General features: G+C 73.2%; 47 protein-coding genes, 1 tRNA gene and 1 other RNA gene (1 of these 49 cut by a window edge). 31 read left to right on the plus strand and 18 right to left on the minus strand.

Annotated features, from left to right (window positions below):
• Positions 1-39: 39 nt before the first annotated feature.
• Positions 40-1,863 carry a glutamine--fructose-6-phosphate transaminase (isomerizing) gene (gene glmS, locus Q7A36_RS22950; protein WP_305106089.1) on the minus strand — a complete coding sequence of 608 codons (1,824 nt, stop codon included), beginning with the start codon at positions 1,861-1,863 and terminating at the stop codon, positions 40-42.
• A complete protein-coding gene (glmU, locus tag Q7A36_RS22955; protein ID WP_305106090.1) occupies positions 1,863-3,215 on the minus strand; it encodes a bifunctional UDP-N-acetylglucosamine diphosphorylase/glucosamine-1-phosphate N-acetyltransferase GlmU in 1,353 nt (450 codons plus the stop codon). The genes glmS and glmU overlap by 1 nt, the downstream gene beginning before the upstream one ends.
• Before the next feature lie 149 nt (positions 3,216-3,364).
• Between glmU and gph the strand changes: the two genes are divergently transcribed.
• Positions 3,365-4,015, plus strand: a complete 651-nt coding sequence (gene gph / locus Q7A36_RS22960; protein WP_305106091.1) for a phosphoglycolate phosphatase — start codon at positions 3,365-3,367, stop codon at positions 4,013-4,015.
• Here gph and Q7A36_RS22965 read toward each other — a convergent pair.
• A complete protein-coding gene (locus Q7A36_RS22965; RefSeq protein ID WP_305106092.1) occupies positions 3,983-4,801 on the minus strand; it encodes a DUF3108 domain-containing protein in 819 nt (272 codons plus the stop codon). The genes gph and Q7A36_RS22965 overlap by 33 nt on opposite strands.
• A gap of 143 nt (positions 4,802-4,944) precedes the next feature.
• Here Q7A36_RS22965 and Q7A36_RS22970 point away from each other — a divergent pair.
• Positions 4,945-5,019 (plus strand) — tRNA-Val (locus Q7A36_RS22970).
• Between the two features lie 128 nt (positions 5,020-5,147).
• Here the strand turns inward: Q7A36_RS22970 and Q7A36_RS22975 are convergent.
• The 6 genes from Q7A36_RS22975 to Q7A36_RS23000 form a co-directional block, all read right to left on the minus strand.
• Positions 5,148-6,392 (minus strand): ABC transporter substrate-binding protein, encoded by a 1,245-nt coding sequence (locus tag Q7A36_RS22975; protein ID WP_305106093.1) that lies wholly within the window; start codon positions 6,390-6,392, stop codon positions 5,148-5,150.
• A gap of 103 nt (positions 6,393-6,495) precedes the next feature.
• On the minus strand, positions 6,496-7,008 hold the full coding sequence (locus tag Q7A36_RS22980; protein ID WP_305106094.1) for an EF-hand domain-containing protein: 513 nt from the start codon (positions 7,006-7,008) through the stop codon (positions 6,496-6,498).
• Positions 7,009-7,123: 115 nt separating this feature from the next.
• Positions 7,124-7,702, minus strand: a complete 579-nt coding sequence (locus tag Q7A36_RS22985) for a histidine phosphatase family protein (protein WP_305106095.1) — start codon at positions 7,700-7,702, stop codon at positions 7,124-7,126.
• Entirely contained in the window at positions 7,702-9,099 is a 1,398-nt protein-coding gene (locus Q7A36_RS22990; RefSeq protein ID WP_305106096.1) for a M20/M25/M40 family metallo-hydrolase, read from the minus strand. Before Q7A36_RS22990 ends, Q7A36_RS22985 begins: the two co-directional genes overlap by 1 nt.
• A gap of 100 nt (positions 9,100-9,199) precedes the next feature.
• Positions 9,200-12,301, minus strand: a complete 3,102-nt coding sequence (locus Q7A36_RS22995; RefSeq protein ID WP_305106097.1) for an AsmA family protein — start codon at positions 12,299-12,301, stop codon at positions 9,200-9,202.
• Positions 12,298-15,936, minus strand: coding sequence for a hydantoinase B/oxoprolinase family protein (locus Q7A36_RS23000; RefSeq protein WP_305106098.1), 3,639 nt, complete (start codon positions 15,934-15,936; stop codon positions 12,298-12,300). The genes Q7A36_RS22995 and Q7A36_RS23000 overlap by 4 nt, the downstream gene beginning before the upstream one ends.
• A gap of 124 nt (positions 15,937-16,060) precedes the next feature.
• Between Q7A36_RS23000 and Q7A36_RS23005 the strand changes: the two genes are divergently transcribed.
• Positions 16,061-16,597, plus strand: a complete 537-nt coding sequence (locus tag Q7A36_RS23005) for a winged helix DNA-binding protein (RefSeq protein WP_305106099.1) — start codon at positions 16,061-16,063, stop codon at positions 16,595-16,597.
• 64 nt (positions 16,598-16,661) lie between these two features.
• On the opposite strand, the gene Q7A36_RS23010 is transcribed toward Q7A36_RS23005, so the two are convergent.
• Entirely contained in the window at positions 16,662-17,543 is an 882-nt protein-coding gene (locus Q7A36_RS23010) for a TauD/TfdA dioxygenase family protein (protein WP_305106100.1), read from the minus strand.
• A gap of 282 nt (positions 17,544-17,825) precedes the next feature.
• On the opposite strand from Q7A36_RS23010, the gene Q7A36_RS23015 reads away from it, so the two are divergent.
• The 24 genes from Q7A36_RS23015 to ligA all read left to right on the plus strand — a co-directional run bounded on the left by Q7A36_RS23015 (position 17,826) and on the right by ligA (position 46,700).
• On the plus strand, positions 17,826-18,629 hold the full coding sequence (locus Q7A36_RS23015) for a TerB family tellurite resistance protein (protein ID WP_305106101.1): 804 nt from the start codon (positions 17,826-17,828) through the stop codon (positions 18,627-18,629).
• A gap of 106 nt (positions 18,630-18,735) precedes the next feature.
• Positions 18,736-19,422 carry an N-acetylmuramoyl-L-alanine amidase gene (locus Q7A36_RS23020; protein WP_370655697.1) on the plus strand — a complete coding sequence of 229 codons (687 nt, stop codon included), beginning with the start codon at positions 18,736-18,738 and terminating at the stop codon, positions 19,420-19,422.
• 66 nt (positions 19,423-19,488) lie between these two features.
• Positions 19,489-19,919, plus strand: an RNA gene (gene rnpB / locus Q7A36_RS23025) — RNase P RNA component class A.
• 361 nt (positions 19,920-20,280) lie between these two features.
• Positions 20,281-20,718 (plus strand): division/cell wall cluster transcriptional repressor MraZ, encoded by a 438-nt coding sequence (locus tag Q7A36_RS23030; RefSeq protein ID WP_305106102.1) that lies wholly within the window; start codon positions 20,281-20,283, stop codon positions 20,716-20,718.
• Complete coding sequence (gene rsmH / locus Q7A36_RS23035) at positions 20,715-21,683, plus strand: 16S rRNA (cytosine(1402)-N(4))-methyltransferase RsmH (protein WP_305106103.1); 969 nt, start codon at positions 20,715-20,717, stop codon at positions 21,681-21,683. The genes Q7A36_RS23030 and rsmH overlap by 4 nt, the downstream gene beginning before the upstream one ends.
• Positions 21,680-22,723, plus strand: a complete 1,044-nt coding sequence (gene ftsL / locus Q7A36_RS23040) for a cell division protein FtsL (protein ID WP_305106104.1) — start codon at positions 21,680-21,682, stop codon at positions 22,721-22,723. Before rsmH ends, ftsL begins: the two co-directional genes overlap by 4 nt.
• Positions 22,720-24,852 (plus strand): peptidoglycan D,D-transpeptidase FtsI family protein, encoded by a 2,133-nt coding sequence (locus tag Q7A36_RS23045; RefSeq protein WP_305106105.1) that lies wholly within the window; start codon positions 22,720-22,722, stop codon positions 24,850-24,852. Before ftsL ends, Q7A36_RS23045 begins: the two co-directional genes overlap by 4 nt.
• Positions 24,839-26,302 (plus strand): UDP-N-acetylmuramoyl-L-alanyl-D-glutamate--2,6-diaminopimelate ligase, encoded by a 1,464-nt coding sequence (locus Q7A36_RS23050; RefSeq protein ID WP_370655698.1) that lies wholly within the window; start codon positions 24,839-24,841, stop codon positions 26,300-26,302. The genes Q7A36_RS23045 and Q7A36_RS23050 overlap by 14 nt, the downstream gene beginning before the upstream one ends.
• Positions 26,299-27,687 (plus strand): UDP-N-acetylmuramoyl-tripeptide--D-alanyl-D-alanine ligase, encoded by a 1,389-nt coding sequence (locus Q7A36_RS23055; RefSeq protein WP_305106106.1) that lies wholly within the window; start codon positions 26,299-26,301, stop codon positions 27,685-27,687. Before Q7A36_RS23050 ends, Q7A36_RS23055 begins: the two co-directional genes overlap by 4 nt.
• On the plus strand, positions 27,684-28,772 hold the full coding sequence (gene mraY, locus Q7A36_RS23060; RefSeq protein WP_305106107.1) for a phospho-N-acetylmuramoyl-pentapeptide-transferase: 1,089 nt from the start codon (positions 27,684-27,686) through the stop codon (positions 28,770-28,772). The genes Q7A36_RS23055 and mraY overlap by 4 nt, the downstream gene beginning before the upstream one ends.
• On the plus strand, positions 28,769-30,151 hold the full coding sequence (gene murD, locus Q7A36_RS23065) for a UDP-N-acetylmuramoyl-L-alanine--D-glutamate ligase (protein ID WP_305106108.1): 1,383 nt from the start codon (positions 28,769-28,771) through the stop codon (positions 30,149-30,151). Before mraY ends, murD begins: the two co-directional genes overlap by 4 nt.
• A complete protein-coding gene (locus Q7A36_RS23070; protein ID WP_370655700.1) occupies positions 30,148-31,335 on the plus strand; it encodes an FtsW/RodA/SpoVE family cell cycle protein in 1,188 nt (395 codons plus the stop codon). The genes murD and Q7A36_RS23070 overlap by 4 nt, the downstream gene beginning before the upstream one ends.
• Positions 31,332-32,459: an undecaprenyldiphospho-muramoylpentapeptide beta-N-acetylglucosaminyltransferase gene (gene murG, locus Q7A36_RS23075; RefSeq protein ID WP_305106110.1), complete on the plus strand. Its 1,128-nt coding sequence runs from the start codon at positions 31,332-31,334 to the stop codon at positions 32,457-32,459. The genes Q7A36_RS23070 and murG overlap by 4 nt, the downstream gene beginning before the upstream one ends.
• Positions 32,459-33,895: a UDP-N-acetylmuramate--L-alanine ligase gene (murC, locus tag Q7A36_RS23080; RefSeq protein WP_305106111.1), complete on the plus strand. Its 1,437-nt coding sequence runs from the start codon at positions 32,459-32,461 to the stop codon at positions 33,893-33,895. The genes murG and murC overlap by 1 nt, the downstream gene beginning before the upstream one ends.
• Entirely contained in the window at positions 33,892-34,854 is a 963-nt protein-coding gene (gene murB / locus Q7A36_RS23085) for a UDP-N-acetylmuramate dehydrogenase (protein WP_305106112.1), read from the plus strand. The genes murC and murB overlap by 4 nt, the downstream gene beginning before the upstream one ends.
• Complete coding sequence (locus Q7A36_RS23090; RefSeq protein WP_305106113.1) at positions 34,851-35,771, plus strand: D-alanine--D-alanine ligase; 921 nt, start codon at positions 34,851-34,853, stop codon at positions 35,769-35,771. Before murB ends, Q7A36_RS23090 begins: the two co-directional genes overlap by 4 nt.
• Entirely contained in the window at positions 35,761-36,681 is a 921-nt protein-coding gene (locus Q7A36_RS23095) for a cell division protein FtsQ/DivIB (protein ID WP_305106114.1), read from the plus strand. Before Q7A36_RS23090 ends, Q7A36_RS23095 begins: the two co-directional genes overlap by 11 nt.
• Complete coding sequence (ftsA, locus tag Q7A36_RS23100) at positions 36,678-37,973, plus strand: cell division protein FtsA (protein WP_305106115.1); 1,296 nt, start codon at positions 36,678-36,680, stop codon at positions 37,971-37,973. Before Q7A36_RS23095 ends, ftsA begins: the two co-directional genes overlap by 4 nt.
• Before the next feature lie 116 nt (positions 37,974-38,089).
• Complete coding sequence (ftsZ, locus tag Q7A36_RS23105) at positions 38,090-39,634, plus strand: cell division protein FtsZ (protein WP_305106116.1); 1,545 nt, start codon at positions 38,090-38,092, stop codon at positions 39,632-39,634.
• Positions 39,635-39,870: 236 nt separating this feature from the next.
• Positions 39,871-40,845, plus strand: a complete 975-nt coding sequence (gene lpxC / locus Q7A36_RS23110) for a UDP-3-O-acyl-N-acetylglucosamine deacetylase (RefSeq protein WP_305106117.1) — start codon at positions 39,871-39,873, stop codon at positions 40,843-40,845.
• 291 nt (positions 40,846-41,136) lie between these two features.
• The gene (locus tag Q7A36_RS23115) at positions 41,137-41,997 is read left to right on the plus strand and encodes an outer membrane protein assembly factor BamD (RefSeq protein WP_305106155.1); all 861 of its coding nucleotides are present in this window, start codon (positions 41,137-41,139) and stop codon (positions 41,995-41,997) included.
• Between the two features lie 25 nt (positions 41,998-42,022).
• Complete coding sequence (recN, locus tag Q7A36_RS23120; protein WP_305106118.1) at positions 42,023-43,702, plus strand: DNA repair protein RecN; 1,680 nt, start codon at positions 42,023-42,025, stop codon at positions 43,700-43,702.
• A gap of 528 nt (positions 43,703-44,230) precedes the next feature.
• Positions 44,231-44,554, plus strand: a complete 324-nt coding sequence (locus Q7A36_RS23125) for a DUF6968 family protein (RefSeq protein ID WP_305106119.1) — start codon at positions 44,231-44,233, stop codon at positions 44,552-44,554.
• Between the two features lie 40 nt (positions 44,555-44,594).
• Positions 44,595-46,700, plus strand: a complete 2,106-nt coding sequence (gene ligA, locus Q7A36_RS23130; RefSeq protein ID WP_370655699.1) for an NAD-dependent DNA ligase LigA — start codon at positions 44,595-44,597, stop codon at positions 46,698-46,700.
• A 15-nt stretch (positions 46,701-46,715) separates the two neighbouring features.
• On the opposite strand, the gene Q7A36_RS23135 is transcribed toward ligA, so the two are convergent.
• The 3 genes from Q7A36_RS23135 to Q7A36_RS23145 form a co-directional block, all read right to left on the minus strand.
• Positions 46,716-47,045 carry a hypothetical protein gene (locus tag Q7A36_RS23135; protein ID WP_305106120.1) on the minus strand — a complete coding sequence of 110 codons (330 nt, stop codon included), beginning with the start codon at positions 47,043-47,045 and terminating at the stop codon, positions 46,716-46,718.
• 150 nt (positions 47,046-47,195) lie between these two features.
• Positions 47,196-47,435 (minus strand): hypothetical protein, encoded by a 240-nt coding sequence (locus tag Q7A36_RS23140; RefSeq protein WP_305106121.1) that lies wholly within the window; start codon positions 47,433-47,435, stop codon positions 47,196-47,198.
• 108 nt (positions 47,436-47,543) lie between these two features.
• Positions 47,544-48,020, minus strand: coding sequence for a DUF427 domain-containing protein (locus Q7A36_RS23145; protein ID WP_305106122.1), 477 nt, complete (start codon positions 48,018-48,020; stop codon positions 47,544-47,546).
• Between the two features lie 71 nt (positions 48,021-48,091).
• Here Q7A36_RS23145 and Q7A36_RS23150 point away from each other — a divergent pair, with 71 nt between their 5' ends.
• The gene (locus tag Q7A36_RS23150) at positions 48,092-49,111 is read left to right on the plus strand and encodes an NADP-dependent oxidoreductase (RefSeq protein WP_305106123.1); all 1,020 of its coding nucleotides are present in this window, start codon (positions 48,092-48,094) and stop codon (positions 49,109-49,111) included.
• A 55-nt stretch (positions 49,112-49,166) separates the two neighbouring features.
• Here Q7A36_RS23150 and Q7A36_RS23155 read toward each other — a convergent pair whose 3' ends face one another.
• Complete coding sequence (locus tag Q7A36_RS23155; protein WP_305106124.1) at positions 49,167-50,186, minus strand: cyclase family protein; 1,020 nt, start codon at positions 50,184-50,186, stop codon at positions 49,167-49,169.
• Positions 50,187-50,365: 179 nt separating this feature from the next.
• On the opposite strand from Q7A36_RS23155, the gene Q7A36_RS23160 reads away from it, so the two are divergent.
• Together Q7A36_RS23160 and Q7A36_RS23165 are read left to right on the plus strand one after the other, a co-directional pair.
• A complete protein-coding gene (locus Q7A36_RS23160; protein ID WP_305106125.1) occupies positions 50,366-51,454 on the plus strand; it encodes a TRAP transporter substrate-binding protein in 1,089 nt (362 codons plus the stop codon).
• A 230-nt stretch (positions 51,455-51,684) separates the two neighbouring features.
• Complete coding sequence (locus tag Q7A36_RS23165) at positions 51,685-52,893, plus strand: MFS transporter (protein WP_305106126.1); 1,209 nt, start codon at positions 51,685-51,687, stop codon at positions 52,891-52,893.
• 71 nt (positions 52,894-52,964) lie between these two features.
• On the opposite strand, the gene Q7A36_RS23170 is transcribed toward Q7A36_RS23165, so the two are convergent.
• The gene (locus Q7A36_RS23170; protein WP_305106127.1) at positions 52,965-53,687 is read right to left on the minus strand and encodes a Crp/Fnr family transcriptional regulator; all 723 of its coding nucleotides are present in this window, start codon (positions 53,685-53,687) and stop codon (positions 52,965-52,967) included.
• Positions 53,688-54,344: 657 nt separating this feature from the next.
• On the opposite strand from Q7A36_RS23170, the gene Q7A36_RS23175 reads away from it, so the two are divergent.
• Positions 54,345-54,998 (plus strand): HD domain-containing protein, encoded by a 654-nt coding sequence (locus tag Q7A36_RS23175; RefSeq protein WP_305106128.1) that lies wholly within the window; start codon positions 54,345-54,347, stop codon positions 54,996-54,998.
• A gap of 115 nt (positions 54,999-55,113) precedes the next feature.
• Here the strand turns inward: Q7A36_RS23175 and Q7A36_RS23180 are convergent, their stop codons facing one another.
• The 3 genes in view from Q7A36_RS23180 to Q7A36_RS23190 are tightly spaced (at most 37 nt apart) and all read right to left on the minus strand, a layout consistent with a single transcriptional unit that may run on beyond the window.
• Positions 55,114-55,434 (minus strand): hypothetical protein, encoded by a 321-nt coding sequence (locus tag Q7A36_RS23180; protein WP_305106129.1) that lies wholly within the window; start codon positions 55,432-55,434, stop codon positions 55,114-55,116.
• A 37-nt stretch (positions 55,435-55,471) separates the two neighbouring features.
• A complete protein-coding gene (maiA, locus tag Q7A36_RS23185; RefSeq protein ID WP_305106130.1) occupies positions 55,472-56,104 on the minus strand; it encodes a maleylacetoacetate isomerase in 633 nt (210 codons plus the stop codon).
• Positions 56,101-56,335: the 3' end of an acyl-CoA dehydrogenase family protein gene (locus Q7A36_RS23190; protein WP_305106131.1), read on the minus strand. 941 nt of this gene lie beyond the right edge of the window; the window shows 235 of its 1,176 coding nt (coding positions 942-1,176); its start codon lies beyond the right edge, outside the window; it ends in the stop codon at positions 56,101-56,103. The genes maiA and Q7A36_RS23190 overlap by 4 nt, the downstream gene beginning before the upstream one ends.

The following is a 56,335-nucleotide window of genomic DNA, read 5'->3' on the forward strand; positions in this document are numbered from 1 at the left end:
ATTACAAACTCACAGGGGACCGGCGCCGCGCCTGCCGCGCTATTCGACCGTCACGCTCTTCGCCAGGTTGCGGGGCTGGTCCACATCGGTCCCCTTCAGCACGGCCACGTGGTAGGCCAGGAGCTGGACCGGGATGGCGTAGAGGATCGGGGTCGGGAAGGCGCCGACCTTCGGCAGCTCGATCACCCGCTCGGCGAAGCGCGACAGCGGCCCGACGCCATCGGCATCGGTGAAGGCCATGATCCGGCCGCCGCGCGCCGCCGCTTCCTGCAGGTTGCTCGCCGTCTTCTCGAAGAGCGGCCCGCTGGGGCAGAGCGCGATGACGGGGACGTTGTTGTCGATCAGCGCGATGGGGCCGTGCTTCATCTCGCCGGCGGCATAGCCCTCGGCATGGATGTAGCTGATCTCCTTCAGCTTCAGCGCGCCCTCGAGCGCGATCGGGTAGAGGCTGCCGCGGCCGAGGAAGAGCACGTCCCGCGCCTTGGCGACCTCGGCCGCCAGCTCGCGGATCTGCGCGTCCTGCTCGAGGACCGCCGCGGCGTGGCTCGGCACCTCGAGCAGCGACTGCGTCAGCCGCCCCTCGTCGAGCGTCGTCAGCTCCCGCCGCTGCCGGCCGAAGCCGATGGCGAGGCAGGCGAGCACCGCGAGCTGCGCCGTGAAGGCCTTGGTGGAGGCGACGCCGATCTCGGGACCCGCCACGGTCAGCACCGCGCCGTCGCTCTCCCGCGCCATGGAGCTCTCGGGCACGTTCACCACCGAGAGGACTTTCTGCCCGCCCTCCTTCAGCAGCCGCAGCGCCGCCATGGTATCGGCGGTCTCGCCGGACTGGCTGACGAGGATGGCGGCGCCGCCCTCGGGCAGCGGCGGGTCGCGGTAGCGGAATTCCGAGGCGACATCGGCATCCACCGGCAAGCGGGCGAGCTGCTCGATCCAGTAGCGGCCGACCTGGCCGGCGATGAAGGCGCTGCCGCAGGCGGAGATGGTCAGCCGCGGCACGCGCGTGGCATCGAAAGGCAGCCGCGGCAGCCGCACCTCCAGCGTCTTCGGGTCGAGGTACTGCCGCAGCGTGTCGCCGAGCACCGCCGGGTGCTCGTGCAGCTCCTTCTCCATGAAGTGGCGGTAGTTGCCCTTGCCCACCGCGGCGCCGGAGACGGCGGTGACCACCACCTTGCGCTCGACCGGGTTGTGCGCGGCGTCGAAGAAATGCGCGCCCTCCCCGTCCACCACCGCCCAGTCGCCCTCCTCGAGATAGGCGATGCGGCGGGTCAGCGGGGCGAGGGCCAGCGCGTCGGAGCCGACGAACATCTCGCCCTCCCCGAAGCCGATGGCGAGAGGCGCGCCCTGCCGGGCGCACATCAGCAGCTTCGCATGGCCGGAGAAGATGGCGGCGAGGGCGAAGGCGCCGTGCACGCGCTTCAGGGCGGCGGCGAAGGCCTCCTGCGGGGCGAGGCCATGCGCGAGATAATCGTCGACCAGGCGGACAAAGGTCTCGGTATCGGTCTCGGTCTCGAAGACCGCACCCTTCGCCTCCAGCTCGGCGCGCAGCTCGGCATGGTTCTCGATGATGCCGTTGTGCACCACGCTGACGCGGCGCGTGCTGTGCGGGTGCGCGTTGCGCTCGGTCGGCGCGCCATGCGTCGCCCAGCGGGTATGGCCGATGCCGGTGGTGCCGGTCAGCGGCTCGCGCTCCAGCGCGGCAGCCAGGTTGCCGAGCTTGCCCTCGGCGCGGCGGCGGTCGATATGGCCGTCGACCAGCGTGGCGATGCCCGCGCTGTCATAGCCGCGGTATTCCAGCCGGCGCAGCGCCTCCAGCAGCAGCGGCGCCGCCTCGGCCTTGCCCACGACCCCTACGATGCCGCACATCAGGAAGCGTCCTTCTTCTTGCCCTTGAAGCCCCGGCCGGGCTTCGTCGCCTGCCGCCCGCGGGCGACCGCCAGCGCGTCGTCCGGCACGTCCTCGGTGATCACGCTGCCGGCCGCGACCAGCGCGCGGTCGCCGACGCGCACCGGCGCGACCAGGGCGGTGTCGCTGCCGATGAAGGCGCCGGCACCGATCTCGGTCCGGTGCTTGTGCAGGCCGTCGTAATTGCAGGTGATCGTCCCGGCGCCGATGTTGGCACCGGCGCCGACCGTCACGTCGCCCAGATAGGTCAGGTGGTTGGCCTTGGCGCCCTCGGCCAGGGTCGCCGCCTTCAGCTCGACGAAATTCCCCACATGCGCCCCGCGCCCCACTTCCGTCCCCGGCCGCAGCCGGGCGAAGGGGCCAATGATGGCGCCGCTGCGCACCGTGCAGCCCTCGAGGTGGGAGAAGGCACGGATCTCGACCTCGTCCTCCACCGCGACACCCGGACCGAACACGACGTTGGGGCCGATCGTCACGTCCTGGCCGAGGCGGGTGTCCCAGGAGAGGAACACCGTCTCCGGCGCCACCAGCGTCGCGCCGCCCGCCATGGCGGCCGCGCGCAGCCGCGCCTGCATCCCGGCCTCGAGCAGCGCGAGCTCCGCGCGGCTATTGGCGCCGGCAAGCTCGGCCTCCTCCGCCTCCTCCGCCACCACCCGCCGGCCATCCGCGACGGCGAGGCCGACGATGTCGGTCAGGTAGTACTCGCCCTTGGCATTGTCGTTGCCGACCGCATCCAGCCAGCGGAAGAGGTCCTGCGCCGGCGCGCAGACCACGCCGGCATTGCAGAGGCCTATCGCCCGCTCCGCCTCGCTCGCATCCGCCCATTCGACGATGCGCGCGACGTCACCGGCTTCGTCCTGCACCACGCGGCCATAGCGACCGGGATCGGCCGGCCGCATCGCCAGCAGCGCCATGCCCGGGGCACCCCGCCGCGCCGCCGCCTCGGACCCCTCGCCTGCCCCGGCGCGACGGGCGACCAGCCGGCGGATGGTCGGCAGCGTGATCAGCGGGTTGTCGGCATAGAGCACCGCGACATCGCCATCGAAATCGCGCAGCAGCGGCGCGGCCATCCGCGCGGCATGGCCGGTGCCCAGCCGCTCGGCCTGCACCACCGTCGCATGCGGCGCTACGGCCTTCTCCAGCGCCGGCATCCCCGGCCCGACCACCACCACGATGCGGTCGAAGACCTGCTCGCAGGTGGCGACGAGGTGATTGATCATCGGCCGGCCGGCGACCGGGTGCATCGCCTTCGGCAGCGCGCTCCGCATGCGGGTGCCAAGGCCGGCGGCGAGGATGACGGCTGCGACGGGCATGGCTTCTCCGGTAGTCTCTCGCAGGCCGCGCAAGCAAGGGGCCGCTGTTCAACATACATTGCCGGTCATTGGGAGTCTGCAATCCTTCAGGTGAGGCACGTGCCTCCGGCGCGGATTGCAGGACGCGGCCGGGCGCGGTAGGCCGGGCCATGCCCCGCCTTGCCGTCTTCGACCTGGATGGCACGCTGGTCGACAGCGCGCCCGACATCCACGCTGCCCTCGACCGCCTGATGGCGGCGGAAGGCCGCCCGCCCTTCACGCGGGCGGAGGTCACGGCGATGATCGGCGACGGCGTGCGGGTCCTGGTGCAGCGCGCCACCACGGCACGCGGGCTGGAGTTCACCGAGGACCGCCTCGCCCGCTTCACCGCCGACTATACCGCACGGGCGGCCGAGCGGACCGTGCTCTTCCCCGGCATCGCGGAGGCGCTGGCGGCGCTTCAGGCGGCAGGCTGGGCGCTCGCGGTCTGCACCAACAAGCCGGCGGCGGCCACCGCGGCGCTGCTCGCGGCCCTCGGCCTGGAGGGCCGCTTCGCCGCGGTCGGCGGCGGGGACAGCTTCCCCGTGCGCAAGCCCGATCCCGGCCACCTGCTGGGCACGCTGCGGGCGGCGGGCGGCGATCCGGCGCGGGCCGTCATGATCGGCGACCACCGCAACGACGTGCTGGCGGCGCGCGGCGCGGGCCTGCCCTGTCTCTTCGCCGGCTGGGGCTACGGCACGCCGGCCATGGCCGAGGGTGCTGCCGCCACCCTGGCCCGGCCGGAGGCGCTAGTCCCGGTGCTGCGCCAGTTCCTGCCCTGAGCGGAGCGGCGTGACACCGGTCAGCGTCACCCGGACCGTGCCCAACCAGCGCGAGGGCAGCTCGATCCGCACCGGGATGGCCGGACGGTCCGGCAGCGGCCGCGCCAGCCAGGCGGTGGCGCGCTGGGGCTTCCTCACTTCCTCCGCGTCGCGGTCGAGCCGCACGCCGGCCAGCACCCGGCTTTCGAAGCCGCAGCGCAGCGATTCCCCGGTGAAAGCGCCGGCAAGCTGCAGCGGCTGCACGCCCTCGGTCCAGGCGGTCACGTCGCTGCGGCGGCGGCCGTCATAGACCGCGGCGGCGCCCTCGCACCGCCCGGTCAGGGTGACGGCGCGGGCCAGCTTCGCCAGGGCCGAGAGCGTGTCCATCGTCCCGCGCCGCAGCGGCTCCGGCACCGGCTCGCGGTCCGGCTCCACCGGCTCCAGCCGTTGCAGCGATGGCTGGCCGGGCGAGAGCCAGTCCATCGCCACCTCCCGCCGTTCGCCGCGCCAGACACCCTCCAGCCGGTAGCGCAGCGGCATCGGCTCCGCTCCGCGCCAGGCGCCTTCGGCCAGGGTCACCGTCTCGGTACGGGAGAGCGCGCCGGCGAGCCCGACGGACTTGGTCCGCGCCAGGATACGGTAGCGCGGGCCGCCGGCATCGAGTTCGGCCTCCACGTCCATCACGTGCAGGCCGGCGAAGCGGATCTCGTAGCGCGCGAGGAGCGGGTCGGCCCATGCCGCGCCTGGCACCAGGGCGAGGAGCCCGGCGGCGCAGCCGGCCAGAAGGGGTCGCCGGGACGAGGCCATGGCCAAGACATATCGGGCGCCGCCGCGGCGCCGCAAGCACACATCGGCGAGGCGGCGAGGGCGACGCGACGGGCCGGTCGCCGCACATCGGACCGCCGCCTTCGCTTGACACCACCTCCCGCCCCGCCTATTCCCGGCCTCCCGGGCGCGTAGCTCAGCGGGAGAGCATTCGCTTCACACGCGAAGGGTCACAGGTTCAATCCCTGTCGCGCCCACCATTTCCCCCGGTCCCTTCTTTTGGTCGGCAGCCTGTGCCATGCGCGGTCGTGGCCGGGTGGCGTACCTGCCATTGCGCGCCACGGCCGGGTCAGGCCCGGCCATGGGCGGTTCGGCGATGGCCCCCCCGTCAGGCCTTCGCCATGGCGCAGGCGCCGTCCGCGATCGGACGGAAGGACCGCTCCGCCGAGGTCTCGGCCAGCACCTTGTAGACATCGCCGGGATTGCGGCTCTCGTTCGGCGCCTTGACCTGGAAGAGATAGGTCGGGTGCAGCTTGCGGCCATCCCGGCGGATCTCGCCGATCCCGAAGCAATCATCATCCGTCGGCAATGCCTTCATCGCCGCCACCGTATCGCGGCCGGAGGCCTTGGCCTTCGCCACCCCGATCTGTGCCGCGGCCTTCAGGTAGTGCAGCAACCCGGCATAGTCGCCGGCGTGGTTGTGGCAGGGATAGGTATTGGCCGGAAGTTGCCCCTTCACCCGCTCCATGAAGGCGCGGGTGCGCGGGTTGAGGTCCCAGTAGAAGGTTTCTGTCTGGGTCAGCCCCTGCGCGGTGGGCAGGCCGAGCGCCATGACGCTGTTGATGTAGCCGGTCAGGCCGACGAAGCGCCGCCCGCCCTTCATCAGGCCGAATTCCTGCGCCTGCTTCACCGCATTCACGAAATCCGTCCCGGCGCCGAGGAAGGCGACGGCCTTGGCGCCGCTCGCCTGCGCCTTCAGCAGGAAGGCGGAGTAGTCGGTCGTCTCCGGGAAGGGATAGGCGACGGAGCCGAGCACCTTGCCGCCCGCGCCCTCGACCGAATGGGTGGTGTCCGCCTGCAGCATCTGGCCGAAGGCGTAGTTGGGCGTGATGAAGAACCAGCTATCCGCGCCGAGCCTGACCAGCGGCTCCCCCGTCGCGTGCGACAGGCACCAGGTGTCGTAGCTCCAGTGGATGGAATTGGCGCTGCAATACTCGGAGGTCAGGGCGGAGGTCGCGGCGCCGGTGTTGATATGCGCCTTGTCCTTCGACTCCACGACGGATTTGAGGGCGATGGCCAGCGCCGAGTTGCTGACGCCGAGCACCATGTCCACGCCGTCCCGGTCGAACCACTGCCGGGCGATGGACAGGCCGACATCCGACTTGTTCTGGTGGTCGGCGACCAGCAGTTCGACGCCGATCCCGGGATGGGCGGCGGTGAACTCGCGGATCGCCTGGCGGGCGCAGACGACGCTGGTCGGGCCGGCGATGTCGCGATAGGGGCCGGACATGTCGTGCAGCAGGCCGATGCGGAGCGTCTCCTCCGGCCTGCGGGTCTGCGCATGGACGAGGCGCGTGGCGCCGGCGGTGGCCAGCAGCGAGGCGCCGAGCACGGCGCGGCGTTGGACGGGCATAGGCTTCCTTCCCTGGACGCGGGCGGCCCGGTGTTTCCGGGTCCGCCCGCCGGGAAGTTCACCCTGTCGGCGCCCGCCTGACCAGGGTGCTTGCGCGGCCCGGTCAGCCCGGCTGCTGCGCCGGCGGCTGTCCGCCGGTCCCACGATGCTGGCGGCGCGGCGGGGCCGGCACCTCGTCGCGCGTCACGGCGCCGTCGCCATTGGCGTCGAAGGCGCGGAAGCGCGCCTCGGCCGCGGGCCGGATCTCCTCCAGCGTCACCACGCCGTCGCGGTTGGCATCCAGCGCGCGGAACATCATGCCGACCATGCGCTCGCGCTGCGGACCCTGCCCGCCCTCCGGCCGCGTGGCGTTCGGCCGCAGCCGGGCTTTCGCCATCTCCTGCTGCGTCAGGCTGCCGTCATGGTCGGGATCGGCGGCATTGAAGCGCTGCTGGATGACGGCCCAGGCCTCGTCCCAGGTGACGCGGCCGTCCTTGTTGGTATCGAACTGGTTGAACATCGCGCCCGCGCCGCGGGGACCCGGGCCCGCCTGGCCCGGCGCCGGCTGCGCCAGGGCCGGCGCGGCCGCGGCGGCGAGCAGGGCGGTGCCGAGCAGCGCCGTGCGGAAAGGTGTCATTGGCTTGTCCTCCTGTCGTTGCCCAACGGGCCTTGCCCATGCCGGATGCGCCTCGACTGTAACAAGGCCATGACGGCGCCGGCGGAGTCGGGTGAGGAAGCGTAACCGGCGCCCGTCACGCCTCCTCGATGCGCCGCCAGGGTGTCAGCAGGCGCAGGCCGCTGCGGTCGAAGGCGAAGCAGTGCCCGCCGCCGCCCGGGGGCTGGTCCTCGGCGCGGGAGATGGGGAGGCCCGCCAGGCGGCAGCGCAGCAGGGCGCCGACGGCGCCATGGGCGATGATGGCGAGGTCGCCCGGCGGCGCCTCCGCCAGCGCCGCCGCGACCGCCGCGGCGATCCGCGCCTGGGCGTCCACGGCGCGTTCCCAGCCGCGGATGCTCTCCTCCGGGCGGGCGAAGAAGCGGTCGGCGGTCGCCTCGAACTCCGCGCCGGGCAGGTAGCCGGTGGCGCTGCGGTCGTTCTCGCCCAGCGCCTCCCGCACGAGCACCGGCAGGCCGAGGCGGGCGGCGAGCGGCGCCGCGGTCTCGCGCGCCTTGCGCTCGGCGCTGCTGAAGACCGCGACGAGGCCCGGCGCCCAGGGCCGCGCCGCGAGCAGCGCCGCGCGCCGCCGCCCGACCTCCGAGAGGCCCCAGTCCGGCACCGCTACCGCCGGGTCGATGGCGACCTCGGGATGGGTGACGAACCAGCCGGTGGCCATCAGCCCTTCGGCGTCCCGGCTTCCCCCAGGTCCCACCACATCCCGGCGAAGGCCAGGATACCCTCCCGCGCCGGCGCGATCAGGAAATGCTCGTCCGGCCCGTGCTGCTTGCAGCCGTTGTAGCTGTGCGGCACCCAGACCAGCGGCACGCCGAGATGGTCGACGAAGACGTCGCCCGGCAGCCCGCCCGAGGAATTCGGGATGATCTGCACCCGCTCGCCGAGGCTCTGCTGCATGCTCTCCTGCGCCCAGCGCACCCAGGGATGGTTGGGCGGCGTGCGGCTGGCGGCCATGCGGACGGTGCCGTTCTCGATCGCCACATCCTTGAAGCCGTGCTCGTCCAGGTGGCGGCGCAGCGCCGGGCCGAAGCCCTCCGGGTCGCTGTCCACGGTGTAGCGGATCTGGCAATGCGCGCGGGCATCGGGGGCCACGGCATTCACCGGGTTCTCCGGCCGGCCGCTGGTCATGGCGAGGACGATGAAGCTGTTCCAGCCATAGATCTTCTCGGCCGGCGTCAGGCCCGGCTCGCCCCAGTCGGGGTCGATGCTCGCCGCCCCCTCGCCGCCGCCGACCGGGCAGCCCTGCAGCACCGCCCGCACCTCGGCCGGGACGCCATTCCCCGGCAGCCAGTCCCGCACCAGGATTTTTCCGCGCGCATCCATGATGCTGCCAAGGGCATGGGTCAGCCGGACCGCGGGGTCAGTGGTCAGGCCGCCCCAATGGCCGGAATGCACCCCGCCCTCGCGCAGCCGCACGACGAGGTCGCAATGCCAGGTGCCGCGGGTGCCGGTGGCGATGGTCGGCATGCCCGGCTCGACGCGCGGGCCGTCGGAGGCGATCAGCACATCGGCCGCGAGCAGGTCGCGGTTGCGCGCGACGAAGTCGCGCAGGCCGGGCGAGCCGCGCTCCTCGCCCATCTCGATGACCAGCCTGACGTTGAAGCCGAGCCGGCCGCCGCGCTCGGCCAGCACCGCCTCGAGCGCCGCGAGGTTGAGCGCGTGCTGGCCCTTGTTGTCGGCGCTGCCGCGGCCATACCAGCGGTCGCCCTCCTCGATGAGTTCCCAGGGCTTGAGGCCGGCGCGCCACTGCTCGTCGAGGCCGCGGACGGTGTCGCCATGGCCGTAGAGCAGCACCGTCGGCCGCGACGGGTCCTCGATGCGCGCCGCGGTCAGGATGGGGCCGCAGCCGGCGACCGGGTTGGGGTGGATCGCCACGGAGAACCCCATGCCCTCGGCCCAGGGCCGGATCGCCGCATCAAGGTAGCGGTGCAATTCGGCCTCGAAGCCGGGCTCCTGCGCCGTCGAGCGAATGGCGACCAGATCGGCGAGGCGGGATCGGAACCCGCCCTCGTCGAAGACGGCGGCGGCGCGGGCAAGGGCGGCTTCGCGGCTCGGCATGGATGCTCCCGGGGCTCTGGCGCGCAGGATGCGCGGCCCCACGGGCTTTGCCCAGACACCCGCCGGGCCGGCAAGGGCCGCGCGGCGCCGCGGGCCCGGGTCAATGCTCCGCCCGCCAGCGCAGGAAGTCCGCCAGTTCCGCCAGACGGCGCGGCGCCGCGGCGGGGCCGGTCAGGCGCAACCCGATCTCCGGCGCCTCCGGCACCGGGCGGGTGCCGATCCGGAGGTCGAGCGTGCCGCGCGCCAGGTCCACCGCGCCGCCGGCCACCGCATCGCCATGCCCCTCGGTCGCGAGCCGCATCTCCTCCGGCGCCGCCCGCCCCTCGGCCAGGCGCAGCCTTCCCTCCAATCGCTCGAAGGCGGTCGCGCCGCCCTCCAGCGCCTTGCGCAGCGCCGCCTCGGCCGGCCGCAGGTCGGTGAGCCCCGCCGCCGCCTGCAGCGCCGCGAGGTCGAGGCCGACCAGCACCCCATCCCGCACGGTGACCGAGGCCTCGCCCGCCAGCGTCGCCAGCAGCGCCGCCGGGCTGTGGCCCGCCGCGGTGAGCCTCGCCCGCCCCTCCAACCGCCCGGCGCCGAGGTCGAGCGGCAGGTCGAGCAAGGGGCCGGCGAGGGTGGCGTCGGCGATCTCGGCCTCGAGCGAGAGGTTCGGCGGCGAGGCAATCCCCTCCACCGCCAGTGCGCCGCGCAGCGTCCCGCCGCCGAGCCGCGCCTGCAGCCCCTCCAGCCGCAGCGTCCCGGCCGAGAGCTTCAGCGCGGTCGCGGCCTGCTCCAGCACCAGGCTGCCTGCCGCCTCGACCCGCGCCGCCTCGACCGCCAGTTCGGCGTCGAGCGCGGCGAGGCGGTCGAGCCCCAGCGGCTCCGTCCCGCGCAGCGGCACCAGCGGCAGGGGCAAGGTCTCGGCGGCGAAGCGGCCGGTCAGGCGTGGCCGGGCGCCCTCCCGCGCCAGGGTCATCTGGCCGCGCCCGCGGAAGCCGCCGGCGACGAGGTCCAGATGCTCCGCCGTCAGCATCCGGCCCTGGCCCGAGAGATTGGCGATGACCGAGAAGGAGCCGGGCCCGAGCCAGCCGGCGGCCCCCGGACCCAGCAGCGGCGCCAGCAGGCGCGCCGCGCCGGGATGGCGGAGCGTCAGCGTGCCGGTCCCGCGCGCCTGCACCGCATCCAGCGTCGCCGTCGCCTCGGCCCTGAGCGCGCCCAGGTCGCCCTCCAGCCGCAGCGCCAGCGCCTCGGCGGCGCCGCTGCCGGAGAGGCGCAGCGTCAGCGGCTCGGCCAGCAGCGGCGCGAGGCCGGCCCAGCCCGCGGGCAGCAGCGGGGCCAGCGCCGCGCCGGCGCCGCTCAGTTCCAGCGAGACATCCTGCAGCCGCAGCGGCGGGCCGAGCTGCAGGGCGCCCGAGGCGGCGAGGTCCGTCTCGCCCGTCCGCAGCGCCAGGCGGCGCAGCGTCAGCCGGCCATTCTCCAGCGCGGCGTCGAGCGTCGCCCGCTCCGCGAGCAGGTCGCGCCAGGCCAGCCGCTCCGCCGCGAGGCGCAGGTTGAGGTCGAAGCCGGCGAGCGCGGCGGCGAGGCCGGCGGCATCCGGCAGCGGGCCGAGCAGCCCGTTCAGGTCCAGCCGGTCGAGGGTGAGGCCGAGGCCGAGGGAGGGCCTGCCGCCCGCCGCCGCTGCCGGCCGCCAGACGCCCGCGCCCGTCACCCGCGCGCCGTCCAGCGTGGCGGCGAGGTCGGAGACGGCTGCCTCGGTTCCCTCCAGCGCCAGCTTGAAGCGGCCCTCCGCCACCCGCAGCCGCGCGGGGTCGGTGCCGGCCAGCGGCAGGCCGAGCGCCGCCAGCGTTTCCCGCAGCGTCCGCGCGGTGAAGCGGACCGCGAGTTCCATGCGCGGGCCGGCGGTCGCGCCGTCCACCTGGACCGCGGTCTCGCCCGGCAGGACGGCGGAGAGATCCGAGAGCGAGAGCCGGTCGCCCTCGAGGAAGAAGCCGCCGCGCAGCCGGCGCAGCGGCAGGCCGGCAAAGCCGGTCGCCTCGGCCGAGAGGTCGATGCTGACCGGCACCGCCTGCGGCAGGGCATAGCCGCGCGCGCCGCGCAGCGCCGCCAGCCAGGCATCGAGGTCGAGTCGCCCGGCATTGAGCGCGACGTCGAGCCGCGGCGCGGGCGCGAGGCGGAAGGTGGCGGCGCCGCGGGCGGGCTGGCCATTGAGGTCGAGGGCGAGGTCCTCGGCGGCGATCAGGTCGGCGGCCGCGGTCAGCCGGCCGGTGATGCGGTAGGGGCCGGCGGGCGCGGGCAGCAGGGCGGCGAGGTCGCTGCCCGAGGCCTCCACCCGCCCCTCGAACCCGCCCTCGGGCGAGAGGACGCCGCGGGCGGAGAGGCTGGAGCCGGCGGCGGCCAGCGTCAGGTCCAGCGGGGCGACGCCGTCGAAGCCGGCGCGGCCGAGCTGCGCGCTGTAGCGGATGGCATAGCCGCGCCAGGCGAGGCTCCCCTCGGCGACCACCGCCTCCAGCGCGCCGCCGGTGACGAGGCGGGCATTCACCGCCTCCGCCTGCAGGCCGCCGATGCGGAGGCGGCAATCCTCCAGCCGTGCATCCAGCGCGCCGAGCCAGGGCGAGAGGCGGAATCCGGGCAGCGAGAGCGGCGGCCAGGGCAGGGTTATGTCGCCGCCGACGAGGGCGATCTCGCGCGGCTCCAGCCGCCCGGCCAGCAGCGCCGGCAGGTCGAGGCGGAGGCGCATGGCGCGGGCGGCGACGGTGACGCCGTCCTCGGCCGGGCCGATGGTGACGGCCTCGGCCTCCACCCGCGGCTGGGGCAGCAAGGTCAGGGTGATGGGGCCGTCGAGCGAGACCGGGCGGCCGAGGCGGGTGCTGGCGAGGTCGGCGAGCTGCGGGCGCCAGGACTCCCAGTCCAGCCTCCGCGGGACGAACCATAGGGCGGCGACCAGCGCGGCAAGGAGGGCGAGGGCGACGGGCAGGAGCCAGCGGCGCCGGCGCCCGGCCGCAGGTTCGGCGGGCAGCGGGCCGGGGATGCCCGGTGGCGGCGGGCCGGCCCCCCGCATGCCGCGCAGATCGCCGCCGGGTGCCGGCGTCGCATGCCCCGTGCCGGCCGCCGCCCGGGGCGCGGCCGGTTGCGCCGGGATATGGCGGTCCTCCCCGGGCGGCTCCGCGCCGCCCCTGCCCTCCCCGTCCCCGCGCGGCGGGGCGCCGTTCCGCCGCTTGAACCTCACGCCGCCCCGTAGCCGCCGCCGCCTGGCGTCTCCAGCACCAGCGCGTCGCCGGCGGCGAGCTCGGCGCTGCCGGTATTGCCGGGGATCGGCTCAACGCGCCCGTCGGCGCGCTCGACCCATTGCCGGCCCGGCGCGCCGTCCTGCCCGCCCGCGAGCCCATGCGGCGCGACGTTGCGGCGCGAGGCGACGACCACCGCGGTCATCGGGCGGAGGAAGCGGATCCTCCGGCGGGAGCCGTCGCCGCCCCGCCAGCGTCCGGCGCCGCCCGAGCCGCGGCGGATCGAGAATTCCTCGAGGCGGACGGGGTAGCGCAGCTCCAGCACCTCCGGATCGGTCATGCGGGTATTGGTCATGTGCGTCTGCACCGGGCCCCAGCCGTCGAAGCCGGGACCGGCGCCGACGCCGCCGCAGACCGTCTCGTAATATTGGTACTGCGCGTCGCCGAACAGCAGGTTGTTCATGGTGGCCTGGGCGGAAGCACAGGCACCGAGGGCGGCGAGCAGCGCGTTGCAGGTGACCTGGCTGACCTCGGTATTGCCGGCGACCACGGCAGCGCCGGGCAATGGCGAGAGGAAGGTGCCGGGCGGCACCACGATCTCGAGCGGCTTGAGGCAGCCGTCGTTCAGCGGGATCTCCTCCCCCACCAGGGCGCGGAAGCAGTAGAGCACCACGGCGCGGCAGACCGCGGCGGGGGCATTGAAATTGGTCGGCCGCTGCGGCCCGGTCCCGGTGAAGTCGATGACGGCACGGCGGTTCGGACGATCCACGCGGACGGCGACCCTGAGCGGCGTGCCGTCGTCGAGCGTCGTCGCGAAGGCGCCGTCCTGCAGCCGGTCGAGGACGCGGCGGACGCTCTCCTCCGCATTGTCCATGACGTGCCGCATATAGGCGCGCACCGTGTCGAGGCCGTAGTCGCGGACGGCACGCTGCAGCTCCTGCACGCCCTTCTCGTTGGCCGCGACCTGCGCCTTGATGTCGGCGAGGTTCACGTCCGGCGAGCGGGCCGGGTATTTGGCCGAGGCGAGGAGTTCGCGGAACTCGGCTTCCCGGATGCGCCCCTGCTCGACGAGGAGGAAGTTGTCGATGACGACGCCCTCCTCCTCCAGGGTGCGGGAGACGGGCGGGGTGGAGCCGGGGGTCAGGCCGCCGATATCCGCGTGGTGGCCGCGGGATCCCACGAAGAAGAGGATCTCCTGCCCCGCGGCATCGAAGACGGGCGTGATGACGGTGACGTCCGGCAGGTGGGTACCGCCGTTATAGGGGTTGTTCAGCGCCACCACGTCGCCGGGGCGCAGCGTCGTGCCGCGGAGCCGGATCACCGTCCGCACGCTCTCCCCCATGGCGCCGAGATGCACCGGGACATGCGGCGCGTTCGCCACCAGGGCCCCCGTGGCATCGAAGATGGCGCAGGAGAAGTCGAGCCGCTCCTTGATGTTCACGCTGAGCGACGTGTTCTGCAGGACGGCGCCGGTCTGCTCGGCGATGCTCATGAAGAGGTTGTTGAAGAGCTCGAGCATCACCGGATCGGGCCTGCCGGTCGCCTCCACCCGCGTCGCGGCGCGGGGCGTGGTGCGGCGGAGCACCAGGTGGTTCAGCGGCGTGACCTCGGCGGTCCAGCCGGGCTCGACCACGGTGGTGGCATTGGCCTCGCGGATCAGGGCCGGGCCCTCCAGCCGGTCGCCGGCCAGCAGCCGGTCGCGGTCGAAGACCGGCGATTCCGTCGCCTCGCCGCCGGTGAAAAGCGGGACGGCGTCGATCGGCTGCGGCGCCTCGCCGGCGGGGCGGGAAGGCAGGGTCGCCTCCTCCACCGCCTCGCCGGCCGCCGTCACCTCGGCGATGCAGGCCTCGACCACCACCTCGCGCTCGGGCGTGGCGAAGCCGAAGCGCTGGCGATGGGCCGTCGTGAAGGCCTCCAGGACAGCGGCATGGCCGCCGAAGGGCACGGGCAGGAAGCTGTCGGTCCCGGCATAGCGCAGGTGCAGGCGGCGGGCGGCGGCGATGCGCCCCGCCGGCGCACCCTGCTTCAGCAGCTCGGCGCGGCCCTCCGCGGCCAGCGCGTCCAGCCGTGCCGCGAGGTCGTCCATGCCGGCCGGCGTCAGCGGCGCCTCCACCGCGCCTTCCCGGATCACCGTCTGGTCGGCGAGGCCCATCCCATAGGCCGAGAGCACGCCGGCGAAGGGGTGGATGAAGACCGTCTCCATGCCGAGCTCGTCGGCGACGAGGCAGGCATGCTGCCCGCCGGCGCCGCCGAAGCACTGCAGGGCATATTTCGTGACGTCATGGCCCTTCTGGATGGAGACCTGCTTGATGGCATTCGCCATGTTGGCGACGGCGACGCGGAGGAACCCCTCGGCGACCGCCCGCGGGTCCTGCGGCGTGCCGGTCGCGGCCGCGATCTCCCGCGCCAGGACCTCGAATTTCTCCCGAACGACCTCGGCGTCCAGCGGCGCGTCGCCATTCGGGCCGAAGAGACCTGGAAAATGCTTCGGCTGGATCTTGCCGACCATGACATTGGCGTCGGTCACGGTCAGCGGCCCGCCGCGGCGGTAGCAGGCCGGCCCCGGCACCGCGCCGGCGCTGTCCGGCCCGACGCGGTAGCGGGCGCCGTCGAAATGCAGGATGGAGCCGCCGCCGGCCGCCACCGTGTTGATCGCCATCATCGGCGCGCGCATGCGCACGCCGGCGACCAGCGTCTCGAAGGCCCGCTCGAACTCGCCGGCATAGAGCGCCACATCGGTCGAGGTGCCGCCCATGTCGAAGCCGATGATGCGGTCGAAGCCGGCCATGGCCGCGGTGCGGGCGGCGCCGACGATGCCGCCGGCGGGGCCCGACAGGATGGCGTCCTTGCCCTGGAAGCTGCCGGCTTCGGCCAGGCCGCCATTCGACTGCATGAAATAGAGCCGCACCGGCTCCTCGCCGGCCGCGCCCGCCGGCCCGGCGGGCCGCAACTCCCCGGCCACCTGCTCCACGTAGCGCCGCAGGATCGGGGAGAGATAGGCGTCCACCACCGTGGTGTCGCCGCGCGGGACGATGCGCGGCAACGGGCTCGCCTGGTGGGAGAGGCTGACCTGCGAGAAGCCGACCTCCCGCGCGATCTCGCCGAGGCGAAGCTCATGCGCCGGATGCGCCCAGGCATGCATCAGGGCAATGGCGACGGCGCGGATGCCATCGGCATGGGCGGCGGCGAGCGCGGCGCGGGCGCCGGCCTCGTCTAGCGGCTCGATCTCCTCCCCGTCCACCGTCACCCGGCCGCCGATCTCGGCGACGCGCTCGTGCAGCAGGTCCGGCAGGCGGACATTCAGGTCGAAGAGCCGCGGCCGGGCCTGGTTGCCAATCCGCAGCAGGTCGGCGAAGCCGCGGTTGACCAGCAGCAGCACCCGCTCGCCCTTGCGCTCGAGCAGGGCGTTGGTGGCCACCGTGGTGCCCATCTTCACCGCCTCGATCGCGCCTGGCGGAATCGGGGCGTCGGGCGAGAGATTGAGGAATTGCCGGATGCCGGCCACGGCCGCGTCACGGTAGCGCTCCGGATTCTCGGACAGCAGCTTGGCGGTGGAGAGGCGCCCCGCGGGGTCGCGCGCGACGATGTCGGTGAAGGTGCCGCCGCGGTCGATCCAGAACTGCCAGGCTCCGCCCATCGCACCCTCCGCCGCTTGCGTGATGGCAATGCCCGACCAAGGGCGCAAGGCCCGGCCGGATCGCCGAGACTTCGTTGACGATTTATCGGCATCTTGTCAATATGCGACCCGAGGGGGAACCAGCATGCCGTCCAGATCCCGCCCGGCCGAGGGGCCGCCCAAGGGACACATCGTCTCCTCGGCGCATCTCGCGGCCGGCGCCTCGCCCGGCCTGTCGGAGGTGGAATACGGCCTGATCCTGGCGGGCCATGCCTTCCAGCGCTGGATGGTCCGCTGCATGGCGGCGGCCGGCCTTCCAGGCCTCTCGCCCACAGAGATCCTGATCCTGCATACGGTGCAGCATCGCGGAAGGCCGAAGCGGCAGGCGGAGATCCTGCTCGCGCTCGGGATCGAGGACGCGCACATCGCGACCTATGCCATCCGCAAGCTGGCCGGCGCCGGGCTGGTGATGATCAGCCGCGCGGGGAAGGAGAAGCTGGTGGCGATCACGCCGGAGGGCGCGGCGCTCTGCGCCCGCTATGCCGGATTGCGGGAGCGGCTGCTGGCCCAGCCGGTCAGCCAGGCCGGGCCGGCGGCGGAGGCCCTGTCGGAGGTCGCGGCGCTGCTCAGGACGCTCTCGGGCTTCTACGACGCGGCGTCGCGTGGGGCCGCGACGTTGTAGCCGCGACAGCAAACTGAGAGAAATAGATGGGGGTCCGGGGGAATACCTTCCCCCGGTACTTCCTTCACGCCGCCTGCATCTGCTCCCGCGGCACCTCGTTGTTGGTCGTCCGCCGCAATTCCCGGACTTCGTCCAGGTCGTAGGCCCGCCCGCGGTGCAGGGTGCAGCGGTTGTCCCAGATCAGCAGGTCGCCGACCTGCCACCGGTGCGTCCAGCGCCAGGCCTTGTCGGTCGCGTGCTCCAGCAGGTCCAGCAGCAGCATCTTCCCCTCGGCCAGCCCCATGCCGAGGATCCGCCGCGCATGGATGCCGGCGAAGAGCGCCTTTCGCCCGCTGCCCGGATGCACCCGCACCAGCGGCCAGATCACCGGCGGCAGGGCCGCCTGCTGCTCCGGCGTGTAGTCCGTGTCGCCCAGCAGGGTCATGCGGGAATGCAGCGCGTAATGCTCCGCCTCCAGCCCCTCCACCTGCCGCTGCAGCCGCGCCGGCAGGGCGTCCCAGGCGGCGCGGAGATCGGCGAACTCCGTCTCGCCGCCCCAGCTTGGCAGTCGCACCGCCGACAGCATGGAATAGGAGACCGCCGGCGCCTGGAAGCTGCTGTCGGAATGCCAGAGCTGGTTGGCCAGGCCGCTCAGGATCTTCTTCGACTCCCGCGGCAGCGGCCTGCCGTCCGGGCCGAGGTTGGAGATGTCGATCATCGCCTGCTCGGCCATCCGCTCCTGCTGGCGGCCGATCTGCTTGAGGCCGGGGTTGAGCGGCCCGAACCGGCGGGCGAAGGCGATCTGCTCCTGTTCCGTCATGGGTTGGTCGCGGAACAGCAGCACGGCGTAGCGGTCCATGGCATCGACGATGGCGTCCAGCTCCGCCTGGGCGAGGGGCCGGCGCAGGTCGAGGCCCGAGGCCTCCGCCGCGAAGACCGGATGCAGCGGGTGCAGCGAGAGCGGCATGGCGTTTCCCCTTTTTCCTTCCCGGCCGGGATGTTAGGGCGGATTGCGCCCAGGCGTGAACCCGCCCTGCCGCCAGGCGCGAGCGGGACCGGCCGCCCGACGGAATCGGAGGCGCAGCGTGTCTCCCCCGTGCCGCCCGCCGCGTGCTAGAGCGGTGCCACGCTGGCCGTTCGGCGCGACACCGCCCTGGGCTTCGGGGTGCCGGGCAGAGCGACGCCATGGAGGCTTCGGGCCCTCGGACCTTCGGCCCGAGGCGACAGCATTGACGAGGGATTCCGGGCATTGAGCCTCTGGGGCAAGATCATCGGCGGGGTGGCGGGCTTCATGACCGGGGGGCCGCTCGGCGCGGTCATGGGCGCGGCGCTCGGCCATGCCGCGGACGAGGGCGCGACGCGCGGCAGCGTGGGCGGGCTGTTCGGACGCTCCTCGGTGCGGGAGGCGGCGGACATCGCCGCGATGCTCGGCAGCAAGGAACAGCTCTTCGCCATCGCCGTCGTGGTGCTCGCCGCCAAGCTCGCCAAGTGCGACGGGCCGGTGAAGCGGGAGGAGATCGACACCTTCAAGCGGATGTTCCGCATCCCGCCCGAGAACCTGCGCGAGATCGGCCAGCTCTTCGACCAGGCCCGCGATTCGGCCGACGACTTCCGCCCCTTTGCCGAGCGGCTGGGCGAGGCCTTCGCCGACAACAAGGGCATGCTGGAGGACGTGCTGGCGGCCCTCTTCCAGATCGCCCGCGCCGACGGGCCGATGACGAAGTCGGAGGTCGCCTTCCTGCAGGCGGTGCAGCTCGGCTTCGGGCTGGACGCCGTGGCCTGGGAACGGGCGCGGGACGGGCGGGGGCAGCAGTACCGCTCCGCCTCGGCCCCCACGGCCCCGGTGGGGCCGGACGCCTATGCGGTGCTCGGCGTGGCGAAGACCGCGAGCGACGAGGAGGTGCGGCAGGCCTGGCGCCGGCTGATGCGGGAGAACCACCCGGACAGCCTGGCGGCGCGCGGCGTGCCGCCCGACTTCATCAGGCGCGCGACCGACAAGGTGGCGGAGATCAACGCCGCCTGGGACCTCATCAAGCGCGAACGCAACCTGTGAACCGCATCGTCGCGGTCCCAGGCCAGCGGAACGCACCGCCCGCCAAGGCGGGCTGTGGGGACCGCCTCCAGCGCGAGCGCAAGGCCGCAACACGATCGCCCACGCCTTGACGCTCCGCATCCGCGACCTTCCCAGCCCGAACCAGGACGACCGGCCGGTCGGCACGCCCATCGACATGCTCGTCCTGCACTACACCGGCATGCGCTCGGGCGAGGAGGCGATCGCCCGTCTGCGCGACCCGGCGGCGCGCGTCTCCTCCCACTACGTCGTGGAGGAGGACGGCACGGTCTTCCGCCTGGTGCCGGAGGCGCGGCGCGCCTGGCATGCCGGCATCTCCCACTGGCGCGGCCGGACAGGCCTCAACGCCAGCAGCATCGGCATCGAGGTGGTCAATCCCGGGCACGACTGGGGCTACCGCCCCTTCCCCGCGCTGCAGATGGCCGCCGTCTGCGACCTCTGCCTCGAGATCCTGGCGCGGCACCCGATTCCCGCCATCAACCTCGTCGCCCACAGCGACATCGCGCCGGACCGCAAGCAGGACCCGGGCGAGCTCTTCGACTGGGAAGGGCTGGCGGCGAACGGCGTGGGCCTCTGGCCGCACGACTCCGCCGCGATGCCGGCGGAAGCGGCGGCGCCGGCGTTGCTCGCCGCCATCGGCTACCGCACCGACCTGCCGCTGCCGGTGCTGCTCGCGGCTTTCCAGCGCCACTGGCGCCCGGCGCGCGTCGATGGAGTCGCCGATGCTGGAACGCTCGCGCGCCTCGCCGCCATCGCCGCGCTCGCCGCCGCGTAACGGCCGCGATTCGCCGCGCCGCCGGCATTGACCGCGCGGCGGTGGCCGGCGCATGAGGGCGCCGCGCCAGGTGGCTGGACGGCCGCTGGCCGGGGAGCGATCCCCGGCTGGAGGAAAGTCCGGGCTCCACGGGAATACGGTGCCGGCCAACGGCCGGCGGGCAGAGGGTCGCCGCAAGCGGCCCGAGGCTCAGGGACAGTGCCACAGAGAGCAGACCGCCCGCCCACGCTTCGGCGTCGGCAGGCAAGGGTGAAAGGGTGCGGCAAGAGCGCACCGCGCCCCCGGCAACGGGGGCGGCATGGCAAACCCCACCGGGAGCAAGGCCGAATAGGGGTGGCCGGCGGCGCGCCTTCGGGCGCGTGACGCAAGGGCGTTCCCGCCCCGCCACCCGGGTTGGCCGCGTGAGGCGCGCCGCGAGGCGCGTCCCAGAGGAATGGTCGTCCCATCCCCGGGTTTCCGGGGGTGGACAGAACCCGGCTTACAGGCCGCCTGGCGCCCCTTTTCCACAACGCTGTCCACAAACAGTCCACAGCATGGTTGTCTCGTTCAAAGAACAACCAGGCAACGCACATCGGATACCATTGACAATCCGCCGTTTCCTGGAGTCGGCGCGAGTCTTATAGCTAAACCTCTAAGAATCCGAAATTTCTCACCAGAAGCTTAGTGCCGCGGAACGGCATTCTCCCTTGTCGTCCCAGGTTATCCCGTGGTATCCCAGGCTATCCCGCGAAGGACCGAGACGCTCGGGGGGGCGAGTGGTCCGGAGCGGGGTGGTCGGGCGAGCCGGCGGACTCGGGGGGGTCCGCCGGCCGCTGATCCGGCGGGGGCGCCGTTGGCCTGGGGGGCGGTCAGTGGGCGATGTCCGGATTCGCGGGCACCATCGGCGGGACGTTCGACGCGAAGAAGGGGCGCATTTCGGTGCCGGCTCCCTTCCGCGCCGTTCTCAACCGCATCGGCGCGGAGGAGATCGTGCTCCGCCCCTCCCGCCATGCGCCCTGCATCGAAGTCTGGCCCGAGCCCGCCTACATGGCCGAGGTGCAGCGCCGGGTGGAGGGGCTGAGCCCGCTCACCGGCGAGTACCAAGCGGTCATGCGCAAGCTGGTTTCGCGAATCCACACGCTGCGCCCGGACGCCGAGGGGCGGCTGGTCATGCCGAAGGAGCTGGCCGAGAAGGCCGCGCTGGACGGCGAGATCGCCTTCACCGGCCTCGGCGCCTTCTTCCAGATCTGGTCCGCCGCGAAGCTCGCGGAGGAGGAGGCGCGGCTGGCCGACGAGGACGAGGGGGGCGACGTATGAGTGACGTCCCGCAGGCCGCGTCCCCGGGCCATGTCCCCGTCATGCTGGCCGAGGTGCTGGCGACGCTCGCCCCGCGCGCCGGCGCGACCTATTGCGACGGCACCTTCGGCGGCGGCGGCTATGCCGCGGCGATCCTCGCGGCCGCCGGCTGCACCCTCTACGCCATCGACCGCGATCCCGACGCCATCGCCCGCGGCGCCGCGCTCGCCGCGCGCTTCGCCGGGCGGCTTCATTTAGTGGAAGGCCGTTTCGGCGATATGGCGGAGCTGCTGGCGGCGCGTGGCGTCGCAGCGCTCGACGGCGTCGTGCTCGATCTCGGCGTCTCCTCATTCCAGCTCGACGAAGCCGATCGCGGCTTCTCATTCAGGGCCGACGGTCCGCTTGACATGCGCATGGAGAAGACTGGCAAGTCCGCAGCCGAGCTCGTGAACTCGCTGCCGGAGTCGGAACTGGCCGATATGCTCTACACGCTCGGCGAGGAGCGGCACTCCCGCCGCATCGCGCGCGCCATCGTCGCGGCGCGGCGCGAGGCGCCGATCACGACCACGCTGCGCCTCGCCGAGCTGGTGCGGAGCGTGACGCCGCGCGATCCCTCCGGCATCGACCGCGCCACGCGCAGCTTCCAGGCGCTGCGGCTCGCGGTGAACGACGAGCTCGGCGAGGTCGAACGCGGGCTCGCGGCCGCGGCGGGGCTGCTCGCGCCGGGCGGGCGGCTCGTGGTCGTCGCCTTCCACTCGCTCGAGGACCGGATCGTCAAGCGCTTCATGGCGCAGGCCACGGGCCGCGCCGGCGGCGCCTCCCGCCACGATCCCGGCGCGCTCGCCGGCCGCGCCGCGCCGGCCGCCTTCCGTCTGCTCACGCCGCGGGCGCTCCGCCCCGGCGAGTCCGAGACCGCCGCCAATCCGCGTGCCCGCAGCAGCCGGCTGCGCGCCATCGAACGCCTCGACACCCGGGACGCCGCATGATCTTCCGCCCGATCAGCCTGCTGACTTTCACCGGCGCCATGCTCGCCGGCCTGCACCTGTACCAGACCAAGCACGACGTCGCGCTGCTGGACCGCGAGCTGCGCGCCATCGGCAAGCAGATCGACGAGGCGAAGGACCGCACCCAGGCGCTGCAGGCCGAATGGGCCTGGCTGAACGAGCCGGAGCGGCTGCGCGGCGTGGCGCAGCGCCACCTGCCGCTCGAGCCCATGCAGCCCGCGCAGTTCATCCGGCTGAACGAGTCCGAGAAGCGGCTGCCCGCGGTCGCCGCCTATGACGGCCCGACCGCGCTCTTCGCCGCGCGCGCGCCGGTCGCGCCGCCCGGCCCGGTGCAGCTCGCGCTGCTGCCGCGGGTGCCGGCGCCGGTGCAGGTCGCCCGCGCGGTCGCGCTGCCCGAGCCGGCCGTCGCGGCGCCGCCGCTCGACCTGGCCCTGCCGGCCGCGCCGGCGAGGCCGGAGGCCGCGCCGCTCGCCGAGCCGGCGGAGACCCTGCCGATCCCGCCGCCCGCGCCGGTCCGCGCCGCCGAGCCGCCGCGCCAGCCCGAGCCCGCGCCGGTGCGTGCCGCCGAGCCGGCGCGCCATCCCGAGCCCGCGCCGCGCCCGGCCGAGCCGCGCCACGCGCCGGTCGAGGTCGCGCGGGTCGCGGCGCCGATTCGCCCGGTGGCCCTGCCGGTCGCCGCGCCGCGGCCCGTCGCCCGCCCGGCAGCCGAGATCGCCGCCCTGCCGCCGATCGCCGCACCGCGGCCCGCCTCCCGCCCGGCGCCCGAGATCGCGGCCCTGCCGCCGGTCGCCGCGCCCGTCCGGCCGGCCCTGGCCCAGGTCGCCGCGCCGCCGCCGCGGCCCACCGTCAGCATGCGCCCGGCGATCGCCCAGGTGGCCGCGGCCGCCACGCCGCCCGCGCCGCGCCCGGTCGAGGTGCCGGCCATCTCGCTCGGCTCCGCCCTCGGCGCCGGCCGGTCCCTGCTGCCGCCGCCCGTGCCCTTCGGCAGCGCCAGCGCCGCCACCCTCGGGACCGTGCGATGAACCATATCCCCCCGCCCGAGGAGCTGCGCCTCCCGCCCTCCCCGCATGCGCCACCCGCCGGCCGCATCCGGCCCGCCGGCATGGTGTCCGAGCGTGTCGACTCGCGCGCCCTGGTCCGGGTCAGCGCGCCCGACCTCGCGCGGCGCGCCCAGCTCGAGACCACGCGCGGCCGGCTGCTGCTCGCCGCCGCCGGCTTCGGCCTGCTGTTCGGCGCGGTCGGGTTGAAGCTGTCCATCGCCACCCTGATCGACCCGCAGCAGCCCAAGCTGCGCGCCGCCGCCCGCGTGCCCGACCTGACGCCCAGCGTCGGCCGCGCCGCCATCACCGACCGCAATGGCGAGGTGCTGGCGGTCTCCCTGCAGGTGACCGAGCTCTACGCCAACCCGCAGGAGATCAACGACCCGGTCGAGGCCGCCGACAAGCTGCTGCGCGTGTTGCCGAGCCTCGACCGCGAACGGCTGATCGCCCGCATCACCCAGCGCACCGTGGGCGACAGCGACCGGCCGGTGCAGTTCGCCTATATCGCCCGCAACCTGCCGCCGCGCACCCAGCAGGCGATCAACGACCTCGGCATCCCGGGCTTCCACTTCCGCGCCGCCGAGCGCCGCTTCTATCCGCAGGGGCGGGAGGCGGCGCATGTGCTGGGCCAGGTGGACGTGGACGGGCACGGCATCGCCGGCGTCGAGAAGCATTTCGACGAGCGGCTGCGGACCGACCACGCGCCGCTCAAGCTCTCGATCGATGTCCGCGTGCAGGTCGCGCTGCGCGACGCGGTGGAGAAGGCGATCACCGACTTCAACGGCATCGGCGGCGCCGGCGTGCTGATGGACATCAACACGGCCGAGGTGCTGGCGATGGTCAGCCTGCCGGATTACGACGCCTCCGACCCCGGCGGGCTGCAGCAGCGCGCCGCGGCGACCGAGGCGACGCCCGCTTCGCCGATCCGGCAGGTGGCGCTGCACGCGCCGGCGCCGAAGGCGCCGCGGCAGGACACCGACCCGCACTTCAACCGCGCGACCGTCGGGCTCTACGAGCCGGGCTCGACCTTCAAGCTGCTCACCGCCTCCATGGCGCTCGATTCCGGCGCCGCCAATATCTGGAGCACCTTCGACGCCTCCCGGCCCATCCACTACGGCCGCTTCACCATCAGCGACTACAAGGGCAAGAACCGCGTCCTGGTCCTGCCCGAGGTGCTGGCCTATTCCTCCAACCTCGGCGCCGCGCACATGGCGCTGCTCCTCGGCCCGCAGAAGCACCGCGAGTTCATGGGCCGGATGGGGCTGCTGAACCGGCTGCAGGTCGAGGTGCCGGAGACGGCGCGGCCGATGGCGCCCTCGGCCAATTCCTGGCGCGACATCAACACCATGACCATCGCCTTCGGCCATGGCATCTCGGTGACGCCGCTGCATGTCGTCACCGCCATCTCCGCGGTCGCCAATGGCGGCGTCCTGCACCAGCCGACCCTGCTCGCCCAGCCGGACGGCCTGCCGCGGGAGGGCACGCGCGTGCTCTCCGAGAAGACCTCCGAGACCATGCGCAAGCTGATGCGCCTCGTGGTCACCGACGGCTCGGGCAAGGGCGCCGACATCCCCGGCTACTTCGTCGGCGGCAAGACCGGCACCGCGGAGAAGAACGGCCCGCACGGCTACATCAAGGACAAGCGCGTCGCCGCCTTCGTCGGCGCCTTCCCGATGAATGCGCCGCGCTACGCCATCTACGTCATGGTGGACGAGCCGAAGCCGAATGCGAAGAGCCACGGCTATGCGACCGCGGGCTGGGTCGCGGCGCCGGCGGCCGGCAGCGTGATCTCGCGCGTCGCCCCCATCCTCGGCATGGTGCCGGAGACCGAGAAGATCCCGCAGATCCAGCAGACCATCAGCATCCCGCTGCAGCCGGGCCGGCCGCCCGCGGCGCCGCGAGCCCCGGCGGCCAGCCCCGCGCCCGCCGCCCCGCCGCGCGGCAATACCCCGGCCGGCGCCCCGCCGGCCTCCCCGCTGCAGCAGCAGGTGCCGGTGCCGCCGGCTGGGCTGCAACCCCCGGCGCTCCGCCGGACCGAGGCCCCCGCGGCGTCGCTCCGGCTTGCCGCCGCCCCGGCTTCGATCGACGGATCCGGCCTTGCGCCTGAGTGACCTCCTTGTCCGCGCCGGCCTCTCCCCGGTGGACGGGCCGGAGATCGCGGGGCTGACGGCGGACAGCCGGGCCGTGCGGCCCGGCTTCCTGTTTGCCGCCCTGCCCGGCGCGAAGGCGGATGGCCGTGCCTTCATCCCGGCCGCGGTCGCGGCCGGCGCCGCCGCGGTGCTGGCCCCGCCCGGCACCGCCTGGCCGGAGGCCGTGCCGGTCCGGCCGCTGCTCGCCGCGCCCGATCCGCGCCGGACGCTCGCCCTGCTCGCCGCCGCCTATGAAGGCGCGCAGCCCGCGACCCTGGTCGCGGTGACGGGGACGAACGGCAAGACCAGCACGGTGGATTTCCTCCGCCAGCTCTGGACGCTGGACGGGGCGAAGGCCGCCTCGCTCGGCACGCTGGGCCTGGTGGCGGAAGGCTTCCCGCCCGGCCCCTCGCTGACGACCCCCGACCCCGTCGCGTTGCACGGCACCCTCGCCGCGCTGGCCCGGGCCGGCTTCGAACATGCGGCCATGGAGGCCTCCTCGCACGGCCTCGACCAGCGGCGGCTGGACGGGGTGAGGCTGGCCGCGGCCGGCTTCAGCAACCTCACGCGCGACCACCTGGACTATCACGGCAGCCTGCCGGCCTATCGCGCCGCCAAGCTGCGGCTCTTCGAGGCGCTGCTGCCGCCCGGCGCGCCGGCCGTCGCCAATGCGGATATGGAGCCGGCGACGCTGGCCGCGCTGCGCGGCATCGCCACCCGCCGCGGGCTGCGGCTGCTGACGGTGGGCGAGGCGGGCGACGACATCGCCCTGCTCGCGCAGCGCCCGCTGCCGGAGGGGCAGGAGCTCGAGCTCGAGGCCTTCGGCGCGCGGCATGCGCTGCGCCTCGCCCTGCCCGGCCGCTTCCAGGCGGACAATGCGCTGATGGCCTGCGCCCTCGCGGTCGCCACCGGCATGCCGGCGGCGCGCGCCCTCGCCCTGCTGCCGCGGCTCGCCGGCGTGCGGGGGCGGATGGAGCTGGCGGCACGGCTGCCGAACGGCGCCGCCGTCTATGTCGACTATGCCCATACGCCGGATGCGCTGGAGCGGCTGCTGGCCGCGCTGCGGCCGCATGTCGCGCCGGGCGGGAAGCTGCAGGTGGTCTTCGGCGCCGGCGGCGACCGCGACCCGGGCAAGCGGCCGCTGATGGGCGCGGCCTGCGCGGCGCACGCCGATGTCTGCTGGGTGACCGACGACAACCCGCGCTCCGAGGACCCGGCGGCGATCCGCGCCGCGATGCTCGCGGGCTGCCCGGGCGCGGTGGATGCCGGCGAGCGCCGCGCCGCCATCGCCGCGGCGCTCGCCGCGCTCGGCCCCGGCGACGTGCTGGCGGTGGCCGGCAAGGGGCATGAGAGCGGCCAGACCATCCGCGGCGTGACCACGCCCTTCGACGACGCCGCCGTGGTGCGCGACCTGGCCGGGGGCGGCGCATGAGCCTCTGGACCGCCGAAGCCCTGCGCGCCGCGACCGGCGGCAGCCTCGCCGCCGAGACCGCCGTCGCCGGCGTCTCGATCGACACGCGCACGCTCGCACCCGGCGACCTCTTCGTCGCGCTGCGCGATGCGCGGGACGGGCATGATTTCGTCGCCGACGCCCTGGCGAAGGGCGCCGCGGCGGCCATGGTGGACCGCGACCCGCCCGGCGTCGCGCCGGATGCGCCGCTGCTGCGCGTGGCCGATACGCTGGCAGGCCTGCAGGCCCTCGGCGGCGCCGGCCGCGCCCGCATGGCGGGCAAGGTCTGCGCGGTGACGGGCAGCGTCGGCAAGACCGGCACCAAGGAGATGCTGCGGCTGCTGCTCGGCGCGCTCGGCCCGACCCATGCCGCGGTCGCCTCCTACAACAACCACTGGGGCGTGCCGCTCACCCTCGCCCGCATGCCGGCCGAGAGCGCCTTCGCGGTCATCGAGATCGGCATGAACAACCCGGGCGAGATCGCGCCCCTCGCCCGCCTCGCCGCGCCGCAGGCCGTCGCCGTCACCGCGATCGGGGAGGCGCATATCGGCCATCTGGGCTCCCTCGCCGCGGTCGCCGAGGAGAAGGGCAGCATCGCCGCCGGCCTGCAGCCCGGCGGTGTCGCCGTGCTGCCTCGCGATTCGGAATTCTTCCCGCGCCTCGCCGATATGGCGCGCGCCGCGGGCGCCGGCCGCATCATCGGCTTCGGCCGGGACGCCGCCGCCGATATCCGGCTGCTGGAGGCCATGGTCCTGCCGGACGGCCGCACCCAGGCCGTGGCCTCGGTGCTCGGCCGGGTGGTGGAGGTGACGATGCCGGCCATGGGCCTGCACCACGCCGCCAATGCCTGCTGCGCCCTGGCGCTGGTCGCGGCGCTCGGGGAGGACGCAGCCGGCGCCGCCCCGGCGCTGGCCACCTATGCGCCCGGCGCCGGGCGCGGGGCGCCCCGCGCGATTCGCGTGGCCGGCGGCATCGCCACCCTTGTGGACGAGAGCTACAACGCCGCGCCCCCGGCGATGCGGGCCGCGCTGCAGACCCTGGCGCATCGTCCCCTGGGGGGGCCGGGCGCGCGCCGGATCGCCGTGCTGGGCGACATGCGGGAACTGGGCGGGTTCTCCGCCGCGCTGCATGCCGGGCTCGCTCCAGAAGCTGGCAAGGCGGACCTGGTCTTCTGCTGCGGACCGGAGATGGCACGGCTCTTCGCCCTGCTGCCCCCGGAGAAGCGCGGCGCGCATGCGGCGGACAGCACCGCGCTGGCGCCGCTGGTCAAGGCGGCGCTGCGGCCCGGCGACGTCGTGCTGGTCAAGGGCGCCCTCGGCAGCCGCATGGCGGTGGTCGTGCGGGCGCTGACGGAGTCCGATACGTGATCTTCAACCTGTTCGCGCCCTATGCGGACGAATTCGCGCTGTTCAACCTGGTGCGGTACACCACCTTCCGCGCCGGCGCCGCCTGCCTGACCGCCCTCGTCGTCTCCCTGGTGCTGGGTCCCACGGTCATCCGCTGGCTGCGCGGCTTCCAGCGCGGCGGCCAGCCGATCCGGGAGGACGGGCCGGCCAGCCATCTCGTGACGAAGAAGGGCACGCCGACCATGGGCGGCGTGCTGATCCTGCTGGCGCTCGTCGTCGCCACCCTGCTCTGGGCGGATCTGCGCAGCGGCCTGGTCTGGGCGGTGCTGCTGGTCACCGTCACCTATGGCCTGCTCGGCTTCGCCGATGACTGGCTGAAGGTGACCAAGCGCAACACCAAGGGCGTCTCCGGCCGGATGAAGCTGGTGGTGCAGGCGGGCGTCGGCCTGGCCGGCGCCACCTGGATCTGGGCGCTGCACCCGCCGGCCATCGCGGGCGGCCTCGCCCTGCCGCTGTTCAAGGACATGCTGATCGGCTTCGGCATCCTCTTCCCGCTCATCGGCATGGTCGTCATGATGGGCGCCTCCAATGCGGTGAACCTGACGGACGGCCTCGATGGCCTGGCCATCGTCCCGGCGATGATCGCGGCCGGCGTCTTCGCGCTGATCGCCTATCTCGTCGGGAACCGCGTGCTGGCGGATTACTTGCAGCTTCATGCAGTTCCCGGCGCCAACGAGCTGGCCGTCTTCTGCTCGGCGCTGATCGGCGCGGGCCTCGGCTTCCTCTGGTTCAACGCGCCGCCGGCCGCGGTCTTCATGGGCGACACCGGCTCGCTCGCCCTCGGCGGCGCGCTCGGCGCGGTCGCGGTGGCGACGAAGCACGAGGTGGTGCTGGCGATCGTCGGCGGGTTGTTCGTCGTCGAAACTGTCAGCGTCATCATCCAGGTCTTCTGGTACAAGCGGACCGGGCGGCGCGTGTTCCTCATGGCGCCGCTGCACCACCATTTCGAGAAGAAGGGCTGGGCGGAGCCGACCATCGTGATCCGGTTCTGGATCATCGCGATGGTGCTGGCGCTCGTCGGGCTCTCGACGCTGAAGATCCGATGAGCGCATTCCAGCCCTTCTCCGGCGAAAGCATCGCCCTCGTCGGCCTCGGCAAGGCGGGCCTGCCCGCGGCGCTGCGCCTGGCGGCCTGGGGCGCCGAGGTCACCTGCTGGGACGACAAGGCCGAAGGCCGCGCGGCGGCCGAGGCCGCGGGCCTGCGCGTGGCGAACCCGGCGGAGGGCAAGTTCCGCTGGGATGCGCTGCTGCTCTCGCCCGGCATCCCGCATCGCCTGCCGCAGCCGCATCCGGCGGCCGCCGCGGCGCAGGCCGCGGGGCGGCCGATCCTCTGCGACGTGGAATACCTCTACCGCGCGGTGCAGGCGGCGGGTGGCGCTGCGCGCTTCCTCGGCATCACCGGGACCAACGGCAAGTCCACCACCACGGCGCTGCTGCATCACATGCTGACGCATGCGGGCATCGCCTCGCAGGCCGGCGGCAATCTCGGCCCGGCCGCGCTCTCCCTCAAGATCTTGGGGTCCGGGGCGGTATACACCCTCGAGATGTCGTCCTACATGTTGGAGCGACTCGCAACCATCCGTTTCAATGCCGGTGTCATGCTCAACCTTTCGCCGGACCACCTGGACCGGCACGGCGACATGGCCGGCTACGCCGCGGCGAAGGCCCATATCTTCGCCCGCCAGCGGCCGGAGGACCTCGCCGTGCTCGGCATGGACGATGCGGAGAGCCGTGCGCTGCGCGGCGCCGCGGCGGGGCGATTCCTGCCGATCTCCGGCAGCACGCCGCAGCCCGGCGGGATCTGGGCGGAGGGCGCGCTGCTGCGCGACGAGGCGGGCGCGCTCTGCGACCTGCGCGAGGCGGCGGCCCTGCCCGGCAGCCACAATGCGCAGAACGCCGCCGCATCAACGGCCGTCGCGCTCGACCTCGGCGTGATGCGCGCGGCGGTGGCTGAGGCGCTGCGCAGCTTCCCCGGCCTGCCGCACCGGCAGGAGCGCGTCGGCGAGGTGCGGGGCGTCCGCTTCGTCAACGACAGCAAGGCGACCAATGCCGACAGCGCGGCCCGGGCGCTCGCCAGCTACGACCGCGTCGTCTGGATCGCCGGCGGCACGGCGAAGGAGGGCGGGATCGAACCCCTCGCCCCCTGGTTCCCGCGCATCGCCCGCGCCCTGCTGATCGGCCGCGACGCGCCGGTGCTGGCGGCGACGCTCGCGGCGCATGGCGTGCCGCATGAGGTGGTCGGCACGCTCGAGGCCGCGGTCGAAGCCGCCGCGCAGGCCGCCTTCGCCGGCGCCGCGTCGGTGGTGCTGCTCTCGCCCGCCTGCGCCTCCTGGGATCAGTTCACCGGCTACGATCAGCGCGGCGACCGCTTCCGCGACCTGGTCGGAGCCCTCGCCCGAGGGGCGAAGAAGGAAAGGGCCGCCTGATGGCCATCAGCCGTGCCGACAACTCCGTCCTCGGCCGCTGGTGGTGGACGATCGACCGCTGGACGCTGGCGGCGCTGCTGGCGCTGATCGGCTTCGGCTACATCATGATGCTCGCCGCCTCCCCGGCGGTGGCCGAGCGCGTGATCGGCACCGCCGCGCGCAGCCTGCTGCTGGCCAAGCAGGTGGTCTTCCTCGGCCTCGCCGCCTCGCTGATGGTCATCGTCTCCATGCTCTCGCCCAAGGGCGTGCGGCGCTTCGCCCTGCTGGGCTGCCTCGCCGCGCTGGCGCTGACCGCGGCGACGCTGGTCATCGGCTTCGAGACCAAGGGCGCGCGGCGCTGGCTGAACTTCCCCCTCCTCGGCACCATGCAGCCGTCGGAATTCCTCAAGCCCTGCTTCGCCGTCGTCGCGGCCTGGCTGCTCTCGATGGGCAAGAACGCCGCGGCGGCGCGGGCGGCCGAGGGCCGGCCGAAGGACTGGGGCATCCTCCATGGCCGCATCCTCTGGCCGGCCGCTGCAGTCACTCTGCTGGCTGTCATCGCCGTGGTGCTGAAGTCGCAGCCCGACTTCGGCATGCTCATGGTCGTCGTCTCGGTCTTCCTGACGCAGTTCTTCGTCGCCGGGCTGAACCTGATCCTGGTCGGCATCAGTGCGCTCGGCGGCGTCGGCCTGGCGATCGGCGCCTATTTCGTCCTGCCGCATGTCCGCAGCCGCGTGGACCGGTTCCTCGACCCGGCGGTGGGCGACACCTTCCAGATCACCAAGTCCATGGAGGCCTTCGGCTATGGCGGCCTCTTCGGCCGCGGCCCGGGCGAGGGGCGGGTGAAGAACCTGATCCCGGACGCGCATGCCGACTTCGTCTTCGCCGTGGCGGGGGAGGAGTTCGGCTTCATCATCTGCGCCCTGATCCTGGTGCTCTTCGGCTTCATCGTGGTGCGCGGGCTGTGGCGGCTGATGGCGGAGAACGACATGTTCGTCGTGCTCGCCGCCACCGGCCTGCTGGCGCAGTTCGGGCTGCAGGCCTTCGTCAACATGGCCTCCACCCTGCACCTGATCCCGACCAAGGGCATGACGCTTCCTTTCGTCTCCTATGGCGGCTCCTCGGTGCTCGCCATCGCCCTCGGCATGGGGATGCTCCTCGCCCTCACCCGCCGCCGCGGCCCGCGGCTGGAGGGCCGGGAATGAGAGGGCCGGCGGTGGATCCCATCGTCATCGCCGCGGGCGGCACCGGCGGGCACCTCTTCCCCGCCGAGGCGCTGGCCGCCGAGCTGCTGGCGCGCGGCGAGCGCATCGCGCTGATGACCGATGCCCGCTCCTCCGCCTTCGACAGCGCCGCCTTCGCCAATGCCGAGCGCTTCGTGCTGAAGGGCTCCGGCCTCTCGGGCCGCGGCCCCCTCAGGGCGGCGACGGGCGCGCTGGCGCTCGCCGCCGGCACGCTCGAGGCGCGGCGGCTTCTGCGCGACCTGCGCGCCGCCGCCATCGTCGGCTTCGGCGGCTACCCCAGCGTGCCGCCGCTGATCGCGGCGCTGACCATGCTCGGCCAGCGGCCGGTGACGGTGCTGCACGAGCAGAATGCCGTGCTCGGCCGCGCCAACCGGCTGATCGCGCCGCGCGCCGACCGCCTCGCCCTCTCGCATGCCGCGACCGCGGGCGTGCCGGCCTCGGCGCGGGTCGAGGTGGTGGGGAACCCGGTGCGCCCGGCCCTCGCCGCGCTCGCGGGCAATGCCTATCCCGGCACCGATGGCGCGCTCCGCCTGCTGGTGCTCGGCGGCTCGCTCGGCGCCCGCGTCTTCGCCGATATCGTCCCCGGCGCCGTCGCCGCCCTGCCGGAGGCGCTGCGCGCCCGGCTGCTGGTCGCGCAGCAATGCCGGCCGGAGGACCTGAACCGAGTGCGCGAGGCCTATGCCGAGGCCGGCGTGCCGGCCGAGCTCTCCCCCTTCTTCCCCGATGTCGCGGGCCGGCTCGCGGGTGCGCATCTGGTGGTGGCGCGCGCCGGCGCCGGCACCGTGGCGGAACTCGCCTGCGCCGGCCGGCCCGCCATCCTCGTGCCGCTGCCGCATGCGATCGACGACCACCAGTCGGCGAATGCCCGGGCGCTGGCCGAGGCCGGCGCCGCCACCGTCATGCCGCAGGCGACGCTGACCAGCGACGCCCTTGCGGCGCAGCTTGCCGCGTTGCTCGGCGATCCCCGCGCCCTCGCCCGCGCCGCCGCCTCCGCCGCCCGGCTCGCCCAGCCGGATGCGGCGCGGCGCCTGGCCGACCTCGTCCTCTCCCTCGTGCGGGCCAAGGCCCGGCAGGATTCCCCCTGATGCGCGCCCTGCCCCTCACCATCGGCCCCATCCATTTCGTCGGCATCGGCGGCATCGGCATGTCCGGCATCGCGGAGGTCCTGCACAACCTGGGCTACCAGGTGCAGGGCAGCGACATCGCCGAGGGCTACAACGTCACCCGCCTGCGCGAGGCCGGGATCCCGGTCGCCGTCGGCCATGACGCGGAGAACCTGGGCGCGGCGCAGGTCGTTGTCGTCTCGACCGCGGTGCGGAAGGACAACCCCGAGGTCCAGGCGGCGCGCGCCCGGCTGATCCCGGTGGTGCGCCGGGCCGAGATGCTGGCCGAGCTGATGCGGCTGAAATGGTCGATCGCCGTCGGCGGCACGCACGGCAAGACGACGACCACTTCGCTGGTCGCCTGCGTGCTGGAGGCGGCGAAGATCGACCCGACCGTCATCAACGGCGGCATCGTCAATGCCTATGGCACCAATACCCGCCTCGGCTCCGGCGAGTGGATGGTGGTCGAGGCGGACGAGAGCGACGGCAGCTTCCTCCGCCTGCCCTCGGTCGTGACGATCGTGACGAACATGGATGCCGAGCACCTGGACCACTGGGGCACGGCCGAGGCGATGAAGGACGGCTACGCCCAGTTCGTCGGCAACATCCCCTTCTACGGCTTCGCCGTCCTCTGCCTCGACCATCCCGAGGTGCAGGCGATGATCCCGAAGCTGGACCGGCGGATCGTCACCTACGGCTTCTCGCCGCAGGCCGATGTGCGGGCGGAGAAGCTGCTGACCGACCGCATGGGCGCGACCTTCACCGTGACAGTGCAGGACCGGCTGACCGGCCGCGCCCGCACCATGAAGCCGATGCGCCTGCCCATGCTCGGCCAGCACAACGTGCAGAACGCGCTGGCCGCCATCGCCGTCGGCGTCGAGATGGAGATCGACGAGGAGACGATCCGCAGCGCCCTGGCCGGCTTCAAGGGGGTGAAGCGCCGCTTCACCCGCGTCGGGGAGGCCGGCGGCATCACCGTGATCGACGACTACGGCCACCACCCCGTCGAGATCGCGGCGGTGCTGAAGGCGGCGCGCCAGGCCGGCGCCCGGGACGTGATCGCGGTGGTGCAGCCGCACCGCTACTCCCGCCTCGCCACCCTCTTCGAGGATTTCTGTACGTGCATGAACGACGCCGGGACGGTCATCGTCGCCGACGTCTATGCCGCCGGCGAGGCGCTCATCGAGGGCATGGACAAGGACGCGCTGGTCGAGGGGCTGCGGGCCCGCGGCCATCGCAGCGTCGTGCCGCTGCCGGGCCCCGATTCACTCGCCGAGATGGTCAATGCCATCGCCAAGCCGGGCGACTACGTGGTCTGCCTCGGCGCCGGCAGCATCACCACCTGGGCGCATGCGCTGCCGGAGCAGTTGCAGGCGCTGCAGCCGGGCGGGCGCGTCTCGCCGCTGAGGCGCGCATGAGCGCCCGCGACGTGACGGGCGCCATCCCCGCCATCCGCGGCCGCGTGCAGGCCGGGGCGCCGCTCGCGCCCTTCACCTGGTTCCGCGTCGGCGGCCCGGCGGAATGGCTGGTGCGGCCGGCGGACGAGCAGGACCTGGTCGCGCTGCTGGCCGGCCTGCCCGCGGGCATGCCGCTGACCCTGCTCGGCGCCGCCTCCAACCTCATCGTCCGCGACGGCGGGCTGCGCGGCGTGGTGCTCCGCCTCGGCGGCGCCTTCGGCCAGGTGCAGGTCGAGGCCGATGGGCTGGTCGCGGGCGCCGCGGCGCTCGACGTGACCGTCGCGCAGCATGCCGCGGCCGCGGGCCTCGCCGGCCTCGAATTCCTCTCCGGCATCCCCGGCTCGATCGGCGGTGCCGTCGCCATGAATGCCGGCGCCTACGGCGCCGAGGTGAAGCACGTGCTGGACTGGGCGGAGGTCGCCACCGCCGAGGGCATCCGCCGCCTGCCCGCCGCCGACTTCGCCTTCGCCTATCGCCATGCGACGCTGCCGCCGCGCGCCGTCGTCACCCGCGCCCGCTTCCATGCCCGCCCGGGCGATGCCGCCGCCATCGCGGCCCGCATGGAGGAGATCCGGGCGGCGCGCGAGGCGACCCAGCCCGTCCGCGCCCGCACCGGCGGCTCCACCTTCAAGAATCCGCCGGGCGCCAAGGCCTGGGCGTTGATCGACGCGGCGGGTTGCCGCGGCCTCACGCTCGGCGCCGCGCAGGTGAGCGAGAAGCACTGCAACTTCCTGCTCAATACCGGCGGCGCCACCGCGGCCGAGCTCGAGGCGCTGGGCGAGCAGGTGCGCACCCGCGTGCTGGCGCAGTCCGGCGTGACGCTGGAATGGGAGATCAAGCGCATCGGGGAGGCAGGGTCCGCCGCCCCGGTTCCGGACTCCGGGCCTGCCGGCCCTTCGGCCATCGGAGCGGAAGCATGACCCGCGTCGCGGTCCTCTTCGGCGGCATCTCGGCCGAGCGCGAGGTCAGTCTCGCCTCCGGCGCCCAGTGCATCGCCGCCCTCGAGGAGGCCGGCTTCGCGGTGACGCCGATCGAGGTCGGCCCCGACCTCGCCGCCACCATCGCGGCGCTGCAGGCAGCCCGGCCCGATGCGGTCTTCAACACCCTGCACGGCCGCTTCGGCGAGGATGGCTGCATCCAGGGCGTGCTGGACTGGCTGCAGCTTCCCTATACCGGCTCGGGCGTCCGCGCCTCCGCCATCGCCATGGACAAGCCGGCGGCCAAGGCGCTGCTCGCCGCCGCCGGCCTGCCGCTCTGCGCCCACAAGCTGGTCTCGCCGGAGGAGCTGGAGGCGGCGGATCCCATGCCGCGGCCCTTCGTGGTCAAGCCGCCGAACGAGGGCAGCTCGGTCGGCGTGACGATCCTGCGCGAAGGCGACAACCGCCGCGCCGCCATCGCCCGCGAATGGCGCTTCGGCCCGCGCATCATGGTCGAGCCCTATATCCCCGGCCGCGAGCTGACCGTCGCCGTCATGGGCGACCGCGCCCTGGCGGTGACGGAAATCGCCACGCACCTGCAGTTCTACGATTACGAGGCGAAATACGCCGAGGGCGGCAGCCGCCACGTGATCCCGGCGCGGATCCATCCGGAGGCCGAGGCGCAGGCCCTGGCGGTCGCGGTCGCGGCGCATAAGGCGCTCGGCTGCCGCGGCGTCTCGCGCGCCGACTTCCGCTACGACGACACGGCCGGCGAGCCCGGCCGGCTCTTCCTGCTGGAGGTGAACACCCAGCCCGGCATGACCACGACCTCCCTCGTGCCGGAGCAGGCCGCGCATGTCGGCATCCCCTTCCCCGCGCTCTGCGCCTGGATGGTCGGGCAGGCCCGCCATGGCCAGTAGCGCATCCGCCCGCCCGCGGCGCGACGCCCCGACCGGCCGCAGCCGCGCCGCGATCAGCAGCGCGCCGCAGCGCCCCTCCTCGCTGCGGCTCTGGCTGCGCCGCCGGCGCGGGATGCTGCGCCCGGCCGGCCTCGGCCTGCTCGGCACCGGCGCGCTCGCTGCCGCCGCCCTCGCGGTCCTCGCCGCCGATCCCGTCGGCCGGCTCGCGGCGCTCTGGGACGGCGCGGCGGAGATCGCGGCCGTCGGCGGGCTGCAGGTGCAGGAGGTCACGGTCGAGGGGCTGCACAACACCCCGCCGGAGCTGGTGCGCGAGGCCCTCGGCGTCCGCCGCGGCGACCCCATCCTCGGCTTCGACCCGCAGGAGGCGAAGCTGCGCCTCGAGCTGATCGCCTGGGTCGGCCAGGCGCATGTCGAGCGCCTGCTGCCCGGCACCATCAAGGTCCGGCTTGAGGAACGGCAGCCCTTCGCCATCTGGCAGCGCGACAGCAAGTTCGCGGTCATTGACCGCGACGGCAAGGTGGTGGCTACCGACAATATCGGCGCCTTCGGCCGCCTACCCCTCGTCGTCGGCCCCGGTGCCGATCGCGCGGCGGCGCCGATGGTCGATGCCCTGCGCAGCGCGCCCGAGGTGCAGGAGCGCGTGCACGCGCTGGTCCGCGTCTCCGAGCGGCGCTGGAACCTCCGGCTGCGCAACGGCGCCGATGTCCTGCTGCCGGAGAACCAGGAGGCGGCGGCGATCACCCGCCTGGCGGAGCTGCACCGGACGCAGGCGCTGCTCGACCGGCCGCTCGCCGCCATCGACCTGCGGCTGCCGGACAAGCTGGTGCTGCGCCTCCCCGCCGGCCAGCAGCCGGCCGAGCCGCAGGCCCAGCCCGGACAGAAGCCGGCCCAGCGGAGTGGCCGCGGATGAACCAGCTCGCCCGCCTGCCGCCCGCCATCGAGCCGCCGGCGCCCTCGCGCCGCCGCCGCGGCGCCAAGCAGGGTGTCTTCGGCGTACTCGACATCGGCACGACCAAGATCGTCTGCATCATCGCCCGCATCGAGAACGACGGCGAGCCGCGCGCGCTCGGCTTCGGCTGGCAGCGGGCGCGCGGCGTCAAGGGCGGCAGCGTGGTCGACCTCGAGGAGGCGGAGCGCGCCATCCGCGCCGCCGTCGGCCAGGCCGAGGAGATGGCCGACACCCAGCTCAAGACGGTGGTGGTGAACCTCTCCTGCGGCCAGCCGGATTCGCACCACCACAACATCCAGTGGCCGGTCAATGGCCGCGCGGTCACCGAGGCCGACCTGCGCGCCATCCTCAACGAGGGCCGCCGCCGCAGCGCCGAGGACGGGCGGGAGACGGTGCATGCCTTCCCGCTCGGCTTCACCGTGGATGCGACGCCCGGCGCCAACGACCCGCGCGGGATGGTCTGCGAGCAGCTCACCGCCCGGCTGCACCTGGTGGATGCCGCCCAGGCCTCGCTCCGCAACCTCGGCGCCTGCCTGCTGCGCTGCGACCTCGAGGTCGAGGAGCTGGTCAGCGCGCCCTTCGCCGCCGGCCTCGCCACGCTGGTCGAGGACGAGAAGCAGCTCGGCGCCACGGTCATCGACATGGGCGGCGGCACCACCAGCTTCGCCGTCTTCGCCGAGGGCCACCTGCTGCACACCGCGCAGCTCCCGGTCGGCGGCTGGCACGTCACCAACGACCTCGCCCGCCTGCTCTCGACGCCCGTCGCGCATGCCGAGCGGCTGAAGACGCTGCATGGCGGGGTGCTGAGCGCGCCGGAGGACGAGAAGGAATGGCTGCCCGTGCCGCTGGTGGGAGAGGAGGACGACCAGATCGCCCGCATCCCGCGCGCCATGGTGGTCGGCATCATCCGCCCGCGGCTCGAAGAGACCTTCGAGCTGATCAAGGACCGGCTCGATGCGGCCGGCCTCAGCCAGGAGATGGGCCGCCGCGTGGTGCTGACCGGCGGCGCGAGCCAGCTCGTCGGCGCGCGGGAGCTCGCGGCGCGCGTGCTGGACCGCCAGGTGCGCACCGGCCGCCCGCATCCGCTGCGCGGCCTGCCGGAGACCGCGCAGGGCCCCGCCTTCGCCGCGCCGCTCGGCCTGCTCGCCTGGTGCGCCGGCGAGGGACGGCCGTTGATCGACCTGCTGCCCGGCCTCGACCGCCCGCCGGGACGCTTCCGCCGGATCGTCAACTGGCTGCGGGATCGCGCCTGATGCCGCAGCATCACAACATCAAACTGAAATTTCCTGTGGATGATCTGCGCTTCTGCGCGTCATCCCCGGGACACGAATCGGCCCGCGCCGCTAGGACTGTCTGAGGAGATGCCCGCATGACGCTCAACCTCACCCTGCCCGTCGCCCAACACACCGACTTCAGTCCGCGCATCACCGTCATCGGCGTCGGTGGCGGTGGCACCAATGCGGTCAACAACATGATCGCCATGGGCCTCGAGGGCGTGGAGTTCGTCGTCGCCAATACCGATGCGCAGTCGCTCATGCACAGCAAGTCGGAGCGGCGCGTGCAGCTCGGCCCGCACCTGACGCAGGGGCTCGGCGCCGGCGCGAAGCCGGAGATCGGCCGCGCCGCGGCGGAGGAGGCGACCGAGGAGCTGCTGCGGCATATCGACGGCAGCCACATGGTCTTCATCACCGCCGGCATGGGCGGCGGCACCGGCACCGGCGCGGCGCCGGTCATCGCCCGGATGGCGCGCGAGCGGGGCGTGCTGACGGTGGGCGTGGTGACCAAGCCCTTCGACTTCGAGGGGCCGAAGCGCAAGCGCGCCGCCGATTCGGGCATCGACGAGCTGCAGCAGCACGTCGACACGCTGATCATCATCCCGAACCAGAACCTCTTCAGGATGGCGAACGAGCGCACCACCTTCGCCGAGGCCTTCAAGATGGCCGATGCGGTGCTCTATGACGGCGTGCGCGGCGTCACCGACCTGATGATCAAGCCGGGCCTGGTGAACCTCGACTTCGCCGATATCCGCACCGTCATGGCGGAGATGGGCAAGGCGATGATGGGCACCGGCGAGGCCGAGGGCGACGACCGCGCCGTCAAGGCCGCGGAGAAGGCGATCAGCAACCCGCTGCTCGACGATGCCTCGCTGCGCGGCGCCCGCGGCGTGCTGATCAACATCACCGGCGGCTACGACATGACCCTCTTCGAGGTCGACGAGGCCGCCAACCGCATCCGCAAGGAAGTCGACGAGGACGCCAACATCATCTTCGGCTCCTCGGTCGAGGAGGACCTGAACGGGCGGCTCCGCGTCTCGGTCGTCGCCACCGGCATCGACGCCGTGGTGCCGCAGGCCGTGGCCGTGAAGCCGGAAGGGCTGACCGTGGTGCCGGGCGGCCGTACCGCCTCGGTCGCGGGCCGTCCCCCGGTCGCCCAGGCGCCCGCCACCCCGCCGCAGTCCGGCCCGGGGCAGATGAAGCGGGCGGCGAACATCCCCGGCGGCTTCATCCGCGCCGCCGCCAATGCCATGCCCGCGACGACGCAGGCGGAGCCGATGCCGCCGGCGCTGGGCCCGGTCATCGTCCCGGTGGTCGCGGAGCCGGAGGTCGCGCCCGCCCCGGTGGTGATGACGCCCGCGCCGGCGGCCAATGCCCTGCCCGGCGGCCGGCCGGCCCCCGTCGTCGGCCCGGATGAGCTGCGCGCCGCCCCGGCGGCGCCCGCCTCGACCGGCAGCTTCGGCGGCCTGTTCCGCAAGGTCACCGGGGGCGCCGGCTGGCGCCGTACCCTGCCCGAGCCCGCACCGGCCGCCCAGCACCTGGTGCCGGAGCAGCCCTCGGCCCGCCCGGCCACCCGCGGCCAGCCTTCGGAGGAGATGGGGCTCGAGATCCCGACCTTCCTGCGCCGCCAGTCGAACTGACCGGCCCAGACAGACGCAGTGATTGAGCCGCCGCGGATCCCGCGGCGGCTTTTTCGCGAGCGCTGCCGTGCACCCGGTCACAGGCTCATGGCGCACAGCACAATTTCTTACAATTTCAGATGCTTCAGACGAAATACGGCGAAACAAGCCTTTATTCGCCGCAGCGCAAACACGGTGCCACCTATGCGCTGGGACTGCTGCCGAAGGGCGGCGATCCGGGTTTCGCAGGGGCGATCATGGACGGGTACATTGCGCTGGATACGGGTCGTCGCCGGACGCTCAAGGCCGCCATCGGCTGCGTCGGCATCGGCCTGCACAGCGGTCGCCGCACCCGGCTGACCCTGCGCCCGGCCGCCCACGGCACGGGCATCGTCTTCCGCCGGACCGATCTCGGCCTCGAGATCCCGGCGCTCTACGACCATGTGGCGGATACCCGCCTCTGCACCGTCCTCGCCGCGCCGGAGGCGCCGCAGCACCGCATCGGCACCGTCGAGCATGTCATGGCCGCGCTGGCCGGCTGCGGCGTGGACGACGCGGTGGTCGAGGTCGACGGGCCCGAGGTACCCATCCTCGATGGCTCCGCCAGCCCCTTCGTCTTCCTGCTCGACTGCGTCGGGCTGACCCCGCAGGGCTTCCTCGGCGCCGGCCAGGCCGAGGCGATCGAGGTGCTGCGCCCGGTCCGGGTGCAGGAGGGCGAGGGCCCGAATGCCGCCTGGGCCGAACTGGCGCCGAACGGCGGCAGCGGCTTCGAGGCGGCGCTGAGCATCGACTTCGCGGGCACCGCCATCGGCCGGCAGTCGCTGGCGCTGCGGCTCTCGCCGCAGGCCTTCCGCGACAGCCTCGCCGATGCGCGCACCTTCACCCTGGCCGAGGACGTGGCCCGGCTGCGCGCCGCCGGCCTGGCGCTGGGCGGGAGCCTCGCCAATGCCGTGGTGGTGGACGGGCCGCTGGTCCTGAACCCGGGCGGGCTGCGCCGGCCGGACGAGTTCGTGCGGCACAAGATGCTGGACGTGGTGGGCGACCTGGCCCTGGCCGGCGCACCGGTCCGCGGCCGCTTCACCGGCCATCGCTCCGGCCATGCGCTGAACAACCGGCTGCTGCGGGCCCTCTTCGCCGACCGCGCCAATTGGCGCGCCCTGCCCTCCGGCGCCGCGCTCGATGGCGGCGCCCGGATGCCGGCCGCCGCGGCGGCCGCTGCCGCCGTCGCCTGAGCCCGGCCGATGACCGGGGGGCCGGATCGGCCCGCCCGGCGTCCCGGGCCGGGCCCCGGGCGGCGTGCCTCGGCGACGGGCCCGCACGGGTGCGGAGGTCCGGCCCGCATGCGGCCTGATGCCGGCCGGCGCGAATCGGTCTGCGCGGCGCAGGGGGTGGGGTCCGGGGATGCAGCGATGACCGGAGAATCGACGACCCGGCCCGCCCGGCCCAGCCTGCACCCTGCCCCCGCCTGTGGACCCGCGTGCCGGCGTGCTATAGAGCCGCCCCGTTCCAGCGACCGGTCCGTGATGATTCGACGCGTCTCCTCCCTGCTCGTCCTCTGCCTGGGGCTCGCCGCCCTGCCGGGCTGCTCCTGGTTCGACAATTGGGACGGCAAGCAGTCCAGCCTTGACGCCGAGCGCCGGCAGGCCGCCAACGCGACCTTCGACAATACGCCCGAGGGGCTCTACGCCGCGGGCGTGGAGGCGCTGCAGGCCCGCCGCTTCGCCCCGGCCGCCGACTATTTCGACCAGATCGAGCGCGACCATCCCTACTCGACCTGGGCGACCAACGCGAAGCTGATGGCGGCCTTCGCCGAGTACCAGCGCAACCGCTATACCGAGGCCATCGGCGCGCTCGACCGCTTCATCCAGCTCCATCCGGCGCATCGCGACATCGCCTATGCCTTCTACCTGCGGGCGCTCTGCTACTACGAGCAGATCGCCGATGCGCAGCGCGACCAGCGCACGACCGAGCAGGCCATGGCGGCGCTGCAGGACGTGGTGAACCGCTTCCCCGACACCGCCTATGCCCGTGACGCGCGCCTCAAGATCGACCTCGCGCGCGACCACCTGGCCGGCAAGGAGATGAATATCGGCCGCTTCTACCAGCGCCAGCGCCTCTATGCCGCGGCGATCGGGCGCTTCCGGAAGATGGTGGAGGACTACCAGACCACCAACCACGTGCCCGAGGCGCTGCACCGCCTGACCGAGATCTACCTGACGCTCGGCCTGGTGGAGGAGGCGAAGAAGACCGCCTCGGTGCTGGGCCATAATTTCCCGGGCAGCCCCTGGTACCAGGACAGCTATGCGCTGCTGGTCGCGGGCGCCCCGCCGGCGGCCGAGGACCGGCCGGGCCTGGTGACCCGCGCCTGGAACTGGATCTTCTGAGGGCGGGCCGGACCACGTCGCCCGCATGCTGATCTCGCTGGCCATCCGCGACGTCGTGCTGATCGAGCGGCTGGACCTGACCTTCGGGCCGGGCCTGACCGTGCTGACCGGCGAGACGGGCGCGGGCAAGTCCATTCTGCTGGACAGCCTCGGCCTTGCCTGCGGCGCGCGGGCGGAGGCCGGGATGGTGCGCGCCGGGCAGGCGCAATGCTCGGTCGCCGCCGCCTTCGCCCCGCCCGAGGGGCATCCGGCGCTGGCCATCCTCGCCGAGCAGGGGATGGAGCCGGAGGAGACGCTGGTGCTCCGGCGCGTGGTGCAGGCCGATGGCCGCGGCCGCGCCTTCGTCAACGGCCAGCCGGTCGCGGCCGGGCTGCTGAAGCGCTTGGCGGCGGTGCTGGTGGAGGTGCAGGGCCAGCACGACCAGGTGGGCCTCGCCGATCCCGCGACCCATGCCGCGCTGCTGGACGCCTTCGGCGGCCATGACAGGCCGCGCGCCGCCGTCGCCGGTGCCTGGCGGGCCTGGCGGGAGGCCGATCGCGCCCTGGTCGCGGCGCGGGAGGCGATCGCCGCCGCGCAGCGGGACGAGGAGTTCCTCCGCCACGCCGTGCAGGAACTCTCCGACCTTGCGCCCGTCGAGGGCGAGGAGGAGGAGCTGTCGAAGGAGCGGCAGCGCCTGCAGCAGGGCGAGCGGCGGAATGAGAGCATCGCCGCCGCCCTGTCCGACCTGCAGCCGCGCGACCGCCGCCGCGGCGGGCCGGGCGATGCGCTGCGCAGCGCGGCGCGGGCGCTGGAGCGGCTGCCCGCCCCGAACGAGGAAGCGCAGCCCATCCTCGCCCTGCTGGCCCAGGCGCAGGACTCGGTCGCCGAGGCCGAGACGTTGCTCGAGCGCATGCTGAACGAGGGCGGGCCCGACCCGCGCCGGCTGGAGCAGCTCGAGGATCGCCTCTTCGGCCTGCGCGCCGCCGCCCGCAAGCATGGCGTCGCGGTGGTGGAGCTGCCGGCGCTGCTGACCCAGCTCAAGGAGCGGCTCGGCGCGCTGGATGCGGGGACGGAGCGCGTGGCGGGGCTTGAGCAGGCCGCGACCGCGGCGCGCAGCGCCTATCTCGCGGCCGGCCGCGCGCTGACCGAGGCGCGGACCAAGGCGGCGAAGACGCTGGAATCGTCGCTGGCCAGGGAGCTGCCGCCGCTCAAGCTCGACCGCGCCCGCTTCTTCGTGGAAGTGGCGGCGCGCGAGGAGAACGGCTGGTCCGCCGACGGCATGGACCGGGTCACGTTCCTTGTGTCCACCAATCCGGGGCAGTCACCGGGGCACCTGCAGAAGATCGCTTCGGGCGGCGAGCTGTCGCGGCTGATGCTGGCGCTGAAGGTGGTGCTGGCGCGGGGCTCGCCGGTGCCGACGCTGATCTTCGACGAGGTGGATGCCGGCATCGGCGGCGCCACGGCGGCGGCGGTCGGCGACCGGCTGGCGCGCGTTGCCGAGCGGCTGCAGGTGCTGGTCGTGACCCACAGCCCGCAGGTCGCGGCGCGCGGGTCGCAGCAGCTCCGCGTCGCCAAGCAGGTGAAGGGCGAGCGCGCCGCGACCACGGTCGAGCCGCTCGACAAGCGCGCGCGGCGGGAGGAGATCGCCCGCATGCTGGCCGGCGAGCGGGTGACGGATGCGGCACGCGCGGCGGCGGACAGCCTGCTGGAAGGGACGCTGCTGTGAAGGCGGATGCCATTCCGAAATGCTTTGACAGTGCCCACGAATAGGAATAATGTCCCCTTCGGTTTAGGAGGTTGGGCATGACCGGCGTCACTGGAGCGCAGGTCTCGGTTCGTGCGTATCAGCAGACCCGCGACGGGCATATCGTCCATGTCTCATCCTATGTCAGGTCGAACCCCGAGGGTACGGAAGACCCGTCTGTCGCTTCGAGCAATCCTCTCGGTCCATATGCTAATGTACTACGGAGGCCATCAAATAGGTGACGCCACCAACGCTGGGCTTATAGATTCGCCTGTACTCAGGCCAATTTTCCGCATGCGCCATGGTCGATAGGTACGTATTTGATGGCCTGAGTAGTAAGTCGAGCCCAGGATTGCGAGATCCAAGCTCTGATGGATGAGCTCAGATGTCGATCGCTGGCCTCTCCTGCCGTTCGTTCTCGCTGCTATGAGTCAGCGAATGCACGATACGGCGCTTGCACACGCGGGACGTTTTTGCCTCCTCTGATCACCCGGTGAGGGAAGGATCGTCATGGTTCCCATTGCCTCAAGAGTGCTGCAAACGGCGCTCGGCGACATGCGGATCGAGCTCTTTCTGCCAGAGCGTCTTTACGGTGATGTTGCATGCAGATACCGCATCATCGGCCCCCGAACGAAAAAGGAAGCGCGCGCGATGGGCGTGGACGGTTTCCAGGCGCTGCAACTGGTCATGACCCGTATCGCGGCGGACCTTCGGGCCAGTCCGGAGTTTGAGGCAGGCGGGCTACGATGGCTTGACCGCGAAAATCCCGGTTTCCCTCTGCCGGAGATAATCGAAGACGCAGGATGGACAGTGGACCAGCAGAAGCGTGGCTAAGCATGACTCCTCAGATTGGGAAGTCTTGCGGGATGCGGGGGTGGCGCATACCAACCTCCGCGCCCACCCGCCCGAGGCGCTGACCGAGGAGGAGGCGGCGGCCGAGCTTGCCGCGCTGGCCGCCGAGATCGCGCGTCACGACCGCGCCTATCACGAGCAAGACGCGCCCGAGATCAGCGACGCCGACTACGACGCGCTGGTCCGCCGCAACCGCTCCATCGAGGGCCGCTTCCCCGGCCTGATCCGGGACGACAGCCCCTCGAAGCGGGTCGGCGCCCAGGCCGCCGAGGGCTTCGCCAACTTCCGCCACGGCGTGCCGATGCTCAGCCTCGACAACGCCTTCGCGCCCGAGGACTTCACCGAGTTCTGCGCCCGCATCCGCCGCTTCCTCGGCCTCAAGGACGACATCCTCGGCTTCGTCGGCGAGCCGAAGATCGACGGGCTGTCGGTCAACCTGGTCTATGAGGACGGCCGCTTCGTCCACGGCGCCACGCGCGGCGACGGGACGGAGGGCGAGGACGTCACCGCCAACCTGCGGACGCTCAAGGACCTGCCGCTTCGCCTCAAGGGCAAGGCGCCGGAGCGCATCGAGATCCGCGGCGAGGTCTTCATGGCCAAGGCGGAGTTCCTCGCCTTCAATGCCGAGCAGGCCCGCCGCATCGAGGCGGGGGAGAAGAACCAGCGCGTCTTCGCCAATCCGCGCAATGCCGCGGCCGGCAGCCTGCGCCAGCTCGACTCCCGGATCACGGCGCAGCGGCCGCTGAAGCTCTTCGCCTATGCCATGGGCGCGGCCAGCAGCGTGCCGGTGGACAGCCACTGGCATTGGCTGGCGCAGCTCCGCGACTGGGGCTTCCAGGTGAACCCGCTCTCGGAACTGCTGCCCGACGAGGCCGCCGCCGCGGCCTTCCAGGCGCGCATGGGCGAGCAGCGCGCCGGCCTCGCCTACGACATCGACGGCGTGGTCTACAAGCTGGACCGGCTGGACTGGCAGAGCCGCCTCGGCTTCGTCGGCCGGGCGCCGCGCTGGGCCATCGCCTGGAAATTCCCGGCGGAACGCGCGACCACGACGCTGCTGCGGATCGAGATCCAGGTCGGCCGCACCGGCGCGCTCACGCCGCGGGCGGTCATGCAGCCGGTCAATGTCGGCGGCGTCATCGTGCAGCACGCGACGCTGCACAACGAGGACGAGATCGCCCGCAAGGATGTCCGCCCGGGCGACACGGTGGTGCTGCAGCGCGCCGGCGACGTCATCCCGCAGATCGTCGCCGTGGTGCCGGAGAAGCGGCCGCCGGAGAGCCAACCCTACGCCTTTCCCGAACTCTGCCCCGCCTGCGGCAGCCATGCCGTCCGCCCGCCCGGCGAGGTGGTGCGGCGCTGCACCGGCGGCCTGATCTGCCCGGCGCAGACTGTGGAGCGGCTGAAGCATTTCGTCGCCCGCAATACCCTGGACATCGAGGGGCTGGGCGAGGAGCGCATCCAGCAGCTCCACGACCTCGGCTGGCTGAAGTCCCCCGCCGACATCTTCCGCCTCCCGGCCAGGGAGAAGGAGATCGCGGCGCTGGAGGGCTGGGGCGAGCTCTCCGCCCGCAACCTGGTCCGCGCCATCGAGGCGCGCCGCACGCCGCCCTTCGAGCGCTTCATCTTCGCGCTCGGCATCCGCCGCATCGGCGAGGCCAATGCCAAGCTGCTGGCGCGCCACTACCATTCCCTGCCGGAGTGGCGGGAGCGGATGCTGGCCGCGCGCATCATCGGCTCCGAGGCGCGGGAGGAGCTGGGCTCCATCCAGGGCATCGGCCCGGCCATCGCGCAGGAACTGGTCGATTTCTTCGAGGAGCCGCGCAACCTGGCGGCGCTGGACGACCTCGCCGGCTACGTCACGCCGGCGCCCGCGGACTTCGCCGCCGCGGCCGATTCGCCCTTCGCCGGGAAGACGCTCGTCTTCACCGGCACGCTCGAGACCATGACACGACCGGAGGCGGAGGCGCGGGCCGAGGCGCTGGGCGCCAAGGTGACCAAGAGCGTCTCGAAGCGGACGGATTTCGTGGTGGTCGGCGCCGATGCCGGGAGCAAGGCCGCCAAGGCCGCCGAACTCGGATTGCGGGTCCTGACCGAGGCCGAGTGGCGGGAGTTGGCGGGGCTCGGCTGAGCCCCGCCGCGGCGATCAGCCGCCGCCCTTGTTGGAGCGGCTGCGGACGGTCGGCTGGACCGGGGTCGTGCTGCCAACGCCGCTGCTGCCGGACTGGCCGGAATAGGTGACCTCGGGGCGGGTGCCGCCCTCGCCGGTCGTCCGCGTGCCGGTGATCGTCGCCGTGCCGCCCGAGGCATTCCCGCTATTGGCGCCCATGGTGTCACGCGCCTCCTGCTTCAGCGGCGCGGCGCCGGGGCCGGCCGTGGTGCCGGAGACAGGCGGGCCGCTCGGGGCATTCAGATCAGCGCAGGCGGCAAGGGCGAGCCCGGCCAGCAGGCCGGCCAGCAGGGTATGGGTGCGCATGGCGTTGTCTCCACTCCGGGGTGACGATGCCAGCGACCCTAGGGCGTTCCAGCGCCGACCACAACGGTTCGCTGGCGCGTCATCCCGCCGCCATCCGGCGGAGATTTGCAGACCGTGGCGGGGTTGCATCAGGCCCGCCGGCCGCGCGGGTCAGGGTCCTCCAGCGCCACCGCTCGGATTCATCCCGAGGCTCGGCACCCGCAGCGGTTGCGAGGTGCTGGTATAGGCATTCCGCCCCGCGCCGGGCCCATAGGCGCCGGCGCCCGCCCCGGTGCCGCCGCCCGACACCGCCGGGGCGCGGCCGCCGGGGTCGCTGCCCGTGCGCATGTCCGCACAGGCGCCGAGGGCAAGCCCGGCAGCAAGGCCGAGCATCAGGTGACCTATCCGCATGCGCAACTCCGGTGCCGTTCAGGGCCGGCGCGGCAGGCCGCGCCAGGCGGCGCGCCTCGACCGGCGCCCGTCCTGTCAACGCAGGGATGGCGGAACGGCTCCCCAACTCTACCAGCCCTGCGTTCCCGGGCCGCCCTTGAAGGGGCCGACCAGCTCCCTGGTGATCCAGCCGCCGTAGAACCCGCCCGGCTGGGGCGTGACCTGCTCGTCATCCAGGAAACAGGCATCCATCCGCCCGGCATAGACCGCGACATGCTCGGCGATGGCGGCGAAGGTGGGGGTCGGGTCGGGATAGGACCAGCCGGCGGCCTCCGCCACGCGCCCGCCGGCCGCCAGGGTCCAGTAGCGTGCCCGTCCCTTCCATTCGCAGAGGCTGCCGCCCGGCGCGGGGCGCAACACGCCGGGGCGGAAGGCATCGGGCGGCAGGTACCAGGTCGGCGGGTGGAAGGTCTCCAGCACCCGCCAGGCCTCGCGCGTGCGCGCGACCTCCTCCCCGCCCAGGATGATGCGGACCAGCCGGTCGTCCGGCTCCAGCCGCGGCGGGCGGGGATAGTCGGCGACGCGTTCCAGGGGGCGCTGGGTCATGCCGCGCAGGTGGCCCCCTTTCCGTCGGCGGCAAGCGGGGCGATGTTCCGGGCACCACCAAGGAGGACGCCATGGCCGAGCCCAACCTGCAGGTCCTGCTGCGCCGCCGCCCGAAGGGCGAGCCGGTGCCGGAGGATTTCGAGATCGTCGAGACGCCCGCGCCGGAGCCGCAGGAGGGCGAGGTGCTGGTGCGGCACCAGTACCTCTCGCTCGACCCCTATATGCGCGGGCGGATGTCGGAGGCGAAGAGCTACGCGAAGCCGGTCGAACTCGGCACCGTCATGGAAGGGCGCACTGCGGGCGTCGTGGTGGCGTCCAAGGCGCCGGGCTTCGCGCCGGGCGATTCGGTCGCCGGCGGCTATGGCTGGCAGCGCTTCTCCTGCGTGAAGCCGGCCGGGCTGATCAAGGTGGACCCGAAGGAGGCGCCGCTCTCGGCCAATCTCGGCGTGCTCGGCATGCCCGGCCTGACCGCCTGGGTGGGGCTCGAGGATATCGGCCAGCCCAAGGCCGGGGAGACGGTGGTGGTCTCGGCCGCCTCCGGCGCGGTGGGCCAGGTCGTCGGGCAGATCGCCAAGATCCGCGGCTGCAAGGTCATCGGCATCGCCGGCGGGCCGCGGAAATGCCAGTACGTGACGGAGGAGCTGGGCTTCGACGCCTGCATCGACCATCGCGGCGACCTGAAGGCGCAGCTCGACCAGCACTGCCCGGAGGGCATCGACGTCTATTGGGAAAACGTGGGCGGCGAGGTGCAGGCGGCGATCTTCCCCCGGCTGCGCGACTTCGCACGCATGGTCATGTGCGGCGTCATCGCGCAGTACAATGTGGTGGAGGGTGCCGACAGCTTCGGCGGCCCGCCCGGCCCCAATCTCGGCGCGGTGGTGCGCAAGCGCCTGCGCATCCAGGGCTTCATCGTCAGCGACACCGGCTGGCCGCGCTACCCGCAATTCCGCAAGGACATGCTGGGCTGGATGGCGGATGGCCGCATGACCTGGCGGGAGGACGTGGCGGAGGGGCTGCGGAAGGCGCCGGAAGCCTTCATCGGCCTGCTGAAGGGCGCGAATTTCGGCAAGCTGGTGGTGAAGATCGACTGAGCCGACGCCTGCCCCGCATCCGGACCTTGCCGGCTGCGGGGCTTCGGCCTTCACCCTAGCGGATGGCGATCGGGTTGATGATCGCCTGCACCGCGCCCTTGAGCCGCGGCTGGCCGAGCACGAAGAGGAACTCCGTCGCGCCGTCGCGCGCCAGGGCGCGGGTGTCCATCACCTCCAGGATGTGGACGCCGTTCTTGGCCAGCAGGATCTGGTGGCCTTCCCAGATCCGGTTGGGGTTCTTGAAGGGCACCGCCTCCACGCCCCAGGTGTCGGCGCCGACCGCGACCACGCCCTGGCCCGCCAGCCACTCCGCCGCGCCGGCATCGATGCCGGGCTCGCCGCGGCCGAAGCGCGCGGGGTCGCGCTCCAGCATGGCCACCCAGCCCGTATGGATCAGGACGACGTCGCCCTGGCGGATGGCGACGCCCTGGGCCTGCATCGCCGCGCGCAGGTCGTCGGCGGTGATGATCTCGCCCTCGTCCAGCATCTCCTTGTTGCGGGCCTTGGCCATGTTCACCAGCACGCCGCGCGAGACCATGGGCGGCACGCTCTCCACCCCGAGCTTCGTGACGCCGGTGGTGCGCATGAAGTCGGCGGCCTTGTTGCCGTTGTAGAAGGTGTTGTCGATGCCGAGATGCGCGAAGCTGTCGAGCTGGCTGCCGACGCCGAGCCAGCCCGTGAACATGTCGTCCGCATAGGAGACCTTGTTCTCCGAGGGGACGATGCCGCCGGCGAACTGGTCGGGCATCATGACCGTGACCGCGGCGAAGCGCGGCGGATAGGCCGGCGTCTCCCGACCCACCGGCACGCCGAGCGCATAGACCTGGCCGCGCTGCACCAGCCGCGCCGCCTCCAGCACCTTCTGGGGCGTCAGCAGGTTCATGGCGCCGATGGTGTCGTTCGGGCCGTATTTCGAGGGGAACCAGTTGCCGCCGGCCGCCGGGGCCGCCGGCGCGGCGCCCGGTGCCTGGGCCTGGGCGATCTGCATCGGCGCGTGGTCGCCGGGCTCATGGGCCTGGCCGGCGACAGTCAGCAGCATCAGGGCGGCAGAAGCCGCCACGGTCGTCACCCGCATCGCGTTTCCTCCGTCGTCTTGTTTCCGACCCGGCAAGGCTAGGCCAGGAGACAAGCCCGAGAAAAGCGAAGCTTGCGGGCCGGCGGGCCGGCGGACGTTTCCGCCCCGCGGCGATCCGGGATAGGCTCCGGCCCATGGCGGGCGCGCCAAGACGCCCGTCCGGGAAGGGACCCAGGACAATGGACAGACGACAGGTGCTGAAGGCCGCGGCCTTGCCTGCGGCCGCGACCGGCCTCGCCGCGCCGGCCCTCGCGCAACCGAACCGCAAGGTGAGCTGGCGGCTGACCTCCAGCTTCCCCCGCAACCTCGACACGCTCTACGGCGCCGCGACGACATTCGCGAAGATGGTCGGCGAGGCGACCGACGGCGACTTCACCATCCGTATCTTCTCGCCGGGCGAGATCGTGCCGGCGCTCGAGGCGCGCGAGGCGACCTCGAAGGGCTTCGTCGAGAGCTGCTTCACGGCCTCCTCCTACTCGATCGGCACCGACCCGGCCTTCATGTTCGCCACCGTGCTGCTCTTCGGCCTGAACAGCCGGCAGCAGATGGCCTACCTCTACGAGATGGGCGGCAACGAGAAGCTGAACCGCCTGCTCTATGCCAAGCACAACGTGCTCTGCTGGCCGCTGATCAGCACCGGCGCGCAGATGGGCGGTTGGTTCCGCAAGGAGATCCGCTCGGTCGAGGATCTGAAGGGCCTGAAGTTCCGCATCGGCGGGCTGGCCGGCCATGTCTTCCAGCGCCTCGGCAGCGTGCCGCAGCAGATCGCCGCGGGCGACATCTACCCTTCGCTCGAGCGCGGGACGATCGATGCCGCCGAGTGGATCGGTCCCTATGACGACGAGAAGCTCGGCCTCTACAAGGTCGCGCCCTATTACTACTACCCCGGCTGGTGGGAGGGGACGGGCATCCTCTCGCTCATCGTCAACCGCCAGAAATACGAGGAACTGCCGGCGGCCTATCGCAGCATCCTGCAGACCGCGGCGGCGGCGACCACCTCGCTGGGGCTGGCCAAGTACGACGCGCTGAACCCGCAGGCGCTGAAGCGGCTGGTGGCGGCGGGCGCGCAGCTTCGCCCCTTCCCGCAGGCGGTGCTGGACGCCTGCTTCGACGAGACGACGAAGATGCACGAGGAGTATTCGGCGGCCGACCCGGTCTATGCCGAGGTCTACCGGGAGATGGCGGCCTTCCGGCAGGACGCCTATCAGTGGCTCCAGCTCTCGGAATACACCTTCGACAGCTACCAGATCCGGCGGCTTCGGCGCTAGGCGGGGCCGCGGCACCGCGCCGATGGCGGGGGTGGCGCGGGCCTGACGGCGGATGGCCGGAGCCGGGCGGGCCGCTCCGGGTCGCGGCTGGCCACCCCCGGGACCCATGCCCGGGGCGCGTGTCTGCCCCGGGCCGCCGCAGCTTCCCAGGCCGGCACTGTCCGGTCGATCCTGGCGCCCGCGCCCCGCGACCCCATCTGGCGGGGAGGCCAGAGAGGGAACGCAGATCCATGGACCAGCAGGGCGGCCGCGGCTGGGCACCGGCCGAGATGCGCACGCTGTCGCTCGTCTCCGCCGCGCACCTGGTCAGCCATGTCCATATCCTGGTGCTGCCGCCGCTCTTCCCGCTGCTGCAGGCCCGCCTCGGGGTCGGGTTCATCGAACTCGGCCTGGCGCTGACGCTGTTCAACATCGTCTCGGGCGTCACCCAGGCGCCGATGGGCTATGCGGTGGACCGGTTCGGCTCGCGCCGGGTGCTGGTGGCGGGCCTCGGGCTCGGCGCCGCGGCCTTCGTCGCGCTCGGCCTCTTCCCCTCCTACCCCGCCCTGCTGGCGGCGGCCGCGGCGCTCGGCCTCGCCAATGCCGTCTATCATCCCTCCGACTACGAGATGCTGTCCCGCAGCATCGGGGAGGCGCGGATCGGCCGCGCCTTCTCCATCCACACCTTCGCCGGCTATATCGGCGGCGCGCTGGCGCCGGCCATGATGCTGGGCCTCTCGGCCATCGGCGGCCTCTCCGCGGCGCTGATCGCCGCCGGCCTCCTCGCCCTTGCCGCCGCCATCCCGCTGGCGCTGGCCGGTGACCCGGTTCCGGCCCCGCGCGCCGCGAAGGCCAGGGCGACGGCGGAGGGCGGCTCGGTCCTGACGCCGGCGGTGATCATGCTGACCGCCTTCTTCGCCCTGCTCAGCCTCTCGACCGGCGGGGTGCAGAACTTCTCGGTGGCCGCGCTGGTGAATGGCCGCGGGGTCGATTTTGCCATCGCCAATGTCGCCCTCAGCGCCTTCATGCTGCTCTCGGCCTTCGGCGTGCTGGCCGGGGGCATCGTCGCCGACCGCACGCGGCGGCATGGCGACGTCGCGGCGCTCGGCTTCGGCATGACCGGCGCGCTGGTGGCGCTGGTCGGCGCGGTGCCGCTCGGGCCGGTCGCGTTGGTCGCGGCGCTCGGCGCGGCCGGCTTCCTCTCCGGCCTCATCATGCCCTCGCGCGACATGATGGTGCGGGCCGTGGCGCCGCCGGACGCGGTGGGGCGGGTCTTCGGCATCGTCACCACCGGCTTCAACATCGGCGGGACGGTGGGGCCGATGCTCTACGGCCTGCTCATGGACCACGGCCAGCCGCTGCTGGTCTTCGCCGCCTCGGTCTTCTTCATCGTGGCGACCATGGCCATGGCGCTGGTCGGCGAGCGGCGGGCGAAGCGGCCGGTCGCCGCCGCCGAATAGCGGCCGGCCAGGCGTTTGATTTGTAGAGCAGAGTCTCGCCTCCGAGCGTTTCCACTCCGCGGCGATCTGCTCTAGGTCTTTTTCCGGCCCTTGCCGGTGTCGCCGCCCATGGCGCGCCGCAGTTGTTCCCGCAGCAGGTCGGGATTCGGCAGCAGGATGCTCTGGCGGCTGACCGTCGCCAGCCCCTCCCGCGCCAGGGCGGAGAGCTCGCGCGAGACCGCCTCCCGCCGCGCGCCGATCCGGGCGGCGAGCACGTGCTGCGGCGGGGGCGGGCTGATCCGGAGCTGCCCGTCCTCCCGCGGCCGGCCCAGCCGGAGCAGTTCCGCCAGCAGGCGGAACCGCACCGGCAGGACCGCCATCTCCACGTTGCGGGCATCCAGCAGCCGCAGCCGCTGCGTCAGCAGCCGCAGCAGTTGCAGCCCGGCGGAGGGCGCCTTCAGCACCAGGTCCAGGAAGGCGGTCCGCGGCAGGCAGCAGAGCAGCGAATTGTGCACGGCCGTGACGTTCGCCGAACGGTTGGCGCCGTCGATCGCCGACATCTCGCCGATGGTCTCCCCGGGGCCGAGCTCGCCCAGGATCACCTCCTGGCCGCTGGCGGAATGCACGGCGACGCGGACGGTGCCGGAGATGATCAGGAAGACGTCGTCGCTGCTGTCCTCGTAGTCGATGACGGCCTCGCCAGGCTGGACGCGGCGCCAGCGGGCGTGCCGCGCTGCCTCCGCGAGCAGGACCGCATCGACCTCGCGCAGCATGGGGAAGCGGGATAGCCGCTCATCCTCGGGACCCTGGACCATCGGGGAATGCCACCTGGAACAATATGGGATGTATGATCCGTAAGCCAGGACAGCCCAGTGCGGTCCGGGGCGCAAGACGGGCTGTGCGATGGCGCACAGGCCGCGGCGTCCGTTACAGCATCCTCGTTTCGGTTCTGCGCGGGTCGCGCCAGGATGGGGCCATGCAGGATCCCCCCATGCCGTCCGATCCGCCGCCGCAGGTTGCATCGTGGCGCCCTGGCCGGGAGCCGCCCGGCGCCGCGCCGGGCACCGGCCAAGAAGCCGACCTCGCCAGACCTTGTTGCCGGACCGATCCCCTGGCGGAACCCTCGCCGATGGTCGTGCGTAGCCGACATCCGGCCGGCAAGGTCCGGGCCTCGCACCCGCCCCTGCGCAGCTTTCGCCGACCGGCCCGGACCGTGCGCCAGGACACTGGCGGGACGATCCGTTTGCAGCCATGTGAAGCCGCCGCGCGATGGCGGTACCGTGATCCATGGGGCGCCTCTGGTGACGACGCCGCTTCCGCGGCCCGCCGCGCCCCTGTCGCAGGAGTTCTCCCAATTCCGCCTCTCGTCGTTCCTGCTCCGCCGAAGCGCCGTTCATGGCGGCTGCCTCGTGCCCTGGGCTGATGCGCCTTCCGATGACCCTGCCCACCACCTCCTGGCCACAGCGGTCGCGATGAACCGGCCCCGGGGCTTCAATGACCTGCTCGGCATGCTGGACCTGCCGGCTCCGGTCCGGGCGGACCTGCTGCGCCGCATGGGCGAGCCGTGGCGGGGCTATCACGGCATGCGGCACCTGGCCGTGCTCTGGGCCAGGCATCGCCGCTTCGGCCGCAGCGGCCCGATGCGCCGCCCGCGGATGGCGAAGCTGATCGCCGCCGCCATCCTGTTCCATGATTCGGTGCTGGTCCCCGGCGCCTGCGACAACGAGGCCCGCTCGGCCGAATTGTGGGAGCGGGCGGCGCGCCGGCTCCGCGGCTTCACCCCGGCGGAGATCGCCTGGGTCGCCGATACCATCCGGGCCACCTGCGACCACCTGAATGCCAGATTGCCGCATGGGGAGCGCGGGGCCGCGCGGCAATGGATGCTCGACCTCGACCTGACGCCGATCGGCGAGGACCCGGTGACCTTCGAGCGCAATGGGCGCGAATTGCGGGCCGAGGCACGGCACCTGGACGACGCGACCTATGCCGAGGCGCAGCGCGCCTTCCTCGGCCGCATGCGGGCGGCCCCGCGAATGCTGCGCCACCCGAAGCTGCACGCCACCTTCGAGGCGCGGGCGCGAGCGAATATCGGCCGCGAGCTGGAAAGGCCGCCGCGCTCGGCTTGAGCGAACCGCCCGGGAGGCGCGCCGCGCCAGCAGACCCGCAACATGTGCGGGCGGGGCCGGGAAAGCCTCCTGCGTCACCCACCGGCCAGGGGCGCCTGGACGCCCTCGCCCGGACCTATCGGGTCCGCACCGGGGCGGAGAGGCCGGCGCCGCCTCCGCCGCCGCCCGAGAGCGTCGCGGCGAGGGCCGCCGCGGCGGCGAGCGGCAGCAGCGCGACGGCCGGCGGCACCGTGGCTGCCGGCTCCGGCGCGGGGCCGGACAGGCGGGCGGGCCGCGGCCGGGGCGCCGGAGCGGGTCGGGCCACCAGCGGCGCGCCGCGAGGCGGAACCGCGACCCCGGCCTCGGCCGGCACGACCAGGACACGCTGCTGCGCGCCGGCCGGCACGGGAAGGCTCAGCAGGGCGACCAGGGGACCGACGGCATATCGTATCGCCATGCAACCGATGTGCGGTATGCGCGCCTCGGTTGCAAGGTCATTCCGCATCCGCCTGCCGCTCCGCCGCCGCCTCGGCGAAGGCGGGCAGGGCGAGGCAGGCCGCCTCGGCGGCCAGCAGGCGCGGCAGGCCGGCGAGGTCCACCCCGAAGCGCCTGGCATTGTAGAGCTGCGGGACCAACGCGATGTCGGCGAGGCCGGGCCGGTCGCCGAAGCAGAAGGGCCCGGGCCGGTCGCGGACCAGCGCCTCGCAGGCCGCGAGCCCCTCGGCGATGGTGTCATGCGCCCAGGCATTCGCCGTCTCCTGCGTGTGGCCGAGCGCCTTCACGCGGTTCAGGATCTTGAGGTTCTGCACGGCGTGGACCTCCGCCGCGATCGCCTGGGCGAAGGCGCGGACCCGGGCGCGGAGGACGGGGTCGGCCGGCAGCAGCGGCGGCGCCGGATGCGTCTCGTCGAGGTATTCGCAGATGGCCAGCGATTGCGTCAGGACCGTGCCGTCCCCCAGCACCAGCGCGGGCACGAGGCCCTGCGGGTTCAGCGCCAGCGCCTCCGCCGAGCGCTGCTCGCCGCGGCGCAGGTGGCGGAAGCGGTGCTCCACCGCGATTCCCTTCAGGTTCAGCGCGATGCGCACGCGCCAGGCGGCCGTGGACCGCCAGTAGCCCCAAAGGATCATCCGCGCCTCCCCAGCATCGACCGTGCGACGATCAGCCGCATGACCTCGTTGGTGCCCTCGAGGATGCGGTGCACGCGGAGATCGCGGACGATCTTCTCGATGCCGTACTCCGCGAGGTAGCCATAGCCGCCGAGGAGCTGCAGCGCGTCGTCGGCGACCTTCGAGCAGGTATCGGTGACGAAGCGCTTGGCCATGGCGCAGAAGGCCGTCGCGTCCGGCGCCTTCGCGTCC

It is taken from the genome of Paracraurococcus lichenis (genome assembly GCF_030657435.1).
Lineage (GTDB): Bacteria > Pseudomonadota > Alphaproteobacteria > Acetobacterales > Acetobacteraceae > Paracraurococcus > Paracraurococcus lichenis.

What these genes read in the sequence shown, in the direction of transcription:
- ftsA (WP_305106115.1), top strand. Translation starts at nt 36,678, where the DNA reads ATGAACCAGCTCGCCCGCCTGCCGCCCGCCATCGAGCCGCCGGCGCCC.
- glmS (WP_305106089.1), bottom strand. Translation starts at nt 1,863, where the DNA reads ATGTGCGGCATCGTAGGGGTCGTGGGCAAGGCCGAGGCGGCGCCGCTG.
- Q7A36_RS23150 (WP_305106123.1), top strand. Translation starts at nt 48,092, where the DNA reads ATGGCCGAGCCCAACCTGCAGGTCCTGCTGCGCCGCCGCCCGAAGGGC.
- murB (WP_305106112.1), top strand. Translation starts at nt 33,892, where the DNA reads ATGAGCGCCCGCGACGTGACGGGCGCCATCCCCGCCATCCGCGGCCGC.
- Q7A36_RS23140 (WP_305106121.1), bottom strand. Translation starts at nt 47,435, where the DNA reads ATGCGGATAGGTCACCTGATGCTCGGCCTTGCTGCCGGGCTTGCCCTC.
- maiA (WP_305106130.1), bottom strand. Translation starts at nt 56,104, where the DNA reads ATGATCCTTTGGGGCTACTGGCGGTCCACGGCCGCCTGGCGCGTGCGC.
- recN (WP_305106118.1), top strand. Translation starts at nt 42,023, where the DNA reads ATGCTGATCTCGCTGGCCATCCGCGACGTCGTGCTGATCGAGCGGCTG.
- rsmH (WP_305106103.1), top strand. Translation starts at nt 20,715, where the DNA reads ATGAGTGACGTCCCGCAGGCCGCGTCCCCGGGCCATGTCCCCGTCATG.
- Q7A36_RS22965 (WP_305106092.1), bottom strand. Translation starts at nt 4,801, where the DNA reads ATGGCCTCGTCCCGGCGACCCCTTCTGGCCGGCTGCGCCGCCGGGCTC.
- Q7A36_RS22985 (WP_305106095.1), bottom strand. Translation starts at nt 7,702, where the DNA reads ATGGCCACCGGCTGGTTCGTCACCCATCCCGAGGTCGCCATCGACCCG.
- Q7A36_RS23030 (WP_305106102.1), top strand. Translation starts at nt 20,281, where the DNA reads ATGTCCGGATTCGCGGGCACCATCGGCGGGACGTTCGACGCGAAGAAG.
- Q7A36_RS23055 (WP_305106106.1), top strand. Translation starts at nt 26,299, where the DNA reads ATGAGCCTCTGGACCGCCGAAGCCCTGCGCGCCGCGACCGGCGGCAGC.
- ftsL (WP_305106104.1), top strand. Translation starts at nt 21,680, where the DNA reads ATGATCTTCCGCCCGATCAGCCTGCTGACTTTCACCGGCGCCATGCTC.
- murG (WP_305106110.1), top strand. Translation starts at nt 31,332, where the DNA reads ATGAGAGGGCCGGCGGTGGATCCCATCGTCATCGCCGCGGGCGGCACC.
- Q7A36_RS23115 (WP_305106155.1), top strand. Translation starts at nt 41,137, where the DNA reads ATGATTCGACGCGTCTCCTCCCTGCTCGTCCTCTGCCTGGGGCTCGCC.
- lpxC (WP_305106117.1), top strand. Translation starts at nt 39,871, where the DNA reads ATGGACGGGTACATTGCGCTGGATACGGGTCGTCGCCGGACGCTCAAG.
- Q7A36_RS23005 (WP_305106099.1), top strand. Translation starts at nt 16,061, where the DNA reads ATGCCGTCCAGATCCCGCCCGGCCGAGGGGCCGCCCAAGGGACACATC.
- Q7A36_RS23125 (WP_305106119.1), top strand. Translation starts at nt 44,231, where the DNA reads ATGGTTCCCATTGCCTCAAGAGTGCTGCAAACGGCGCTCGGCGACATG.
- Q7A36_RS23170 (WP_305106127.1), bottom strand. Translation starts at nt 53,687, where the DNA reads ATGGTCCAGGGTCCCGAGGATGAGCGGCTATCCCGCTTCCCCATGCTG.
- murC (WP_305106111.1), top strand. Translation starts at nt 32,459, where the DNA reads ATGCGCGCCCTGCCCCTCACCATCGGCCCCATCCATTTCGTCGGCATC.
- Q7A36_RS23180 (WP_305106129.1), bottom strand. Translation starts at nt 55,434, where the DNA reads ATGGCGATACGATATGCCGTCGGTCCCCTGGTCGCCCTGCTGAGCCTT.
- Q7A36_RS22980 (WP_305106094.1), bottom strand. Translation starts at nt 7,008, where the DNA reads ATGACACCTTTCCGCACGGCGCTGCTCGGCACCGCCCTGCTCGCCGCC.
- ftsZ (WP_305106116.1), top strand. Translation starts at nt 38,090, where the DNA reads ATGACGCTCAACCTCACCCTGCCCGTCGCCCAACACACCGACTTCAGT.
- Q7A36_RS23095 (WP_305106114.1), top strand. Translation starts at nt 35,761, where the DNA reads ATGGCCAGTAGCGCATCCGCCCGCCCGCGGCGCGACGCCCCGACCGGC.
- Q7A36_RS23010 (WP_305106100.1), bottom strand. Translation starts at nt 17,543, where the DNA reads ATGCCGCTCTCGCTGCACCCGCTGCATCCGGTCTTCGCGGCGGAGGCC.
- Q7A36_RS23135 (WP_305106120.1), bottom strand. Translation starts at nt 47,045, where the DNA reads ATGCGCACCCATACCCTGCTGGCCGGCCTGCTGGCCGGGCTCGCCCTT.
- Q7A36_RS23090 (WP_305106113.1), top strand. Translation starts at nt 34,851, where the DNA reads ATGACCCGCGTCGCGGTCCTCTTCGGCGGCATCTCGGCCGAGCGCGAG.
- Q7A36_RS22975 (WP_305106093.1), bottom strand. Translation starts at nt 6,392, where the DNA reads ATGCCCGTCCAACGCCGCGCCGTGCTCGGCGCCTCGCTGCTGGCCACC.
- Q7A36_RS23165 (WP_305106126.1), top strand. Translation starts at nt 51,685, where the DNA reads ATGGACCAGCAGGGCGGCCGCGGCTGGGCACCGGCCGAGATGCGCACG.
- glmU (WP_305106090.1), bottom strand. Translation starts at nt 3,215, where the DNA reads ATGCCCGTCGCAGCCGTCATCCTCGCCGCCGGCCTTGGCACCCGCATG.
- gph (WP_305106091.1), top strand. Translation starts at nt 3,365, where the DNA reads ATGCCCCGCCTTGCCGTCTTCGACCTGGATGGCACGCTGGTCGACAGC.
- Q7A36_RS23175 (WP_305106128.1), top strand. Translation starts at nt 54,345, where the DNA reads ATGAACCGGCCCCGGGGCTTCAATGACCTGCTCGGCATGCTGGACCTG.
- murD (WP_305106108.1), top strand. Translation starts at nt 28,769, where the DNA reads ATGAGCGCATTCCAGCCCTTCTCCGGCGAAAGCATCGCCCTCGTCGGC.
- Q7A36_RS23000 (WP_305106098.1), bottom strand. Translation starts at nt 15,936, where the DNA reads ATGGGCGGAGCCTGGCAGTTCTGGATCGACCGCGGCGGCACCTTCACC.
- Q7A36_RS23155 (WP_305106124.1), bottom strand. Translation starts at nt 50,186, where the DNA reads ATGCGGGTGACGACCGTGGCGGCTTCTGCCGCCCTGATGCTGCTGACT.
- Q7A36_RS23160 (WP_305106125.1), top strand. Translation starts at nt 50,366, where the DNA reads ATGGACAGACGACAGGTGCTGAAGGCCGCGGCCTTGCCTGCGGCCGCG.
- Q7A36_RS22990 (WP_305106096.1), bottom strand. Translation starts at nt 9,099, where the DNA reads ATGCCGAGCCGCGAAGCCGCCCTTGCCCGCGCCGCCGCCGTCTTCGAC.
- Q7A36_RS23145 (WP_305106122.1), bottom strand. Translation starts at nt 48,020, where the DNA reads ATGACCCAGCGCCCCCTGGAACGCGTCGCCGACTATCCCCGCCCGCCG.
- Q7A36_RS23045 (WP_305106105.1), top strand. Translation starts at nt 22,720, where the DNA reads ATGAACCATATCCCCCCGCCCGAGGAGCTGCGCCTCCCGCCCTCCCCG.